The organism is Belnapia rosea (assembly GCF_900101615.1).
Lineage (GTDB): Bacteria > Pseudomonadota > Alphaproteobacteria > Acetobacterales > Acetobacteraceae > Belnapia > Belnapia rosea.
Window position 1 is genome coordinate 221,462 of the sequence record NZ_FMZX01000005.1, and the last position, 45,245, is coordinate 266,706.

Consider the following 45,245-nt stretch of genomic DNA (forward strand, 5'->3'; position numbering starts at 1 on the left):
GTCGGGCGTCTTGTGCATCGGCCGGGCGAACATGAACTCCCAGTGCAGCGACGCCGTCTTGCCCTTCAGCATGCGGATATCGGGTGGGTTGGCCGGGTCGTCGATCAGGCAGACGGCGCCCTGCGGCGCGACAATCTCGCAGATCGCGGCCCAGTGCGTCTCGGTGTGGGTGGTGACGAAGACATAGCGCACCGGCACGTCCGTCGCGCGGGCCTGGGCCACCAGGTCGCCGGCATGGTCGAGGACGTCATGCGCGCCCATGCTGCGCACCCAGTCCATCGTCTCCGGCCGGCTCGCCGTGGCGATGACGCGCAGCCCTGTCAGCCGCCGCGCCAGCTGCACCGCGATGGAGCCGACGCCGCCAGCGCCGCCGATGATCAGCACCGCCTCCTCCCGCGGCGCCGTGTCCTGCGGGATGCGCAGCCGGTCGAACAGCGCTTCCCAGGCGGTGATGGCGGTCAGCGGCACGGCGGCCGCCTCGGCGAAGGAGAGGCGCACAGGCTTCGGCCCGACGATCCGCTCATCCACCAGATGCAACTCGGAATTCGTCCCCGGCCGGGTGATGTCGCCGGCATAGAAGACCGTGTCGCCCGGCTTGAAGAACCGAACCTCGGGCCCGACCGCGCTCACCACGCCGGCGGCATCGTAGCCCAGCACCTTCGGCGTACCACCGGGGTCGGCGCGCATCCGCACCTTGGTGTCGACGGGATTCACCGAGACGGCCTGTACCTCGACCAGCAGGTCGCGCCCGGTCGGGGCCGCGGGCTGAGGCAAGGTGACGTCCTGCAGCGCCTCCGCCTCGGTGATTGGCCGGCTTTGCGTATAGGCAACGGCTTTCATGGAGATGGCTCCTGGGGTTGGGACTGGTTCTGCCGCAGAGATGCGGTCAGCGGGTAGGATTGAAAATCCCCCATTCTGGCGAAACACTTTCAATGCATGATCAGCAATCCACTCTTCGACCTGCTCGACCTGCGCCTGATCCAACGCATCGCCCGGGCGGGCAGCCTCTCCGCGGCGGGGGCGGCGCTGGGGCTGACACCGGCCGCGGCCAGCCGGCGCCTCGCGGTGCTGGAGCGAAGGCTCGGTCTCCCGCTCTTCGCCCGGACGACACGGCGGCTGCGGCCCACGGCGGAGGGCGAGGCCTTCCTGCCGCATGTCGAGCGCATCCTGGCCGCGACGGCGGAGGCCGAGGCGGCGCTGCCGGGCGGCACCGGGGCGCTGAGCGGCACGCTCCGCTTCACCGCCCCCGCCACCTTCGGCCGCAAGGTGCTGGCCCCGATGCTGTCCGGCCTCCTTGCCGCCCATCCGGGGCTGCGGCTGGACCTGCTGCTGACCGACACCCTGCTCGATCTGGTGGCGACCGGCCGGGATGCCGCCGTGCGCATCCGCCCCACGCCGCGCATGCTGAGCAACAGCAACGAGGCCTTGCGCGAGGCTTGCCTGGCCGGGCTCGGCATCGGCCTGCATTCGACCTGGGATGTCGGCGAGCACCTGCGCCGCGGCGAGCTGGTGGCGCTGCCACCGACGCTCGGCGTGCCGGAGCAGCTCGGCATCTGGCTGGTCTTCCCCGGCGGCATCGCAGCCCCGGCCCGCATCCGCGTGCTGACGGAGCACCTGGTGCAGGCCTTCGGCCCCATCCCGCCCTGGGAGCGGTGAGGCGATGCCGTCAGGCGGCTTCCAGCGCCAGGGCAATGCCCTGCCCGCCACCGATGCACAGCGTCACCATGCCGCGCCGCAGCCCGTCCCGGCGCATGGCATGCAGCACTGCTTGCCGGCCTGGATGACGCTGCCGATCGCCTCGGGGGCGAGGCCGGCGCGCGCCAGAGTCTCGTGCACCACGGTGGCGCCGAGCTCCGCGGCGGGCACGCCCTTGAGCGTGCCGCCATAGGCCCCGATCGCAGTGCGGACAGGATGGCAAAGGAGGATGTCGGCGTTGCGCATGGCGATGTCCTGCACGGGAAAAGCGGGCTTTCAGGGCCCGCCGAGGTGATCCGCCTTGCGCAGCGCGGCGCCGTTCTGGCGCAGGATGTCGCAGGCGGTAGCGGCGTGAGGAAGTTCGGCAAGCCGATCTGCAGCAGGCAGTCCTGCGCGCTCATGCGCCCGCCTCCAGCGCCAACTCGCCGCGCAGGTACCGCTCGGCCGGGTGGTTGCGCGACAGGTTGGGGCCGAGGGCGAGGCGGGCGGCATCGGCCCGCTCCCAATCCGCCGCATCGGGCAGCGAGGGGATGGTGACGAGCTCGCCCTGGTCGAGGCCGGCAAGGGCGGCGCCCACCATATCCTCCACCTCCATGACCATCTCCGGCGGCAGGTTGGCGACATCCACCCCGGCGAGCTCCCAGATGGCGGTGCGCGTCGCACCCGGCAGCACGGCCTGCACGCGCACGCCGGTGCCGCGCAGCTCGGCATCGAGCCCCTGCGACAGGGTCAGCACGAAGGATTTGGTGGCGGAGTAGACAGGGTTGAAGCGCTCCGGCGCGAGGGCGAGGACAGAGGCGATGTTGATCAAGGTCCCCGCGTTGCGCGCCTTGAAAGCGGTCGTGGCGGCGCCCGCGAGGCGCATGGCGGCAACGACGTTCAGCTGCACCATGGCCTCCAGCCGGTCGATATCGGCGTCCAGCATCGGCCCGGCCACGGCGACGCCGGCATTGTTCACCAGCATGGTGATGCCGGCATCCTCGCGCAGCCGCGTCTCGACGCGTCGTAGGTCGGCCTGCTGCAGCAGGTCGGCCGCCAGGGTCTCGGCCTTACGCCCGGTCTCCTGCGCCAGCCGCCCCGCCAGCTCCTCCAGCCGTCCCACGTTGCGGGCGACGAGGAGGAGGTCGTGGCCGCGTCTCGCCAGGCGCTCCGCATAGACTGCGCCGATGCCGGAGGAGGCGCCGGTGACGAGGGCGGTACCGGCAGCGATGGAGGAAGCCATGGGATGTCTCCGTGGAGGTCGACAGGTCAGGATGTCGCAGCGGCGCGGGCACCGTGGACCTGCAACTGGCAATGCGCCGCGCTCAGCAGGGGCAGGGCGAGGCCGTAGGCGGCGCCGCGATGGATGAGGTCGCCAAGGATGGCCTCCGCCTCCAGCCGCGCCGCGCCCTGCTCGATGTCGCGCATCATGGAGGCGGCCCAGCGCGAGGCAGGGTCGGTGAGCTGCCGCCGCGTCTGCCCGGCCGAGGCGGGGCGTGGCGCATGGCCGGCGGCGGCTGCGACCGCCGTGCATTCGGCCATCATCGCCTCGGCGATCCGCCCGCCTGCCTCGGTCGCCATGATCTCGCCCACCGTGCCGCGCATGAGGCAGGTCAGCGCCGCCCCGGCCGCCAGCATGCACCACTTCTCCCAGAGCTCCTGGAGGATCGCCCCTGAACTCCGCGCATTGACCGTGGTGCGGGCGAACAGATCGGACAGCGCCTCGACCTGCCACGGCGTGCCGCCGGTGCGAGCGCCGAGGATGAGGAGGTCGCCCGGGCTGAAATGCCGGATCGTGCCGTCGGGGGCGAGGCTCGCGGCGATGTAGCAGGCGCCGCCAAGCACGCGCTCCGCACCGAAGCGGGCATCGAGCGCATCGAAATGGGCGAGGCCGTTGAGCAGCGGCAGCACCACCGTCCCTGGCCCGACCGCCGGGGCGATGGCCTCGATCGCGCCATCCAGGTCGTAAGCCTTGCAGGTCAGCAGGACGAGGTCGAAAGGCGCGGCGACCCCGCCGGCCAGAAGGGTGGCGGCCGGGCGGCGGCTCTCCTCGCCGCGGCTCACCACCACCAACCCGTCCCGCGCCAGTTGCGCCGCGCAGCGCTCCCGCACCAGGAACTGCACCTCGCCACCCGCTCCGGCCAGGTGAGAGCCGTAGTAGCCACCGATGGCGCCGGCACCGAGGACGAGGATGCGCATGCTGCGAGGCCTTCCGTCGAAGGGGCGGCACTTTGATGACGACCGCCATGTTTGACTTAGGTTGCGCACGCCATTAAACCTGTCAAGCGGCAATCGGCATCGTGCCAAGGAGGGATGAGGTGCGGGTTTCGAAGGAGAAGGCCGCGGAGAACCGGGCCCGGATCCTCACCGAGGCCGCCCGGCTTTTCCGCGAACGGGGATTGTCAGGGGTGGGGGTCGATGCGCTCACCGAGGCGGCGGGGCTGACCCATGGCAGCCTCTACAGCCAGTTCGGCTCGAAGGAGCGGCTGGCGGCGGAGGCGCTGGAACATGCCCTCGCCCGCAGCGCCCTGACGCGCCGGCCGGAGGGCGATGGCGGGCAGACCATCGCCGAGCTGATCGAGCGCTACCTCTCGGCATCGCATCGCGACGGGCCCGGCCAGGGCTGCGCCATGGCTGCGCTCGGCTGCGAGCTGCCGCGCCAGGCGCCGGCACTGCGCCGCGTCTTCACCACGGCTCTGCGGGACCGGGTGGCCCGGCTGGCCAGGCTGCTGCCGGGCCATGGCAAGGCGCCGCCGGAGGATAGGGCGCTGGCCCTGCTGTCCAGCCTCGTCGGGGCTCTCATCCTGGCCCGGGCGGTGGAGGATGAGGCCCTGTCCGACCAGATCCTCTCCGCCACCCGGGAGAGCCTGCTCGACCGCTCCGCCGCGGAGTGACGGCGGCGGGTCAGTCCGCGTACTGGCCGGTAGCCTCGATGATAGGCCGCCAGCGGGCGACTTCCTCGGCCAGGAAGCGGCGATGGAAGGCCGGCGTGGCGCGCTCCTCCGCCGCAGGGGCAGTGACCAGCTCGGCGAAGCGCTGGCGCAGCCGCTCCTCCTGCAGCGCGGCGCGGATGGCGACGGCGAGACGCTCCTGCACCTCCGCCGGCGTGGCGCGCGGCGCGTAGAGGCCGTGCCAGGTGCTCATCGCCAGCCCGGGCTGACCTGCCTCGGCCGTGGTCGGCAGCTCAAGGCCGGGCACCCGCTCCGGCAAGGTCACGGCATAGCCCTTGATCCGCCCGTCGCGCAGGAAGGGCGCGGTGTTGGTCGCCTGGTCGCAGAAGACGTCGATGCGCCCGCCCATGAGGTCGGTGATCGCTGGCGCGCTGCCACGGAACACCACCCCCGTCAGGGCGGTGCCGGCTGCGTGCTGCAGCAGCATGCCGCAGAGATGGTTGGCGCCGCCGAGGCCGGAATGGGCGAGGTTCAGCTTGTCGCCCTGCTTGCGGATCTCGCCGATGAAGCCGGCGAAGTCGCTGGCCGGAAAGTCGGGCCGCGCCACCAGCGTCATCGCCGCGTCGGAGACGAGGCCGAGCGGCGCGAAGCTGTCCACCACGTTGTAGGGCAGGCGACGGTAGAGCGTCGCGCTGCTGGCATGGCCGACATGGTGCATCAGCAAGGTGTAGCCGTCGCCCCGGGCCTGGGCCACGCGTGCGGCCGCGATGGTGCCGCCCGCGCCGGTGACGTTCTCGACGACGACAGGCTGGCCGAGATGGCGCGACATGCCCTCCGCCACGAGGCGGGAGATGACATCCGTTGGCCCGCCGGCCGCGAAGGGCACGATGATGGTCACCGGCCGGTTCGGGAATTCGGCCTGTGCCTGGGCGGCGGACGACCAGAGGGCCGGCGCCGCCAGGGTGAGCGGCAAGGCCGCGAGCAGCCTGCGTCGGTTCATGCTTGATCCTCCCTCCGGGTGATGGCCGTCATGCCGCGACCTTGGATGCGGCGTGACGCCTCAGTCGTTCGCCTGCCGCAGTGCTTCGCAGACCGCCTCGGTGACCTGCTTCGTGGTGGCCTGCCCACCGAGATCCGGCGTCCGCAGCGATGGGTCCGCCGTCACCCGCTCCACCGCACGCATCAGCCGGTCGGCAGCCGGCTTCTCGCCGAGATGCTCGAGCATCATCGCGGCCGTCCAGAAGGTGGCGACCGGGTTGGCGATGCCCTTGCCGGTGATGTCGAAGGCGGAGCCATGGATCGGCTCGAACATCGAGGGCGCGTCGCGCTCGGGGTTGATGTTCGCGGTGGGCGCGATGCCGAGTGAGCCCGCCAGCGCCGCCGCCAGGTCCGACAGGATGTCGGCATGCAGGTTGGAGGCGACGATGGTGTCGAGCGTATCGGGCTTGAGCACCATGCGCATGGTCATCGCATCGACCAGCATCTTGTCCCAGGTGACGTCGGGGAATTCCGCCGCGACCTCGGCCGCGATCTCGTCCCACATCACCATGGCATGGCGTTGCGCGTTGCTCTTGGTGACGACGGTGAGGAATTTGCGCGGGCGGGCCTGCGCCAGGCGGAAGGCATAGCGCATGATCCGCTGCACGCCGGCCCGCGTCATCACGGAGACGTCCTGCGCCACCTCGATCGGCAGGCCCTTATGGGCGCGGCCGCCGACGCCGGAATACTCGCCCTCCGAATTCTCGCGCACGATCACCCAGTCGAGCTCCGGCCCCGAGACGTGGCGCAGCGGGCTGGTGATGCCCGGCAGCAGCCGCGTCGGGCGGACATTGGCGTATTGGTCGAGCGGCTGGCAGATCGCCAGGCGCAGGCCCCAGAGGGTGACATGGTCGGGGATGTCCGGCGCGCCCACGGCACCGAAGAGGATGGCATCGAAGCCGCGCAGCTGGTCGGCGCCATCGGCCGGCATCATCACGCCATGCTTGCGGTAGTAGTCGGAGCCCCAGTCGAAATCGGTGAAGTCGAGGGCGAAGCCGCCGTCACGCTCGGCGCAGACCTTGAGGGCCTGGACGCCCGCCTCGATCACCTCGGGCCCGATGCCGTCTCCGCCCATGGCGGCGATCCGGTAGCTGCGCATCTCCATCCCCCTCTTCGCGGCCAGTGATGCGGATGGGCCACCGCCCATCATATTCTGGCACGCCATCTTCCATACAAGATGGTATGGAGATACTGAGGTGCCATTGGCCTCGTCAACCGCCAAAATGCCGGGCCGCCTGCGCGGTCAGGAGTCGTGAATGGTCAGGATGCGGAGCAGCGCGGAATCCCCGGCAGGCAAGCCCACTCTCGTGGAGGAGGCCTACGAGGCGCTGAAGCGGGCCATCCGCACCAATGTCTTCGCGCCGGGCTACCAGGGCTCCGAACAGGAGATCGCCCTCCAGTTCGGCATGAGCCGTACGCCTGTGCATGAGGCGGTCATCCGCCTGCAGGAGGAGGGCCTCGTCCGCGTCCTGTCGCGCCGGGGCGTGGTGGTCTGCGCCCTCTCGCCCGAGGACATGCGCGAGATCTACGAGGTGGTCGTGGCCCTCGAAGGCGCCGCGGCCGAGCTGATCGCCGCCCAGCCGGCGGAGGCGCGCGTCCCCGCCGCCGAGGAGCTCGATGCGGTGAACGCCCGGATGGAGGCGGCGCTGGCAGCCGAGGATCTCGTCGCCTGGGCCGAGGCGGATGAGCGCTTCCATCAACTCCTGGTCGAGCGCAGCGGCAATGCCCGGCTCCTTCGCATGGTCGGCACGGTGATGGACCAGTCCCACCGCGCCCGCATGCTCACCCTCCGCCTGCGCCCGAAGCCGACCCTCTCGGTGCAGGAGCATCGCGGCATCGTGGCAGCGATCCGGGAGGGCCAGGCTGCCCTGGCGCAGGAGCGGGCCAAGGCGCATCGCATCCGGGCGCGCGAGCAGCTGCTGCCGCTGCTGCGCCAGCTCGGCATGCGGCACCTCTGACCGCCGGGCGGCGGCACGGCGATCCCTACCTCACCGATCTCGCCATGAATGCGGTACGGAATCGGCCGCCGCGGCTAAGCCGCCTTTCACGCCGAGGCGCTAGACCGTGCTGCGCAAGGTCCAGACGATCTCCGCCGAATTCGGATCATCGGCCCGACCGACCAGGGCGAAGCGGTAGCCGTCGCGGAACCAATACTGCGTCAGCAAGGCGCCGTCGCGCCGCGTCCCGCCCTGCTCCGTCGGGAAGGGGCCGCCCGGCCGGATATAGAAGGCGATGCGCCGGCTATCCTCACCCTCATAGATGACCACGGCCGCCGCCCCCGCATCGGTCGGGACCAACTGGGCGCCGAGCAGCCGGAAGCCATGCGCGCCCAGGTCGGGCAGGACGGTGGCCCGGCCCAAGGCCTGCGACAGCCAGGCATGCATCCCGGTTGGCGTGAGGGCACCCACTTCCGGCGGATGGGGGCGGGCCATGGCGAAGACACGATAGGCCTGCACCGCATCCGCCATCGGCTGCGGCCTTGCGGCGGCAAGGGACAGGTTGCGCGCCTGCCACCCCAGCACACCGCCCAGGCCGGCCGTCAGCAGCAGCGAGGCCGCGAGCGCAGCCCTCCGCCGCATCCGCGCCTGCAGCCCGCGCCGCAGCACCGCCGGCTCCAGCCGCGGGTTGGGCGGCAGCAGCATGGCGCCGGCGCATTCGGCCCGCAGCCGCTCGGCATCGGCCTTCCAGCCAGCCACCGTCCTCGCCCAGTCGGGCGAGCGTGCCAGGAAGGCCTCCACCACCTGCCTGTCCCCGGCATCCAGCCGGCCATCGACATAGGCGTGCAGCATCTCCTCCGAGGGGGAGATCGGCGTCATGGCACGACCCTCAGGGCAGCCGGGGCGATATCGCCCTCGGTGAGCCGGCGCAGCGCTCCCCGTGCCCGCGACAGGCGGGACATGATGGTGCCCACCGGAACGCCGAGCGCCTCGGCCGCCTCCTGATAGCTGAGCCCCTCGACGCCGACGAGCAGCAGCAACGCGCGCTGCTCCACCGGCAGGCGAGCCAGCGCATCGAGGGCAGAGCGGGCCATCGTCCCGGCCTCCGGCGAGGGCTCGGCGGCCTCGGCGCCGGTGAACAACTCGACCAGCCGGGCGAAGCGGCGCGCGCGCCGCCGCTCGGCCAGGAACTGCCGGTAGAGGATGGTGAACAGCCAGGCCCGCAGGTCGCCGTCAGGCTGCCGCGACGACCAGCGCGACAGCGCCCGCTCAAGGCAGGTCTGGACCAGGTCATCCGCCGATGCGGGCTCGCGCGTCAACTGCAGCGCGAAGCGGCGCAGCCGCGGCAGCAATGCCCGCAGATGTTCATCGAACTCATGCATCAGCGATGCCCTGCCGCCGCTCCTGTATCGCGCATACCAACCCATGACGCCTGAAGCGGAGGTTTATTCCCTGTAATGCCGAAAGAACCTGCGGAATAGAGGCAAGACCCGCGCATCTGACGGTCTCATGAAGAGTGATAGCCCCAGGAGACGGCACATGCCACGCAGCCCGACCACCATGGCCGCCATCAGGCGGTTGCAACCAGGCCGCCTCACCGTGATCGGCACCGTCCTCGCCGTCGTGGCCGGCAGCTTCGCTTATGCGGGCGGCTGGCTCAGCCCGGACCGGATCTCGCCGGAACGCGTGGTGAATGCACTCAGTGCGCGCGGCGGCAACCCCGTGGGCCATCGCCGGAACCATTCGAAGGGTATCTGCTTCACCGGCCAGTTCGAGGCGAATGGCGCCGGCGCCGGACTCTCGACGGCCTCGGTCCTGGCCGCGGGGCGCTACCCCGTCACCGGCCGCTTCGCCATCGCCACCGGCGACCCGGCAGCACCGGATGCCAGCGGCCGGGTCCGCAGCATGGCGATCCGCATTGCCGCGCCAAACGGACAGGAATGGCGCAGCGGGATGAACAATATCCCCGTCTTCCCCGTGGCAACCGTGGAAGCCTTCTACGAGCAGGTGCTGGCGGCCCGCGCACTGCCGGCCACCGGCAAGCCGGACCCGGAAGCGCTCCGCGCCTTCGCCGCCCGCCATCCCGAAGCGGCGGCCTTCAACCAATGGGCCCGCACCGCCCCCTGGACGACGAGCTTCGCCGAGGAGAGCTACAACAGCCTCAACGCCTTCCGCTTCATCGACGCGGCTGGCCTGCGGCGCAGCGTGCGCTGGTCGATGCGGGCCACCCTGCCGCAGGCAGCGTCGAGCCAGGAAGCCTTGGCGCGCCTCGGGCCGGATGCCCTGGAACAGGATCTCGAGACCCGCCTCCAGGCCGGCCCCCTGCGCTGGCATCTCGTCGTGACCATCGCCGGCCCGGACGACCCGACCGAGGACGCCACCCGAGCCTGGCCGGCGGACCGCGAGCAGGTGGATGTCGGCACGCTCATCGTGGAGCGGGCGCAGGACGAAGCCACCGGCCCCTGCCGCGACATCAATTATGACCCCTTGGTCCTGCCCACCGGCATCGAGCCCTCGGCGGACCCGATCCTGCTCGCGCGCTCGCCCGCCTATGCGAATTCCTTCACCCGCCGCGAAGCGGAACAGGGGCGCGCCGCCACAGGCATGGCCAAGCCGGGAGACCGGTCATGAACGCGCGCAGCGACCGCTTCACCCCGCTCCAGCGCGGGCTGCACTGGCTGATGGCGGCGATGATCCTTGCCATGCTGTTCATCGGCGTCGGCATGGTCTCGACCGTCTCGCCCCGCTACTGGCAGCTGGTCTCGATCCACAAGCCGCTCGGCATATCCCTGCTGCTGCTGGTGCTGATCCGGCTGTGGCAGCGCTGGCGGCACGGCGCGCCACCGCTGCCCGAGGACCTGCCATGGTGGCAAAGGGCCGCCGCCCTCGCCTCGCATGTCGCACTCTATGCGCTGATGCTGGCGATGCCGCTGATCGGCTGGGCGATGCTCTCGGCGGCGGGCTACCCGATCGTGCTCTATGGGCCGCTCCGCCTGCCGCCGGTCCTGCCGCAGGATGCAGGGCTCTACACGCTGCTGCACCGGGCGCATGCCGCCCTCGCCTATCTGCTCTTCCTGGTCATCCTGCTGCATCTCGGCGCCGCGCTGTTCCATGCGCTGATCCGGCGGGACGGGGTGCTGCAGAGCATGGCGCCATGGATCAGGCGCCCTGCCGCCTGAGCAGGACGCGCAAGATTCATTCGGCGCGGATGCGCGCGGCGCGGATCGTCTCGCCCCACATCCGCCGGTCCCGCGCGATAGTCTGCGCGAAGGCCTGCGGATCCTCGAAGGCCGGGGCGAGCCCGTTGTCGAGTAGCCGCTTGCGCAACTCGGCACCGCCGAGGCTGGCGCGGATGGCGTCGGCCCAGCGCGCCACCGCCTCCTCCGGCATGCCGCGCGGGCCGCAGATTCCGAACCAGCCGATCACCTCTAACCCGGGAACGATGCGCGGCAGGCGTGGCGCATCGGGGAAGTCCGGCCAACCTGCCTCGTCGGCCAGGGCCAGCAGGCGCAGCTCGCCGCCCTGAACCTGGCGGATGACGTCGCCGAGATTGGTGATGAGGATGTCGATCCGCCCGGCGATCAGATCGAGTGCCGCCGGCGCCGCGCCGCGATAGGGCACATGGACGAGATCGACACTGGCCATGCCCTTCAGCCGTTCGCCTGAGAGATGCTGCGCGGTGCCGATGCCGGCGCTGCCATAGCTGAGCGCGCCGGGCCTGGCCCGCGCCGCGGCCAGCAGTTCCTCCAGCGTACGATAGGGGCTGCGCGCGCCCGTCACCACCGCATAGCTGGAACGGGCGACATTGGCGACCGGCACGAGATCCTGCGACACATCGATCGGGATGTGCATGCCGGGGATTTCCGGGCTGATGGTCATGCTGCCCATCGGGCATTGCAGCACGGTCGAGCCGTCACTCGGGCCACGCACCACCGCCTCGGCGGCGATGAAGCCATTGGCGCCGGTGCGGTTCTCCACCACCGGCCGCTGGCCGAGCGACTGCGCCACCCCCTCGGCCACCACGCGCGCCACGATGTCCGAGGTGCCGCCCGGTGCGAAGCCCGCGACGATCCGCAAGGGCCGGTCGGCGGGCTGCGCCATGGCCGGCCCCATGCACAGCGCGGCGCCGAGCAGCGCCGCCCCCATCAGCATCCGCATGTCATGTCCTTCCCTGTGATGGTCTTATTCGAGGCTGATCTGCCCGGCCCGTATCACTTCGCCCCAGAGGCCGCGGTCCCGCTCGATGCTGCGCGCGAACTCGCCCGTATTCTCGAAGCGCAAGGTAAGGCCGTTCTCCTGCAGGCGCTGTTGCAGCACGGGTTCGGCGAAGCCGGTACGCAGCGCCTCCACCCAGCGGCCGACCACCTCCTCCGGCATGCCGCGCGGCCCGCAGAGGCCGAAGGTTCCGCTGACGGCATAGCCTGGCAAGGTATCCGAGACCTGCCCGACGCCGGGGTAGCGCGGTGAGCCGATGCCGTCGGCGAAGGCCAGCAGCCGCAGCCCCTGGTCGAGCTGCGCCGCCACATCGCCGAGATTGGTGATGATGAGGTCCGCCCGCCCCGCCGCCACGTCGAGCACGCCGGGCGCCGCGCCGCGATAGGGTACATGCACCATGCGCAGCCCACCGAGCTGGGCGAAGCGCGCGCCGGAGAGATGCGAGACGGAGCCGATGCCAGCGCTGGCATAGGTGATGGTGTCCGGCCGCGCCCGGGCCGCCGCGATCACCTCCGCCACGCTGCGATAGGGCGAGCGGGACGACACCACCATCGCTTGGGTCGAATGGACGATGTTGGCGATGGGCAGCAGGTCCCGCGCCGGGTCGATCGGCAGCTTGGCGCCGGGCAGCTGCGGGCTGATGGTCAGCATCCCGGTCGAGCACTGCACCACCACATGCCCGTCGGGCGGGCTGTTCGCCACCGCCTCCGCGGCGACGAAGCCGTTGGCGCCGGTCCGCACCTCGACCACCGGGCGCTGGCCGAAGCTCGGCGCGACCGCCTCGGCGATCAGGCGGTTGATGATGTCGCCGGTGCCGCCTGCGGCGAAGCCGCCCATGATGCGCACCGGCCGGTCGGGGAAGGCGGCGGCCGGCAGGCTCAATCCGAGCAGCAACAGGCCGGCGATCCAGGGCAGCGGCGTCCTCATCCTCGTTCCTCCCATGTCACCGGCCTGCATCCCCCTCCGCTCTCGTGGCGGCTGTGGCGGGGATGCTGGCCGTCCTCAGCCCGTCCCTATGGGCGCATCTGCAGCCGCGACGGCTGGGGCCGCCGCAGCGGCTCCGCCAGCTTGGCAAAGTCGCAGAGCAGCCGGCGCGTATCGCGCGGGTCGATGATCTCCTCCACCCAGAAGGTCTCGGCGGTGCGGAAGGGAGAGCGCAGCAGGTTCAGCCGCTCCTCGATCTCGGCCAGCTTCGCGGCCGGATCGTCCGCGGCGTCGATCTCGGCGCGATAGGCCGCCTCGATCCCGCCCTCCAGCGGCAGCGAGCCCCAGCGGGCGGAGAGCCAGGCGTAGCGCAGCGAGAGGCGCCCGGCCGGCTGGTGCACCGCGCCGGCGACGCCGAAGGCATTGCGGATGACGATGGTGCACCAGGGCACCGTGGTCTGGTTCACCGCCGCCATCGCGCGCACGCCATGGCGGATGGTCGCCGCACGCTCCGCCTCGAGGCCGATCATGAAGCCCGGGCAGTCCATCAGGTAGACGACGGGCAGGTGGAAGGTCTCCGCGAGGTCCACGAAGCGCACCACCTTCTGGCAGGCATCCGCGGTCCAGGAGCCGCCATAGAAGAAGGGGTCGCTCGCCATCAGCGCCACCGGCTGGCCATTGAGCCGCGCGAGGCCGGTGATGACGGAACGGCCGAACATCCGGCCCATCTCGAAGAAGCTGCCCTCATCGACCACCTTCTCGATGATCGGACGCATCTGGTAGACGCGCCGGCGGTCGCGCGGCACGGCGGCCATCAGCGCCTCGTCCCGCCGCTCCGGGTCGTCCGTGCAGGGCGTGATGGGCGGCAGGCCATGCACCGAGGAGGGCAGGTAGGAGAGGAAGCGCCGGGCGCAGGCAAAGGCCTCCTCCTCGGTATCGACGGCATGATCGACGCCGCCGGCCCGGCACTGGATCTCCCAGCCGCCAAGCTCCTGCTTCGTCACTTCCTTGCCGAGGCGCGAGACCACCGGCGGGCCGGCGACGAACATGGCGGAGCTCTTGGTCATCACCGAGTAGTGGCTGGCCGCCAGCCGCGCCGCACCAAGCCCGGCGACCGAGCCGAGGCCGAGGCCGACCACCGGCACCACCGACATGTTGAGCGTCGAGTAGTTGAACATACCGCCGCCGCCGACGCCGTTCGGCAGGTTGGCACGGCCCGTGGTCTCGATGGTCTTGACCGAGCCGCCACCGCCCGAGCCCTCGATGATGCGGATGATGGGCAGCTGGAACTCATTGGCCAGCCGCTCGGCCATCAACGGCTTCTCGCGGATGGTGGCATCGGCGCTGCCGCCGCGCACGGTGAAGTCGTCCCCGACCACCACCACCGGCCGTCCGTCGATGGCGGCGCGGCCGAAGACGCAGTTCGAGGGGGTGAACTCCTCCAGCTTCCCCGTGGCGTCGTACTGCGCCTTGCCGGCGATGGTGCCGGTCTCGTGGAAGCTGCCTGGATCGACCAGCGCATCCACCCGCTCGCGGACGGTCAGGCGGCCGCCATCATGCTGGCGCTTCACCTTGTCGGCGCCACCCATCTGCCGCGCCAGCGCCTCGCGTTGCCGCAGCTCGTCCAACTCGGCCTGCCAGACCATCCTTGCCTCCCCTATGTCGTTCTCGTTGGGCCTAGCCGCGACACAGCCCGCGCGGCCTAGCCGCGACGCAACCCACGCAGCAGGGCAACGCCCAGCGCCGATTTCAGCGCGGTGCCCGGCAGGAAGGGCAGCAGCCCGAGGGCGATCGCCCGCTCCGGCCCGGCCAGCACCGCCAGCCAGGCAAGGCCGAAGGCGAAGAGCACCGCATGGCCGCCGAGGAACAGCGCGGCACTGCGCCACAGGCCCTGCGTCCAGCCCCGCGCCGCCAGCCACCCCGCCAGGGCAGCGGCAGGGACGAAGCCGAGCAGGAAGCCGCCGGTCGGCCCCATCAGTGCCGCCGGCCCGGCGCGGAAGCCGGCGAAGACCGGCAGGCCGCAGAGCCCCTCGGCCAGATAGAGCAGCAGCGTCGCCGCCCCGAGGCGCGGCCCATAGGCAACGCCGACCAGCAGCACGACCAGGCTCTGCATCGTCATCGGCACCGGCTGCATCGGTACCTGGATCTGCGCCGAAGCGGCGATGGCGAGGCTGCCGCCGAGGGCGAGCAGGGCCGGGCGCAGGGCATTGGTCTTGGCGAGAGAGAACATGAGTCAAGTCCTGTTGGGGGATTCAGGCCGCGGCGTCGCGCAGCCGGAAGCCTTCGAGAAAATGCGTATCCACACCACCTGCCTGCATGGCCTCGCTCCGCAGCGCGCGGGCGAGGAAGCCGGCATTGGTGCGGATGCCCTCTGCCACGACTGCGTCGAGGGCGGAAGCCAGGCGCTCCAGCGCCTCGGCCCGGCTCGGCGCATGGGCGATGAGCTTGGCGATCAGCGGATCGTAGAACGGCGTCAGCACGTCACCGGTGCGGAAGCCGGCATCGATCCGCAGCCCCGGCCCAGGCTCCGGCAGGCGGAGCATGGCGATGGTGCCGGGGGAGGGGAGGAAATTCCGCGCCGGATCCTCGGCGCAGAGCCGCGCCTCGACCGCATGGCCCTGCGGCGCCAGGTCCTCCTGCGCGAAGGGCAGGCGCTCGCCGGCGGCGACGCGCAGCTGCCATTCGACGAGGTCGAGGCCGGTGACCATCTCCGTCACCGGGTGCTCCACCTGCAGGCGCGTGTTCATCTCGATGAACCAGATGCGCGCGGCGTCGAGCGGCGGGGTGGCATCGGCCACGAATTCCACCGTGCCCGCGCCGACATAGCCGACCGCCCGGGCGAGAGCCACGGCGCGGCGACCGAGCTCCGCCCTCAGTGCGGCATCGATGCCGGGGCCCGGGGATTCCTCCACCAGCTTCTGGTTGCGCCGCTGCAGGGAACAATCCCGCTCGCCGAGATGCAGCACGGTGCCATGCGCATCGGCCAGGACCTGCACCTCGATATGCCTGGCGCTGGCGACGAATTTCTCGACCAGCACGCGGTCATCGCCGAAGGCCGTGGCCTCGCGCCGGGCCGCGGCAAGCGCCGCGGGGAAGCCGGGGGCTGCCTCCACCCGGCGCATGCCGCGGCCGCCGCCACCGGCGACCGCCTTGATCATGACCGGATAGCCGATGCGCCCGGCCTCCTCGGCCAGGCGCTCAGGCGATCCATCCTCGCCGTCATAGCCAGGCACGGCGGCGACGCCGGCCTCGCGCGCCACCGCCTTGGCCGCCGCCTTGCCGCCCATGGCGCGGATCGCGGCCTCCGGCGGGCCGATGAAGACGAGGCCCGCCTCGACGCAGGCCCTGGCGAAATCGGCATTCTCGCTGAGGAAGCCATAGCCCGGATGCACCATCCGGGCGCCGCTCCGCAGCGCGGCCGCGATGATCGCCGGGATGGAAAGGTAGCTCTCACGCGGTGGCGCCGGCCCGATCCGCTCCGCCGCATCGGCCGCGGCGACATGCATCGCTCCCGCATCTGCATCGGAATAGACGGCGATGCTGCGGAGGCCGAGGCGGCGGCAGGTGGCGGCGATGCGGCAGGCGATCTCGCCGCGATTGGCGATGAGGACCGGGCCCAGCATCTCAGGCATCCAGCAGCAGCACGACCTGGCCTTCGTTCACCTGATCGCCCTCGGCGACGAGGATGGATTTCACCGTGCCGGCGCGAGGCGATTCGACCGGGATCTCCATCTTCATGGATTCGAGGATCATGAGCACATCCCCGGCCGCGACCGCCTGGCCCGGCGTGGCCTCGATCTTCCAGACGGAAGCCGTGATTTCGACGGGCACGGCGATATCGGCCATGGAGTTTCTCCGGACGCTTCTAATTTGTTATCACAGATCAGGCCGGCGCCGGTGCCTGTCAAGCCATTTGTGGAAGGAACCACCCCATGGATGCCGAGATTCCGCTGCCGGGTGGCGACCGGATCGCGGCCCGGGTGCATCATTGGTTGCGCCTCCAGCTCATGCGCAGCCGCTTCCGGCCGGGCGAGAAGCTCAAGCTGCGGACCCTGGCCGAGGAGCTCGGCGTCAGCCCGACCCCGGTGCGCGAGGCGCTCGGCCGGCTGGTCAGCGAAGGGGCGCTGGAGCAGCTCGACCACCGCTCCGCCCGCGTCCCGCTGCTGTCCGACGAGAGGCTGCGCGAGGTCTGCGAGCTGCGCGCCGACCTCGAGGGCAAGGCGGCGGCGCGCGCGGCGGAACTCGCCAAGCCGCAGGATGCGGACCGGCTGGCGGCGATCCATGCCCGCATGAGCGAGGCCCGCGTGGCGGGGCGCTCGCCCGAGATGCTGGTGGAGAACGAGCGCTTCCACATGGAGGTCTGCACGCTGGCCGGCATGCCGGTGCTGCTGCGCCTGGTGGAGAGCCTCTGGCTGCAATGCGGCCCGCTGAACGCCGCGCTGACGCGCATGCGCTTCCTGCACCGGCCGGAGGAGCACCCGCATCATGACGTGATCCGCGGCATCCGCGAGGGCGACAGCGCCCTGGCCCGGCTCGCCATCCAGCGGGACATCACCGTCTACGCCGACGCGCTGATCCGCCGCCTGCCGGAGATCAACGTCGCCGCCAGGGAATAGGCGGGGATTGACAACGCAGCCGGCCCTCCTGTTTTGTGATAACAAAATAACACCCAGGAGGATCTGTCTGCATGCCGCGCGACCCCGACGCCGCCCTGCCCTTGCGCCATCTCCGGGTGCTGGAATGCGGCGGCAACGTCGCCACGGCCTATGCCGGCAAGATATTCAGCGATTTCGGCGCCCAGGTCACCGTGCTGGAGCCGCCGGGCGGCCATCCGCTGCGGGCGGAGCCGCCCCTGGTCGACACCGCGGAGGGCCCGCAATCCGCCCTCTTCGCCTGGCTCAGCACCAACAAGCGCAGCGTCACGCGGCTGGATGGCATCGATGACTGCGACGTGCTGCTGGATGGCCGCCCGCCTGCCGAGCGCGACGAGGCCTCGCCGCCCGCCACCATCACCGCCGGCATCTCCTGGTTCGGGGATGGCGGCCCCTACCGCGACTTCGCCGCGACCGATGCCACCTGCCGCGCCCTCTCCGGCATCCTCATCGGTACCGGCCCGGTGGAAGGCCCGCCCTCCATCCTCGGCGGCATCGCCGGCGCCGTGGTGGGCGGCATCGCCGCCTTCAACGCGGTGGCGGCCGCCCTGCTCTCCGGCGCGCCGCGGCGGCTGGAGGTCAGCATCCATGAGGCGAATGTCGCCATCGCCGAGTACCAGGCGGCCCAGGCGGTTACCCACCCGATGGTGGAGCGCCGCCACGGCGTGAACCGCTTCGCGCCCAGCTGCCCGCTCGGCGTCTATCCCTGCCTCGAGGGCTGGCTCGGCGTCACCATCGTCACCCCGGCACAATTCCGCAGCTTCTGCGACATGATCGGCGCGCCGGAGGTCGGGCATGACCCGCGCTTCGTCGTCGGCTTCGACCGGCTGGCGCATGTGGCGGAGCTGGAGGCACTCTTCGTCCCCCGCCTGCGCGAGCGCACGGCGGAGGAGTGGTTCGAGGAGGCGCTGCGCCGCCGCCTGCCCTTCGCCGTGGTGCCCGACATGGCACGGCTGCTCGCCACGCCGACGCACCGGGCGCGCGATGCCTTCGCCACGGTGCAGTTGGGGGAACGGCAGTTCGAAGGGCCGACCCTGCCGCAGCGGCTGACCCGCACGCCGCCCCTCACCGGCGGCCGCGCCCCGCGCCCTGGCGAGCATGACGGGCAGCCCCTGCCCGAACGCCCCCGCCGCAAGCCGGCCCGCCCCGCCGGGCTGCCGCTCGCAGGGCTCCGGGTCGTCGATCTCTCCATGGGCTGGGCCGGGCCGCTCTGCACCCGCCAGCTCGCCGATCTCGGCGCTGAGGTGGTGAAGGTGGAGGCCTGCCAGTACCCGGACTGGTGGCGCGGGGTCGATCCCCGCCCGGCCTTCTTCGCGGAGCGGCAATACGAGCGGGACCTGCGCTTCGGCGTGCTGAACCGCAACAAGGCGGGCATCACCCTCGACCTCACCACGCCGGAGGGCGCCGCCCTGCTGAAGCGCCTGGTGCGGGAGGCCGATGCGGTGGTCGAGAACTATGCGCGCGAGGTGCTGCCGAAGCTCGGCCTCGACTACCCGGCGCTGGTGCGGGAGCGGCCGGACCTCGTCATGGTCTCCATGCCGGCCTTCGGCGGCAGCGGCCCCTGGCGCGACGCGCGGGCCTATGGCTCGACGCTCGAGCACGCTTCCGGCCTGCCCAGCGTCTCGGGCAATGCCGATTGGCCACCGACGACCAACCAGCTCGCCTATGGCGACCCGATCGGCGGGCTCAATGCGGCCGCCGCCGTGCTCACCGCCCTGCTGCACCGGCGCGAGACCGGGGAGGGGCAGCATATCGATCTCGCCCAGGTGGAGTGCATGTTCCCGCTGGTCGCACCCTGGATCCTGGCGCAATCGGCCAATGGCTCGGCCGGCCCGCGCCTCGGCAACCGCCACCCGCGCATGGTGCCGCATGGCTGCTTCCCCTGCAGTGGCGAAGGCTGGATCGCCCTCGCCGTCACCGAGGATGCCGCCTGGCCGCGCCTCTGCGCCGTGATCGGCCGCGAGGACCTCGCCGCCGACCCGGCCCTGGCGAAGGCCAGGGGCCGCCGCGCGCGGGAGGCGGAGATCGAGGCCGCCATCGCCGCCTGGACGACGGAGCGCGAGGCGGATGCCGCGATGGCGGCGCTGCAATCGGCTGGCATTGCCGCGGGTGCGCTGCGCTGGCCGACCGGGCTGGTGCGCGACCCGCATCTCAGGGCACGCGGCTTCTGGCAGCCGGTGGAGCGCCCCTGGCTTGGCCATCATGACCAGCCCTCCGCCCCCTTCCGCGATGCGGGCGGCGGTCCCTATGCTATCCGCCGCCCCGCCCCGACCCTTGGCGAGGACAATGACGCGGTGCTGGGCGGGCTGCTCGGCCTCCCGCCCGCCGAGCGAGCAGCGCTCGCCGCTGCCGGCATCATCGGCACGGAGGCGATCCCCGTCGCCCAACGAAAATCACGCGCCGCCGGTCAGTAACGGGGGCCACCGAGGACCACAGGGAGGAACAACCGCCATGCCACCCCATCCCGGACGCCGCGCCGTCACCGCCGGGCTCCTGGCGCTGCCCGGCCTCGCCCGCGCCCAGGCGGAGGCCTGGCCCAACCGGCCGATCCGGCTGATCTATCCCTTCGCCCCGGGCGCCGGAGACCTGGTGCCGCGGCTGATCGGGGAGCAGCTGCAGCCCATGCTCGGCCAGAGCCTGGTGATCGAGCACCGGCCCGGCGCCAATACCATGATCGGCGCGGAGGCCGCGGCACGCTCTCCGAAGGATGGCTATACCCTCGGCTGGGTCGCCACGAGCACGCTGGTGATGAACCCGAACCTCTATCCCAACATCACCTACGGCCTTGGGGATTTCGCCCCGCTCTGCCTCGCCTACCGGGCGCCCGTCTCCTTCGCCGTCTCGGCGACGCTGCCGATCCGGACGGTGGCGGAGGCGCTCGAGCATATCCGGCGCAACCCGGGCATCGGCTTCGGCAGCGTCGGCAATGGCAGCTCGCCGCATGTGACGATGGAGATGATGATGGGGCTGACCGGCGTCCGGCTGGAAAGCGTCGCCTATCGCGGCGAGCAGGCCATCATCACGGACCTGATGACCGGCCGCATCCCCTTCTATGCCGGCTCCACCAATTCCCTGCTGCCGCATCTGGAGGGCGGCAAATTCCGCATCCTCGCCATCTCCTCGCCGCGGCGCCTGCCGGTGCTGCCGGATGTGCCGACCTTCCGCGAGGCGGTGCATCCCGATCTCGAGCTGCGCTACTGGCATGGCGTGGTCGCCCCGGCCGGCGTGCCGGCACCGATCCTCACTCGGCTCGCCAACAGCTTCGCCGAGATCCTGCGGATGGATGCGGTACGCGAGCGGCTGCCGCCCGACATGGAGGTCGAGCCGGTCATCCTCGAGGACTTCGCCACGCTGATCCGCGAGGAGCAGGCCCGCTACGGCCGCATCATCCGGGAGAGGAACATCACCGTGCTCTGAGTGCCGCCCCCTACACCGGCACCAGCCGGGTCAGCCGGTTCGGGTTCTGCTCGCTCTGGTAGATCACGCCGCTGGCCGGCTCCCACCACATGCCATGCGCGCCGTTCAGCACCGGGCGGCAGCGGCCGATCAGCTTGCCCTCGGCGTTGAACTGGCTCAGCCGGGGGATCTGGTCCGTCACGTAGAAGCTGCCCTCGGGGCCGCCATGGACGTCCATCGGCTTGTGCAGGTCGCGGATGTCGAACAGGTGGGTGCCTTCCGGGGTGAAGGCCTGGACGCGGTTGTTCTCCCGGTCCGCCACCAGCACGCGGCCATCCCCGAGGACCCAGACCGAGTGCGGCGTGCTGAACTCGCCCGCCCGCTGGCCCGGCCGGCCCCAGGCGCCGAGCCATGTGCCATCCGCGGCGAAGCGGTGGACCAGCGAATTCCCATAACCATCCGCCACATACATGCTGCCATCGGGCGCGAAGGCGATGTCGCAGGGCGCGTTGAAGGGCATCCCCGGCTGGTGACGCTTGCCGAGCGCCCCCAGGCGATGACCGGCCGCCGAGAAGATGATGACCTCATGCGCATCGCGGTCGACGACGAAGACGCGGCCATCGGGATGCACGGTGGCCATATGCCCGTCGGCCACCTCGCCCGCGCCCCAGGCCGCAATCCGCTCGCCCGCCGGCGAGAGCACGACAATCGCCGGCCCGCCCTGCTCCACATAGGGGTCCGTGCGGTACTGCACGAGGACGTTGCCGGCCGCGTCGCAGGCGACGTCGCTGATGCGGCCCGGCCCCTCGGGCAGGTCGCCCCAGGGGCGCTCGACGCGGTACTGCCTGTCGCCGAGGGCGACGACCAATGGCGTCATTCGTTCAACCCTTTGCCGGGATAGGGATGCGTCGCCACCCAGTGCCGGGCGATATCGACCCGCCGGGTGATCCAGACATCCTGCTTCTGCATCATATGGTCCAGCACCCGCTGCAGCCCGACGGCGCGGGCCGGATGACCTATGAGCCGCTGGTGCAGCCCGACCGACATCATCTTCGGCCGCCCGGCCTGCCCCTCGGCATAAAGCATGTCGAAGGCGTCGCGGATGTAGGAGAACCACTGGTCGCTGGTGCCCATCCAGCCGGCATATTTCCCATCATTGTTGGTGATGGAATAGGGCACGACGAGCTGCGGCTTGCCCTCGACCGTCAGCCAGAAGGGCAGCTCCTCGCCGTAGTAGTCGCTGTCGTAGAGGAAGCCGCCATGCTCGACGACGAGGCGGCGGGTGTTCACGCTCGGTCCGTAGCGGCAGTACCAGCCGGCGGGCTTCTCGCCGATGGTGTTCTCGAGGCTGGCGACGGCGCGGGCGATGTGATCGCGCTCCTCCGCCTCCGACAGCTCGAAATGCTTCACCCAGCGCCAGCCATGGCTGCACACGTCGTAGCCGGCGGCGCGGATGGCGGCGCAGGCCTCCGGGTTCTGCTCCAGGGCAAGGGCGCAGCCGAAGATGGTCAGCGGCAGGCCGCGTTCCTGAAACAGCCGCGTCAGCCGCCAGAAGCCGACGCGGCTGCCGTACTCGAACATCCCCTCGGCGGCCAGGTCGCGGCCCTTGGTAACCTGACGGGCGCCGTTGGCTTCGGTGAGGCCGGTCTCGGTATAGCCGTCGCCAAGCGCGATCGAGGGCTCCGAGCCTTCCTCGTAGTTGATGACGAAATTGACGGCGAGCTTCGCGCCGCCCGGCCATTGCGGGTCGGGCGGGTTGGCGCCGTAGCCGATGAAGTCGCGCCGCACCTCATAGGGCATCAGGGCAGCTCCACGGTGAATTCCGGGACCTCGACGAATTCCTCGTCGCCCTTCGTGCCGTCCCGCCACATGGTGATGACGAAGCGGGCGGGCGCATCGATGATGGTGAAGGGGTGGTGCCACACATTGGCACCGAAGGTGACGCCCTGCATCGGTCCGGCGAGGAAGGCCCGCGCCCGCGCCATGTCCGGCCCGCCATCCCTGGCATGCGGCGCGACGATCACCAGCCAGCGCCCGGCCTGCTGCGGGATGAAGCTCTGCGAGGAGAATTCGTGCCGCTCCATGGTGGTGGAGCGCAGCGGCATGGCGGCCGCCTTGTCCTTCACCGTCAGCGAGATGCTGGGGCGGGCCTGGGGGCGGAGATTGGCCAGCGCATCCTCGAAATAGGTGCGGCCCGGCACGCTCGGGCATTCGATGACCTCGCCGAAGGCCAGGAAGGCGGCGGAGGTCAGTGGTTCGGCCCTTAAAATCATCCCATCAACCCTCCTCTGCGGCGCGGCAGCATGTCCGCCCGGGCCTGTCAGCGGAAGGGGGGCGGGACGGAAAAGTGCAGGGCCGGAACGGTGGGTTTGCCGGGGGGCGGCCGCATGCCATGCTTGGCCGATGCCACGTGACGCCCCAGCCGCACCCTCCCGCCACCAGCGGGCCGATGGCGCCTTCGAACTGGGCTTCGGCACCTCCCCCCGCGGCACCGTCCTGCGAACCCTCTTCCAGCAGGCGCCCCTCCGGCTGCTCTTCCCAGACCCGGAGCCGGGCGAGCCGCCGACCGCGGCACTGCTGAACTGCGCCGGCGGCCTCGCAGGCGGCGACGCGCTGCGCCAGGCGGTGCGGCTGGAGCCGGGGGCGCGGGCCACGCTCTGCACCGCGGCGGCGGAGAAGGTCTATCGCAGCCTCGGCCCGGCGACGCGGATCGAGACCCGGCTCTCGCTCGGCGCGGGCGCGGTGCTGGAATGGCTGCCGCAGGAAACCATCCTCTTCGACGGCGCCCGCATGACGCGGCGCATGCGGGCGGAGCTGGCCGAGGGCGCGCGGCTGCTGGCCGCCGAGATGCTGGTCTTCGGTCGAGCCGCCGCGGGCGAGCGGATGCGGCGCGGCGCGGTCCTGGATTCCTGGCGCCTCGCCGGACCGGACGGGCTGCTCTGGGCCGATGCCCTGTCGCTTGACGCACCGGCCGAGCAGCTTGCCGCCCCCTTCGGCTTCGGCGGCGCCGAGGCCATGGCCACGCTGCTGCTCGCCGCCCCCGAGGCGGAGGCGATGCGGGACCTGCTGCGCACCCTGCCCGAGCAGGCACCCGGGGCAGCGACCCTGCCCCGGCCCGGGCTGCTGCTCGCCCGCTGGCTCGGCGGAGCGAGCGCGGTGCGCCGCGCCACGAGGGCAGCCATCGCCGCCATCCGGGGGGCGGCACTCGGCCTGCCGCCGCGCCTGCCGCGCCTGTGGACGACATGAGGGAGGCCGGGCCATGATCGCCCCGACCCGTATGAGGCCCGCATGCACCTGACGCCGCGCGAGAAGGACAAGCTGCTGATCGCCATGGCCGCCCAGGTGGCGCGGCGAAGGCTGGAGCGCGGCGTGAAGCTCAACCACCCGGAGGCGGTGGCCCTCATCACCGATTACGTGGTGGAGGGCGCGCGGGACGGCCGCAGCGTCGCCGAGCTGATGCGCGACGGCGCCACGGTGCTGACGCGGGACCAGGTGATGGAGGGGATCGCCGAGATGGTCCATGAGATCCAGGTGGAGGCGACCTTCCCCGACGGCACCAAGCTCGTCACCGTGCACGAGCCCATTCGATGACATCCGGTCGCGCAGGACCGCAGCAAGGCGAGGACCGGAGCGTGAATCGGATGTACAGGCCATGATCCCGGGTGAGCTCTTCCCGGCCACGGGCGAGATCGAGCTGAACGCCGGTGCCGACAGCATCGAGATCGAGGTCGGCAATGCCGGTGACCGGCCGATCCAGGTCGGCAGCCACTATCACTTCGCCGAAACCAACCCGGCCCTGACCTTCGACCGCGCCCAGGCGCGCGGCCGGCGGCTCGATATCCCGGCCGGGACGGCGGTGCGGTTCGAACCGGGGCAAAGCCGCAGCGTCCGGCTGATCCCCTTCGGCGGCCGGCGCCTGGTGCATGGGTTCCGCGGCGAGACGGAAGGACAGGTCTGATGCCCGCACGCCTCTCGCGCAGCGCCTATGCCGGCATGTATGGCCCGACCACCGGCGACCGGCTGCGGCTGGCCGATACCGACCTCATCCTCGAGGTGGAGCAGGACTTCACCACCTATGGCGAGGAGGTGAAATTCGGCGGCGGCAAGGTCATCCGCGACGGCATGGGCCAAAGCCAGGTGACGCGCGCCGCGGGGGCGATGGATACCGTCATCACCAATGCCCTCATCCTGGATCACTGGGGCATCGTGAAGGCGGATCTGGGCCTCAAGGACGGGCGCATCGCCGCCATCGGCAAGGCAGGCAACCCGGACACGCAAGCCGGCGTCACCATCATCATCGGGCCGGGGACGGAGATCATCGCCGGCGAGGGGCGCATCCTCACCGCCGGCGGGCTCGACGTCCACATCCACTTCATCTGCCCGCAGCAGATCGAGGAGGCCCTGGCCTCCGGCATCACCACCATGTTCGGCGGCGGCACCGGGCCGGCGCATGGGACGCTGGCGACCACCGCGACGCCGGGGCCCTGGCACATGGCGCGGATGCTGCAGGCGGCGGAGAGCTTCCCCGTCAACCTTGGCTTCCTCGGCAAGGGCAATGCCGCCCTGCCGGCGGGGCTGGAGGAGCAGGTGCGCGGCGGCGCCTGCGGCCTCAAGCTGCATGAGGACTGGGGCACGACGCCGAAGGCGATCGACACCTGCCTTGCCATCGCCGATGCCTTCGACATCCAGGTGGCGATCCATACCGACACGCTGAACGAGAGCGGCTTCGTCGAGAGCACCATCCGCGCCATCCAGGGCCGCACCATCCAGGCCTTCCATACCGAGGGCGCGGGCGGCGGGCATGCGCCGGACATCCTGCGCGTCGTCGGCGAGCCGAATTTCCTGCCGAGCTCCACCAACCCGACGATGCCCTACACGGTCAACACGGTGGACGAGCATCTCGACATGCTCATGGTCTGCCACCACCTCGACCCGCGCATCCCGGAGGATGTGGCCTTCGCCGAGAGCCGCATCCGCCGCGAGACCATCGCCGCCGAGGACATCCTGCACGATCTCGGCGCCATCTCCATGATGTCCTCCGACAGCCAGGCGATGGGCCGGGTCGGCGAGGTCATCATCCGCACCTGGCAGACCGCGCACAAGATGAAGCAGCAGCGCGGCCGCCTGCCGGGCGAGACGGGCGAGAACGACAACCTCCGCATCCGCCGCTACATCGCCAAATACACCATCAACCCGGCCATCGCGCAGGGCATCAGCGCGCATGTCGGCAGCGTGGAGGTGGGCAAGCTGGCGGACCTGGTGCTCTGGTCGCCGGCCTTCTTCGGGGTGAAGCCGGACATGGTGCTGAAATGCGGCTCCATCGCCATGGCGCCGATGGGCGACCCCAACGCCTCCATCCCGACGCCGCAGCCGGTGCATTACCGGCCGATGTTCGCGGGCTTCGGCAAGGCGATGGTGAACAGCGCCGTCACCTTCACCTCCGCCGCGGCGCTGGAGGATGGCATCGGCGCCCGCCTCGGGCTGCAGCGGGAGCTGCTGGCGGTGCAGAACACCCGGGGCGGCATCGGCAAGCGCGACATGGTGCTGAACGACACCCTGCCGAGGATCGAGGTCGATCCCGAGACCTACGAGGTCCGGGCGGATGGCGAGTTGCTGGTCTGCGAGCCGGCGAAGGTATTGCCCATGGCCCAACGGTACTTCCTGTTCTGATGAGCGACGTACTCCCCCGCGCCACCCAGGTCCTGCCTGCCGGCGGCTGGATCGAGCGCACCGCGCGCCACGTCGTGACGCTCGACTTCGACGACCGCTTCCGCCGCCGCAAGCGTTATGTCGCCGAGGACGGCTTCGCCTTCCTGCTCGACCTCGAGGAGGCCGTGGCGCTGCGTCAGGGCGACGGGCTGCTGCTGGAGGAAGGCGGCGTCATCCTCGTTCGCGCCGCGCCGGAGCCGCTGGTGGAGGTGCGGGCCGAAAGCCTGGGCCGGCTGATGCGCCTCGCCTGGCATCTCGGCAACCGCCACCTGCCGACGGAAATCCAGCCCGACCGGCTGCTGATCCGCGACGACCACGTGATCGTCGCCATGCTGCAGGGCCTCGGCGCCGAATTGCGGAAGGTGGAGGAGCCCTTCAACCCGGAAGGCGGCGCCTATGGCGAGCACAACCGGCAGCCGGGGCATCACCACCATCACCATGACGGCCATGACCATCATCACTGAGGGCGCGGCGCTCTACCGGCTGCTGGCCTGGCTCTCGCCGGCCTATCCGGTCGGCGCCTATACCTACAGCCATGGTCTGGAGACGGCGGTGGAGGATGGGCGGGTGACGAACCGCGTCACCCTCACCGGCTACATCCAGACCGTGCTTCTGGCCGGCGCCGGGCGGGTGGATGGGGCGCTGCTCGCCGCCGCCTGGCGCGGCGCCGCCGCCGGGGACGATGCAGCGCTGGACGAGGTGGCGGAACTGGCCGCCGCCTGGCGCGGCTCGGCGGAGTTTGCCCTGGAGACGATGGCGCAGGGCACCGCCTTCACCAGCGTGACGCACTCCGCCTGGCCGGAGCCGCGCTTTGCCGCCCTCGCCGCCCGCCACCCGCGCCGCCTCGCGCATCCGGTGGCCTTCGGCGCCGCGGCGGGCTTCCATGGGCTGCCCCTGCGCCCGGCCCTCGCCGGATGGCTGGCCGGCTTCGCGGCCAACCTCGTCTCGGCCGGGGTGCGGCTGGTGCCGCTCGGCCAGACCGATGGGCAGATAGCCACTGCCTCCTTGCATCCCGTCGTGGAACAGGCGACGGATGCGGCCATGGCGGCCGAGCTGGATACGCTCGGCACGGCCGCGCCGCTGCTCGATCTCTTCTCCATGCGTCACGAGACGCAGTACACGAGGCTCTTCCGCTCATGAGCAATGGCCCCTTCCGCGTCGGCATTGGCGGCCCCGTCGGCTCCGGCAAGACGGCATTGACGGAACGCCTCTGCCGCCACCTGCGCGAGACGCACGACATCGCCGTTATCACCAACGACATCTACACCAAGGAGGACGCCGAATTCCTCACCCGCGCCGGGGCGCTGGACCCGACGCGCATCGCCGGCGTCGAGACCGGCGGCTGCCCGCATACCGCCATCCGCGAGGATGCCAGCATCAACCTCGCCGCGGTGCATGACATGGTGCAGCGCTTCCCTGGGCTCGAGGTGCTGTTCATCGAGAGCGGCGGCGATAACCTCGCGGCGACCTTCAGCCCGGAGCTCGCCGACCTGACGATCTATGTCATCGACGTCTCGGCCGGGGACAAGATCCCCCGCAAGGGCGGGCCCGGCATCACCCGCTCCGACATGCTGGTGATCAACAAGATCGATCTGGCACCGCTGGTCGGGGCCGATCTCTCGGTGATGGACCGCGACGCACGGCGGATGCGCGGTGCGCGGCCCTTCATCTTCACCAACCTCAAGGAGGATCTCGGCGTGGCCGAGATCGCCGACTTCATCCTCACCCAGGGCGGGATCGCCCCGCGAAAGGCTGCCTGATGAACCCGATCATTCTTCTCGCCTCGGTCCTTCTCCTGCCGGCTCCGGCCTTCGCCCATGTCGGTGACGGGCTGCATCACGGGCTCATGGCCGGCGTCCTGCATCCCTTCTCCGGGGCGGACCACCTGCTGGCCATGGTGATGGTCGGTCTCTGGGCCGGGCTGCAGGGCGGCCGCGCGAGGCTGGCGCTGCCGGCCGGCTTCCTGGCCGGCATGGCGGGCGGCGCGCTGCTCGGCTTTGCCGGCCTGGCGCTGCCGGGGGTGGAGACGGGCATCATCGCCTCCGTCATCGTGCTCGGCGCCCTGGCGGCGCTGGCCCTGCAGCCGCCGCTCGCCATCGGCGTGGCGCTGGCCGCCGGCTTCGGCCTGCTGCATGGCCATGCTCATGGGACCGAGATGGCGGCCGGCGCGGCCTTCTTCGGCATGCTGGCCGGCACGGCGGCGCTGCATGCGGCGGGCCTCGCCCTCGCCAGCCCGGTGGCACCCTGGGCGCGCCGGGCGGCGCAGGCCGTGGGCGGCGCCGCCGCGCTGGGCGGCGTGATCCTGGCGCTGGTCTGAACCGTCAGGCGGGCGCCGCGTCCCGCTTGCGCAGCAGGAAGCGCATCGTGCCATCCAGCACCAGCTCACGGCGCTGGTTGTGCACGGTGCTCGTGAGGCCGACGACGCCGGTGGTCCGCCCCGGCGTGACTTCGCTGACTTCCAGGGCCGGGTACAGCGTATCGCCGGCGAAGACCGGCTTGTGGAAGCGGCTGGACTGCTCGAGGAAGCCGATGAGGGACTCCTCGACCAGATAGGGGAACAAGCCGGCACCGGGCGCGGTCTGGATCAGCGTCTGCAGGCCATGCGCCAGCATATGCGGCATGCCACGGGCGCGGCAGTACTCCACATCGTAATGCACCGGGTGGTTGTCCCCGCTCGCCGCCTGGAAGGCGAGGAAGATCGCCTCCGTCATCGTCCGGCTTGGCAGGATGAAGCGCTCGCCGGGCATGAAGTCCTCGAGGTAGCGCTGCTCCGGCACCATGCGGTGCCGGGCGGGGTCGAATTCGGTCATCCCTGGCGTCTCCTCCTTTGATTGGTCAGCGCAACAGCGGGGCATCCGGGTCGTCATCCGCCGGCGGCGCATCGGCCTCCTGCAGCGCGCGGCGCAGGTTGCGCTTGATGGTCGTCAGCACATGGTCGGCCGTCGCCAGATCCTCCGCCGACAGCCCGGCCAGCACCACCGCATCCAGGGCGCGGCCGATCGTCATCATCCGCTCCAGCAGCGCCTGCCCCTTGGCCGTCATCGAGACGCGGCGGATGCGGCGGTCGAGCGCATCGTCGCGCCGCGTCACCAGGCCGAGCGCCTCCAGCCGGTCCAGCATGCTGCCCGTCGCCACCTTGCCAAGGCCGAGCAGGCGGGCGAGCTCGGTCTGCGTCATCCCGTCATCGCCGCCGCGCGACAGCTGCGCCAGCACCCACCACTGGGCCCGCGTCACGCCATGCGGGCGCATCTGCTGGTCGAACAGGATCTGCCGCAGGCGCGAGACATCATGGACCAGGAAGTTGATGCGGAATTCGCTGCGCGCGCCCCGGGCGCGCCGCGCGGCGGCAGGCGGCATCAGCGCCCCGCGCCGGGTGCGAAATGCATGCTTGTCCTCCCCCGCGAAGGCGTGCAATCTGGTTCGCATACTTATCATACGCAAGCGAATAATAACCCGCGCGCAAGCGGCTCATCAGGGGAGGAAGGCCGCATGTTCAATCGGCCACGCACGGTCTTCACGGCCGGGCACGAGCAGTTCCGCCATTCCGTCCGGCGCTTCATCGAGACGGCGCTGGTGCCGCAGAACGAGGCCTGGGAAGAGGCCGGCATCGTCCCGCGCGAGGCCTGGCGGGCCGCCGGCGAGGCCGGGCTGCTCTGCTGCGACGTGGCGGAGGAGTATGGCGGCCCGGGCGGCGATTACGGCCACTGCGCCGTGGTGACGGAGGAGCTGGCGCGGGCCAACCTCTCCGGCCCCGGCTTCTCCGTGCATTCCGACATGGTCGCCACCTACATCGCCAAATTCGGCGACGAGGAGCAGAAGCGGCGCTGGCTGCCGGGCATGGTGGATGGCAGCCTGATCGCCGCCATCGCCATGACCGAGCCCGATGCGGGCAGCGACCTCAAGGGCATGCGGACCCGTGCCGAGCGCGACGGCAACGGCTATGTGCTCAGCGGGCAGAAGACCTACATCTCCAACGGCCAGAATGCCGATGTCGTCGTCGTCGCCGCCAAGACGGACCCTTCGGCGGGCGCGCGCGGCATCAGCCTCCTCGTCGTCGAGGCCGACAGCCCGGGCTTCCGCCGCGGGCGGAACCTGAAGAAGCTCGGCATGCATGCCCAGGACACCTCGGAGCTGTTCTTCGACGAGGTGCGCGTGCCCGCCGGCCACCGCCTCGGCGCCGAGGGTGAGGGCTTCCGCATGCTGATGACCAACCTGGCGCGGGAGCGGCTGGTGCAGGCCGTCCGCAGCGCAGTCACCTGCGAGACGGTCATCGGCTGGACCGTCGAGCATACGCGGAGCCGCAAGGCCTTCGGCGGCACCATCGCCGATTTCCAGAATACCCGCTTCGTGCTGGCGGAGCTGGCGGCGAAGACCGCCGCGGCACGGGCGATGACCGACAGCTTCATCGCCCTCCAGATGGAGAAGGCGCTCGATCCGGTCGAGGCCGGCATGGCCAAGCTGTTCTGCACCGACCTGCAATGGGAGGTGGTGGACCGCTGCCTCCAGCTCTTCGGCGGTGCCGGCTACATGGCGGAGATGCCGATCGCCCGCGCCTGGGCGGATACGCGCGTCACCCGCATCGCCGGCGGGGCGACGGAAGTGATGAAAGAGATCATCGGCCGGCGCCTCTTCGCCGATGCCGCGGCCTGAAGGAGGGCAGGGATGAGCGAGCGCACATTGCGCGGCAAGGTCGCCATCGCCGGGATCGGCGAGACGACCTACTACAAGCATGGCAAGTCGCCCGATGCGGAATTCAAGCTGGCGCTGGAGGCGATCCTCAACGCCTGCCGTGATGCCGGGGTCGATCCGCGCGAGGTGGATGGCTTCGCCTCCTATGGCGGGGACCGTTCGGACGGCCCGCGCCTGGCGGCGGCGCTCGGCATCCATGAGCTGCGCTTCTCCAACATGCATTGGGGCGGTGGCGGCGGCGGCGTGGCGGCGGCGGTCGCCAATGCGGGCGCCGCGGTGCATTCGGGCATGGCGAATTGCGTCATCGCCTTCCGCTCCCTCGCCCAGGGGCAGTTCGCCCGCTATGGGCGCGGCAACCAGGCGGCGGCAATCGGCGGCGACGATGCCTTCCTTGCCCCTTATGGGTTGATGTCCCCGGCGCAGCGCTTCGCCATGAAGATCACCCGCTTCATGACACAGCACGGCATCCGCCACGAGGTGCTGCGCGCCATCGCGCTGACCTCCTACCACCACGCCCAGACCAACCCGCGCGCGGTGATGAACGGCCGCCCGCTGGATGTGGCGAAATACGAGGACAGCCGCTGGATTATCGAGCCCTTCCACCGGCTCTTCGACTGCTGCATGGAGAATGACGGCGCCGCCGCCGTGCTGGTCGTCCCGGCCGAGCGTGCCCGCGACATGCCGCACAAGCCGACCTACCTGCTCGGTGCGGCGCAGGGCGGGCACCACCGCAGCGCGGCGCCGGTCCACAATGCGCCGGACTACGCCTCGGCGCATTTCCCGACCGTGGCGAAAAATCTCTGGTCCATGGCGAAGCTCGGGCCGAAGGATGTCGACGTCCTGCAGGCCTATGAGAATTTCACCGGCGGCGTGCTGCTCGGCATGATCGAGCACGGCATGGTCTCGGCCGAGGAGGCCAACGAGTTCATGGTGCCGGAGAATCTGCGCTTCGATACGGGCCGGCTGCCGCTCAACACCAGCGGCGGCAACCTTGCCGAATGCTACATGCATGGGCTCGAGATGGTGAACGAGGCGGTGCGCCAGCTCCGTGGCACCGCCAGCAACCAGGTGCGGGACCCGAAGGTCTCCCTCGTCATCGGCGGGCCCATGGTGACGCCAGTCAGCAGCCTGATCCTCGGGACGGAGGAAACCCTGTGAGCACGCATTACCTGCCGGAAGGCCTGCCCGCCCCCGCCCAGGAGCCGATCGCCCAGCCCTATTGGGAGGGCACGCGCGCCGGCAAGCTGGTCATCCAGAAATGCGCCGGCTGCGGCAAGCACCAATGGGGCCCGGAATGGGTCTGCCATCGCTGCCATTCCTTCGATCTCGGCTGGGCGGAGGTGGCGCCGCGCGGCCGCATCTACAGCTGGCAGCGGCCGCACCATCCGGTGCATCCGGCGCTGAACGGCCACGGCCCCTACCTTATCGTGCTGGTCGAACTGCCCGGCGCCGATGGCGTGCGCATGGTCGGCAACCTGCTGGGCGATCCGCTGCAGGAGGTCGCGATCGGCGCGGAGGTGGAGGCGGTGTTCGAACCGCATGACGCGGCCACGCCGCCCTACACGCTGGTGCAGTGGCGCCTGGTCGAATAGCCGCCACCCGCAGAGCGGCGCGAAGCCGCCAAGGGAAGGTGCCAGGGGAAGGGGAGGATACAGCCATGAACACACGGTTGCGCCCGATGCTCGGGATCGACTTTCCGTTGCTCGCCTTCAGCCATTGCCGCGACGTGGTCGCCGCGGTCAGCCGGGCCGGCGGCTTCGGCGTCTTCGGCGCCGCCGGCTACACGCCGGAGGAGCTGGAGGCGGAGCTGCGCTGGATCGACGCGCATGTGGAAGGAAAACCCTATGGCGTGGACCTGCTGATCCCGGAGAACCTCACCATCCGCACCGGGGCCGGCGCCAGCAGCGCCGACCTCCTGGCGCAGATCCCGCCGCAGCACCGCGATTTCGTGCGCGGCCTGCTGCAGCACCATGGCGTCGATCCCGACCGCCCGCTCGGCGACCGGCGGCGGGACGATCCGGACCGGCCGCCGCCCTACCAGCGCGAGACCGGCGAGCGGCTGATGGATGTCGCCTTCCGCCACCCGATCCGGCTCATCGCCAATGCCCTCGGCGTGCCCCCCGCCTCGATGCTGGAGCGGGCCAAGGCAGGGGGCATCCCCTGCGCCGCGCTGGTCGGCGCGCGGGAGCATGCGCTGCGCCAGGTGCAGGCCGGCGTCGACATCATCGTCGCCCAGGGTGGCGAGGCCGGCGGGCATTGCGGCGAGGTCTCGACCATGGTGCTGGTGCCCGAGGTGGTCCGCGTCGCCGGCGACACGCCGGTGCTGGCCGCGGGCGGCATCATGACCGGCCGGCAGATGGCTGGCTGCATGGCCATGGGCGCGGCCGGCGTCTGGACCGGCTCCGTCTGGCTCGCCACGGCGGAGGCCGAGACCTCGCCGGTCTTCCGCGAGAAGATGGTGGCGGCCCGGTCGCGCGACACCGTCCGCTCGCGCGGCCGTACCGGCAAGCCGGCACGGCAGCTGAAATCCGCCTGGACCGAGGCCTGGGAAGGCCCGGACAGCCCCGGCACGCTGCCGATGCCCCTTCAGGGCCTGATCAGCGAGCCGGCCATGGCCCGGGTCAACCGCGCGGCGGAGGGCGGCAACGAGGCAGCACGGGCCCTGGTCAGCTACTTCGTCGGCCAGGGCGTCGGGCTGGTGGAGAGCGTCCAGTCCTGCCGCGGCGTGGTGGACTCGTTCATGCAGGAATTCGCCGAGGCGCTGGAGGACATGCAGGCCCTCGCCGCCGGCTGACCGGCGGCACGCTTCGACTTGGGGGCCGGGACCGGCTAGACTGCGCCGATGCCCGATGTCGGCGTCCTCCAGGACCAGCAGCATGCCCCCGTCCCGCCCCGGCGGAAGCGCTGGGTCTCGCCCCTGCTGCGGCGGATCCTGCTGCTGAACGTGCTGCCGCCGGCACTGCTGGCGGCCGCCATGCTCTATCTCGACCAGTACCAGAACGGGTTGCTCGCCGCCGAGGTGGAGGCGCTGCGCACCCAGGCCCGCATCTATGCCGGCGCCATCGCCGAGGCCGGCACCCGCATGCAGGACGACCGCGCCGTGCTGGTGCCGGAAGCCGTCCGCCCCCTGCTGCGCCGCCTGGTGGACCCCTCGCCCAACACCCAGGCCCGGCTGTTCGACAATACCGGCCTCGTCATCGCCGACAGCCGGGTGCGCGAGGGCTCCGGCGGCGCCGTGGTGACGGAGCCGCTGCCGCCGCCGGAGCCGCGCGGCGCCTTCTCCATCACCATCGCCGGCCTCTATGACCGGCTGCTGCGCCTGCTGCCGCGCGGCGGCCAGTCGGATGTCGAGGTCGATATCGCCCCCGACGCCCCCTCCTTCGACTGGCAGCCCAATCTCGGCCCCGACCGGCGGGAGGAGCTGCGCCTCGCTCTCGAGGGCGGCGTCACCCCCTATATCCGCCGCACCGCCGATGGCCGCCTGCTGGTCTCGGTGGCGGAGCCGGCGCGGCGCGGCAACCAGTCCGTCGGCATCGTCCTGCTGACGCGGGAGGCACGGGAGGTGGACCAGCGCCTGTTCGAGATCCGCGCCAGCGTGCTCGGCATCTTCGTCATCTCGCTGATCCTGACGGTGCTGCTCTCGCTCTACCTGGCGCAGACGCTGGCCAACCCGATTATGCAGCTGGCCGGCGCCGCCGCCGCCATGCGCCAGGGCGAGGGCCGGGGCGGCAGCGTCCCCCCCGCCGTGCTGGCGCGGGAGGACGAGATCGGCATCCTGGCGCGCGACCTGCAATCCGCCGCCCGCGCCCTCTGGGCCCGTATCGACACCAATGAGCGTTTCGCCGCCGATGTGGCGCATGAGTTGCGCAACCCGCTCACCAGCGTCCGCAGCGCGATCGAAACGCTCCGCCGCATCGAGAACCCGGACCAGCAGCGCCGCCTGCTCGCCATCATCGCCGAGGATGCGGTGCGGATGGACCGGCTCATCGCCGACATCTCCGACAGCTCCCGCGTCGATGCCGAATTGTCGCGAACCGTCGCGGTTCCTGTCGATATCTCCCCCATCCTCTCGACCCTCGCCGAGTTGCACAACGCGACGCGGAAGGAGGAGGAGCCGGAGGTGGTTCTGGAAGCCCCGGCCGGCCCGCTTGTGGTGCGCGGCGTCGAGGGGCGGCTGGTGCAGGTGATGCGCAACCTGCTCGGCAACGCGCTCTCCTTCAGCCCGAAGCATGGCCGCGTCTGGGTCCGTGCCCGGCCGACCGGTGCCATGGTCGAGGTGGTGGTCGAGGACGAAGGGCCCGGCATTCCCGAGGCCAAGCTCGAGGGCATCTTCGAGCGCTTCTATTCCGAACGCCCGAGCGGCGAGCATTTCGGCAAGCATTCCGGCCTCGGCCTCTCGATCAGCCGGCAGATCGTCGAGGGCCTGCGCGGCCGGATCGCCGCCGAGAACCGGCGCGACGCGGAGGGCAAGGTCACCGGCGCCCGCTTCATCATCCGCCTGCCCGTCGCGTAACGCAGGGCAATATCGGGCGGCGGGACTTCCGGGCCGAAGCGGGCTATCCTCCGGGCCATGGGCCATATCGTCATCACCGAATACATGGAGGAAGCGGCCATCGCGCGGCTGAGCGCGGCCCATCCGACGCTCTACGACCCCGCGCTCGGCACCGCGCCGGAGCGGCTGCGCCTGGTCCTGGCCGAGGCGCGGGCGCTGATCGTCCGCAACCGCACCCGGGTGGATGACGCGCTGCTGGCCGCCGCGCCGCGGCTGCGGGTGCTCGGCCGGCTCGGCGTCGGCCTCTACAACATCGACCTCGACGCCTGCCGCAACCGTGGCCTGGAAGTGATCCCGGCCGCCGGCGCCAATGCGGATTCGGTCGCCGAATACACCATCCTCTCGGTCGGCATGCTGCTGCGCGGCGCCTTCCAGGAGACCGCCGCCATCGCCGCCGGGGCCTGGCCGCGCGAGCGCCTCAGCACGGGGCGGGAGATGGCGGGCAAGACCCTTGGCATCCTCGGCTTCGGCGATATCGGCCGCCGCGTCGCCCGGCTGGCGCGGGCCTTCGGCATGCGCGTCGTCGCACATGACCCGATCCTGCCGATCGATCATTCCGGCTGGGCCGAGACCGGCACCGAATCCGTTACCCTGGAAGCCCTGGTGGCGGCGGCGGATGCCATCACCCTGCATGTCCCGATCGAGGAGGCGACGCGCGGCCTGGTCTCGGCGGGCCTGCTCGCCGCCATGAAGCCGGGCGCGGTGCTGGTCAACGCCTCCCGCGGCGGGGTGGTGGACGAGGCGGCGCTGGCCGCCGCCCTCCGCTCCGGCCGGCTCGGCGGCGCCGTGCTCGACGTCTTCGAGGAGGAGCCGCTGCCGCCCGGCAACCCGCTGGCCGGCGCGCCGAACCTCATCCTCACCCCGCATATCGCCGGCGCGACGCGGGAGAGCAACCTCCGGGTCTCCTCCCTCATCGCCGCCCGGGTGCTGGTCGCCCTGGCGATGGACTAGCCCATGCCCCGTCTCACCCTCGCCGAGGCGGGCAACCGGCCCCGCCTCGGCCCGCTGCTGCTGGCGGCCGGCCCCGGTGCCATGGCCGACGCGGCCACCTATTTGCCACGGGTGGATACCCTGTCGCTGCCATGCCGGCCGAGGACGGCACCCGCCGGGCCGGCCTGGCCACCACCGCTGAAGCAGAGGGGATCGAGATGCCGGAAGCCCTGTTCAAGGCGATGACCACGCTTGCTGCCTGATCCCCCGCTCCAGCCTCCCATGCCGCGCCCGCCCGAGCCGCACCGCATCTGCGGCGCCGCCCCGGTGCGCGCCCTCTTCATCCGCCGGCCGGAGGCGGTGCTGCGCCTCTTCTACACCGAGGCGATGCGGCGCCTCGCGGGCCCACTCTGCGCCCATCTCGCCCGCAGCCGGCGGCCCTACCGGGAGGTCCTGCCGGAGGAGCTGGCCCGCATCGCCGGCACGCCGCATCATGGCGGCATCTGCGCCATCGCCCAGGTGCGCTATGCCGAGCGCCTGCCCGGCCCCGCCCTGCCGGCGGACATGCCGGAAGCGCCGCTGCTTCCGGTGCTGGATGGCATCGGCAACCCGCACAATCTCGGCGCCATCGCCCGCTCCGCCGCCTTCTTCGGTTGCCGCGCCCTGCTCCTCTCCGAGGACCAGCGCCAGGCCGATCTCTCCGACGCCGCCTTCCGCACCGCGGAAGGGGGGCTCGAGCTGCTGCGGGTGATGCGGGCCCAGGCGTTGCCGGCCCTGCTGGGCGCCATGCAGGACCGCTACCTGGTGGTCGCCGCCGTCGCCGCCGGCGGCCTCGCCCCGGCTGCCCTGCCGCGCGACCGGCCGATCGCGCTGGTGCTCGGCAATGAGGAACAGGGCCCCACCCAGCCGGTGCTCGAGGCCTGCACCGCGCGGGTCACGCTCACCGGTGGCGGCCTGGTCGAGAGCCTGAACGTCTCCGCCGCCGCGGCGGTGCTGTTCCACGCGCTGGGCGGCGCCCCGGTCCCCAGAGCAGCGCCGGCCCCGGCACCCACGACGCCCCGCGCCCGGCCGGCCACCACGCCCGGCCGGCTTCGCCTGCCCCGCCGCTGAGCATGGAGGCCAGCCTCGTCACCGCCGTGGAGGGCCCGGCCACCCGCCTCGCCTTCACCGGCGGGCTGGATGCCGCCGCCACCGCTCGGCTCTGGCCGGAGGCGACGCGGCAGGCGCAGGACGCAGGGGTGCTGACCCTCGACCTCACCGGCCTCACCGGGCTCGACACCGCGGGCGCCGTGCTGCTGCTGCGGCTGGAACGGCTGGCGCGCGAGACCCGCTGGCACGGCCCCCCACCCGGCCCGCTCCAGGCCGTGCTGGACCGCACCCGCCAGGCACTGGCCGCCCCACCGGCCGCGGCGGCGCCCAGCCTGCCCGCCCTCGCGCAACTCGGCCAGGCCACGGTCCGCCGCGGCCAGGACCTGCTCAGCCAGATCGGCTTCCTCGGCGAGGCGGTCGTCGCCGGCCTCGGCACGATCCGGCGGCCCTGGCGCCTCCGCCTGGCCGAGGTGCTGCGGCACCTGGACGAGGCGGGGTTGCGCGCCTTCGGCCTCACCCTGCTGCTCGGCGTGCTGATCGGCGTGATCCTGGCCTTCCAGTCCTCCATCCCGATGCGGCGCTTCGGGGCGCAGAGCTTCATCCCGAACCTCGTCGGCATCTCCCTGCTGCGGGAACTCGGGCCGCTGATGGCCGCCGTCATCCTCGCCGGCCGTACCGGCTCCGCCTTCGCCGCCGAGCTCGGCACCATGACGGTGAACGAGGAGATCGACGCGCTGCGCATCATGGGCATCGACCCGGTCGCCTGGCTGGTGCTGCCGCGGCTGCTGGCGGCCATCCTCGTCATGCCCATCCTGGCGCTGCTGATGGACCTCGCCGGCCTCATCGGCATGGGGCTGGTGATGGGCTCGCTCGGCTTTCCGCCGGTCGGCGTCGTCAACCAGCTCCGCTCCGCCATCGGCCTGAAGGACCTGATGGGCGGGCTGTTCAAGGCGGCGGTCTTCGGCCTCTCGATCGGGCTGGTCGGCTGCCGCGCCGGGCTCTCGGCCGGGCGCGGGCCGCGCGCGGTCGGCGACGCGGCCACCGCCGCGGTGGTCGGCGGCATCGTCTCGATCGTGGTGCTGGACGGCATCTTCTCCATCCTCTTCTTCCGGCTGGGCTGGTGATGGCGGAGGAGGCCGTCATCCGCGTGGAGAACCTCGCCGCCCGCTTCGACGGGCGGACGATCTTCGAGCATGTCTCCTTCGAGGTCCGCCGGGGCGAGGTCTTCGTCATCCTCGGCGGCTCCGGCTCCGGCAAGTCGACGCTGCTGAAGCACGTCATCGGCCTCTACCCGCCGGCTGAGGGCAGCATCCATATCCTCGGCGAGCCGATGGGGGGGCTGGACGGCGCCGCCCGCACCGCCCTGCTGCGGCGCATCGGCGTCATGTGGCAGTCCGGCGCGCTCTTCGGCTCGCTCACCCTCGCCGAGAATGTGGAAGTGCCGCTCGAGGAGCATACGGACCTGCCGGCCGAGGCGCGCAGCCTGGTCGCCCAGGCAAAGCTTGGCCTGGTCGGCCTCGCCGATGCCGCCGGCCGCCTGCCGGCCGAGATCTCCGGCGGCATGGCCAAGCGCGCCGGCATCGCCCGCGCCATGGCGCTCGACCCGCCCATCCTCTTCCTCGATGAGCCCTCGGCCGGGCTCGACCCCATCACCTCGGCGGGGCTCGATGCCTTGATCAGGCAGCTGGCACGCGACCTCGGCACCACCTTCGTCGTGGTGACGCATGAGCTGCAATCGATCCTCGCCATCGGCGACCGCTGCATCATGCTCGACAAGCAGGCCCGCGGCCTGATCGCCGAGGGCGACCCGCGCCGCCTCAGGGAGGAGAGCGAAAACCCGGTTGTCCGCGCCTTCTTCCGCCGCGAGGTGCTGGCATGACGGCGCGACGGGGGGGCTAGGGCGATGCCGCAATCCCGGGGCCTCTATCTCCGCGTCGGCGCGCTGGTCCTGGCCGGGCTGGCGCTGACCGTCGGCTTCGTCCTGTTCTTCACCGCCAACCGCTTCGGCCGCACCAGCACGATCTACGAGACCTATATCCGGGAATCCGTGCAGGGCCTCGATGTCGGCTCGCCGGTGCGCTACCGCGGCGTCGCCATCGGCCGGGTCACCGAGGTCGGCCTCGTCACCGCCGAGTACCACGTGCCGGACCGCAGCACCTTCGGCGCCGTCTTCCAGCTCGTCTATGTCCGCTTCGCCGTCGATGTGGCGAAAGCGGGCGAGGTGCCCGCGGTCGACGAGGCGGTGCGCCTCGGCCTCCGCGTGCGCATCGCGGCACAGGGCATCACCGGGGTGAACTACCTGGAGATGGACTTCCTGGACCCGGCCCGCTTCCCGCCGCGCGAAGTCCCGTGGGAGCCGCGCTTCCCCTATGTGCCGGCCGTGCCCTCGACCGTCGCCCAGGTGCAGACCGCGGCGGAGCAGCTGCTGCAGAAGCTGCAGAGCGTCGATCTCGCCGGGCTGCTCGACAACACGGTCGGCCTCATTGCCGAGCTGCGCGGCCAGTTGCGGGATGGCGATGCGGCCGTGGCGCTGCGCGAGGCGGCCACGCTGCTGCGCAGCCTCCGCGGCCAGGCCGAGGGCGCCGACCTGCCGGCGTTGGCCGCCGAGCTGCGCGGCACCGCGGCCGATGCGCGCGCCCTCATCAACGGGCGGGACGCGCAACAGACCCTGGCCAATGCCGCTGCCGCCATGGCGGAGCTGCGCAGCGTCGTGGGCCGCCTCCCTGCCACGCTCGGCACGCTGGATGGCAGCCTGCGCAACGTGCGCGGCGCCACCACCGACCTCCAGGCGGAGCTCGGCCCCATCCTGCGAGACCTGCGCGTCGCCATTGCCAATCTCCGCGACACCACCGAACAGCTTCGCCGCTACCCCTCCCAGGCCATCCTCGGCGCGCCACCACCGGCGCCGGAGTCCCGCCGATGACCGCCCGCCGCCCCCTCCTCCTCCTGCCGCTCCTGACCGGCTGCAGCGTGTTGCCGAACCGCCCCTATCAGGAGACCCAGCGCTTCGCCCTCGCGCCCGAGCGGCCACGGCGCGCGACGCCTGCCGCCCGCGCCCCGGTGCTGCTGGTCCGCAGCCTGCGTGCGGGGCCGGGGCTGGAGGGGCGTGGTCTCCGCAGCCTCGGCGCCGATGGCGAGGTCAGCAGCGCCTACTGGCAGGAATGGATCGCCCCGCCGGCCGACTTGGTGGAGGAGGCGCTGCGGCGCTGGCTGCTGGCCAGTGGGCGGTTCAGCGCCATCACCCTCCCGGGCTCCCGCCTTCGGCCCGATCTGGTGCTGGAGGGCGAATTGCTCCGCCTGCAGGCGGAGCCGGCTGCCGGACGCGCCCGCGCTGCCCTGTCGGTGCTGCTGCTGGCCGAGCCACAGACCGGGTCGGGCGAGGCGCGCATCCTCGGCCAATTCCTGGCCGAGGGCAGTGCGCCGCTACCCGCCGGGCTCGATGTCCGGGCTCCGGGGCCGGAGGCCGCGGCGGCGCTTTCGGCCGCGCTCGCGGCGGCGCTGGGCGAGTTGGAGCGGAGGCTGGCGGCGCTGGTGCCGGCCCGGCGCTAGCATTACAACTGCGATTTCGTAGGTGACCTGCTCCTTTGGCTACGGCCGGGAGCGAGCGCGATGGCGGGTACATCCTTCGAGGCGACGCCGGAGTTGTGGGCCTCATCGCTGCGGATGGCCAAGGCGTGGATGCGGCCGCTGTTCCTGCAGAGCCGATAGCGCGCCCAGCGGGGCTGTTCCTTGATGCCCTGCTTGGTCCCGAGCGGCGCAAGACGGGCTGGATGCGCAGCGGCCATCGCAGGCCCGCGATGGCCGCTGTCGCCGAGGAGGTCACCTTCGATGCCGAGCGCGACCAGCCGTGGCAGCATCGGCAGAACGCCCGTGCGGTCGTCCGTGTTGGCCGGTTGCAGTTCGAGATCGAGCAGCGAGCCATGCTTGTCGCAGACCGCGAACAGCTTCACCCCTTAACGAGTTTGCCGCCATCGATGCGGCGTAACCAGGCGGTTGGGGCTGACCGCAGGGAACGGCTGTCGGCCACCACCGCCAAGGGCAGCACCTCGTCGCCGCGGGCCAGCCGCCAATCGAGCGCGAGACGTCGGCCCGACAGGGTGAGGCTCAGCCGGCGCACTGCTCTACGTGTCAAAACCGACTTGAAGGATCAATCTTATTTCGAATTCAGACTATTAGCCTTCGGCAGACTCGAGATGCATCAAATTGGTCTTGCCCGTGACGGTTGCGCATGCGTCGTGGCCAGCTTAGTCTCATCATCAATCAACATAAGTCACAGGGATCCTTTGTCCCGGTGGCCAAGATGCGCAAGCGCGATTAGCCGCAGGGATATTGCTTGTTCCCTGCATACGCTTTGAGTTGTTTGACGCAGAGCAAAAGTCTCGGGGGGAAAGCAATGACCAATCGCGACAAGAATGATCGTATTGTGCACGAGGTCGGCGGCGTAGCGATCCGTCGGCGACATGTTGTCCGCGCGGGCTTGGCTGGTGTGCCGCTCGCCACGCTGGTCGGCCTCTCGACCGGCGCACAGGCCCAACGGGCGGAGTTCCGCTTCCGCATGCAGTCTTTCCTCGGACCGGGCACGACCGAGTGGGACGTCCTCGTGCCCCGCTATGTGAAACGCGTGGCCGATCTCTCGAATGGACGCATTCAAATCCAGGCTTTCCCGCCCGGCGCTCTGGTACCTACTTTCGAGATGCTGGACGCGGTGGGTAAGGGCGTCGTCGATATTGGCTATGGCGCGCAGGTCTACTGGAGGGGAAAGATCCCCTTCACGCTCTGGACATGGGGCATTCCTTTCGCCTTCTCCGCACTGGACCATTATGACTACCTCTGGCACGAAACCGACCTGATCAGTATCGTCCGTGCGGCGTTTGCCAAGCACAACGTACATTTCCTCGGGCCCGTTTACTCCGATGAGTGGGGCGCCACGATGTCGCGGCGAGAGCTACGCCGGCTCTCCGACTTCAGCGGCCTCAAAATCCGCAGCTTTGGACTCGGTGCCGAGATCTGGAAGTCGCAAGGGGCCAGCATCGTCACAGTCCCCGGCGAGGAGCAGTACACCGCGATGTCCACCGGCGTCATCGACGCTTCCAATTGGGGCTCGCCGGACGGCTTCGTGGCGGTGAAGCTGCACGAGGTCGCCAAGTTCTATCTCGGACCCTCCATCATCAAGTTCGATATGGAGGACCAGTTCATGAGCATGCGGGCCTACAATCGCCTGCCGGACGACCTCAAGACGGTGATGAACCTGGCGACCCGCATCTACGCAGTGGAGCGGGCCACGACGTCCACGATCAACAGCGCGAAGGCGGTTGGTGTCATGAAGCAGGCGGGGGTCAAATTCGCCGCGCTGCCGCCCGAGGACCTTGCCACGATGAAGAAGATCTCGAGCGAGGCGCTCGAGCGCATGGCTGGAAAGGATGAGGACACGCAGCGCGTGCTCAAGATCATCTCCGACACGCGCGATGTCCTCGGCCTGCGCCCCGCCGAGATCTGATCGCGGCTGACCGTCCCGAGGCCTCACGCGCCAGCCAGCATGGGGCGGCTCTCGGGAGCCGCCCCGTACTGTGCACGCACCCATTCCAAGGATAATGCGATGAGAGCCTATAGGCTCGCTGTCCAGGTGATCGAGGCGCTGAACGGCGCCGTTGGCCGTGTGGCGGCACTGTCCATTCTCGGCCTGATCGGCCTGGTCGTCTGGGAGGTGTTCCAGCGCTACGTGCTTCAGGCGCCCACCACCTGGAGCAACGAGCTCGTTGGCTATGTCTTCGCGGGTTACATCCTGCTTGGCGGCGGCTACACCCTGTTGCACCGCGACCATGTTGCGATGGACATCGTCTATGCGCGGCTCAGCCCGCGCGCGCAGGCAACGCTCGACGTCCTCACCGCCGGCTTTGTCATCATCTACTGCGCCGTGCTGCTGCGCGAGACAGCGGTGATGACCTACGAAGCGTGGGATACCGGGCAGCGCGCGAACTCAGACTGGAGCCCGCCGCTGTTTCCCGTCTACCTCGTTCTGCCGGTCGGCGCGGCGTTGATCCTGCTGCAAGCAATCGCCAAGCTCCTGCGCGATCTCCACATGGCCCTCACGGGCCAGGTACTGCTTCCCGAGCCCAAGGGCATGGCTGGAGAGGAACCGGCGCTGTGAGCATCGAACTCATCACCGTCCTCCTTTTCGGCTCCTTCCTCCTCCTGATGGTGGCCGGCGTTCCGCTGGTCTTCTCGCTTGGTGGTTCAGCGGTCATCGGCACCTACTTCCTGTGGGGGCCGGACGCGCTTTACGCCGTCGGCATCCGCACCTTCAGCTCGGCCACCAGCTTCGTCCTGCTGGCGATACCCATGTTCATCTTCATGGGGGCGATGCTGGAGCGCTCCGGAATTGCCAGCGACCTCTACGCGATGATGCAGAAATGGCTCGGCGCGGTCCGCGGTGGCTTGGCCGTCGGCACGATCTTCGTCTGCACCATCTTCGCCGCTCTGGTGGGCGTTAGCGGCGCTGCAACCGTGACGATGGGGCTGGTGGCGTTGCCGTCAATGCTGAACCACAATTATGACAAGGGCATCAGCCTCGGCAGCATTGCAGCCGGCGGCGCGCTCGGCGTGCTGATCCCGCCAAGCGTCCTCATGATCGTGCTCGGCCTTTATACCAACACTTCAGTCGGCATGCTGTTCATGGGCGGCATCACCGCGGGCCTGGTGCTCGTCGCTCTGTTCACCATCTACATCCTGGTTGTCTCCGCCATCTGGCCGCATCTCGGCCCAGCGGTCCCCGTGCATGAGCGCGCGAGCTTCCCTGAGAAGCTCGTGGCGCTGCGCTCGGTCATCCTGCCGATCGTGCTGGTCATGGTCGTGCTTGGCAGCATCATCGCTGGCGCGGCGACGCCGAGCGAGGCAGCCGGTCTCGGGGCTTTCGGGGCGACGCTCTGCGCTCTGGTCAAGGGACGGCTGACCTGGACCGCTCTGTACGAATCTTGCAAGATAACGCTGCGGCTCAGCTGTATGGTCATGTGGATCGTCTTCGCGGCCGCGATCTTCACCTCGCTCTACGCAGCGGTAGGCGCTGACCAGTTGGTCCGCGACGCGCTGTCGCTGCTGCCCGGCGGCAAGTGGGGCGTGCTGATCGGCATGCAGGTAATCTGGATCATCATGGGATGCTTCCTCGATCCCATTGGGATCATGATTCTAACAGCGCCGCTCTTCTTCCCGATTGCGGCCCAGCTCGGCTTCGATCCGGTTTGGCTTGGCGTGCTGTTCGTGGTGAACATGGAGATGGCCTTCCTAACCCCACCTTTCGGCTTCAACTTGTTCTATCTGCGGAGCGTGGCGCCGGCGAACGTAACGATGGCGGACATCTACCGCTCTGTCGGTCCATTTGTAGCGATGCAGGCGCTGGCGCTGGCCCTCATGATGATCTTTCCCGGGCTGATTACCTGGCTCCCCTACACGCTGATGCGCTAAGGCCTGTTAGAGCTTGAATGCTGTTGCCATATTTTGGGGCATGACGGATAGGAACGGGTGCGAGGTTTTCACCGACGCGACGTGGGCGATC

The 45,245-nt window shown here is 70.7% G+C and carries 49 protein-coding genes and 2 pseudogenes (1 of these 51 cut by a window edge); 31 read left to right on the top strand and 20 right to left on the bottom strand.

Annotated elements, in window-relative coordinates:
* Positions 1–840: the 5' portion of a zinc-binding alcohol dehydrogenase family protein gene (locus BLR02_RS12750; protein ID WP_090663456.1), read on the bottom strand. 189 nt of this gene lie to the left of the window's left edge; only the first 840 of its 1,029 coding nucleotides appear in the window; its start codon is at positions 838–840; its stop codon lies off the left edge, out of view.
* Between the two features lie 96 nt (positions 841–936).
* Here BLR02_RS12750 and BLR02_RS12755 point away from each other — a divergent pair, with 96 nt between their 5' ends.
* A complete protein-coding gene (locus BLR02_RS12755) occupies positions 937–1,656 on the top strand; it encodes a LysR family transcriptional regulator (RefSeq protein WP_090663457.1) in 720 nt (239 codons plus the stop codon).
* A 63-nt stretch (positions 1,657–1,719) separates the two neighbouring features.
* Here the strand turns inward: BLR02_RS12755 and BLR02_RS12760 are convergent, their stop codons facing one another.
* From BLR02_RS12760 to BLR02_RS12770, 3 genes are all read right to left on the bottom strand, one after another.
* Positions 1,720–1,941 (bottom strand): thiolase family protein, encoded by a 222-nt coding sequence (locus tag BLR02_RS12760; protein ID WP_143018123.1) that lies wholly within the window; start codon positions 1,939–1,941, stop codon positions 1,720–1,722.
* Between the two features lie 151 nt (positions 1,942–2,092).
* Positions 2,093–2,917, bottom strand: coding sequence for an SDR family NAD(P)-dependent oxidoreductase (locus tag BLR02_RS12765; protein ID WP_090663458.1), 825 nt, complete (start codon positions 2,915–2,917; stop codon positions 2,093–2,095).
* 26 nt (positions 2,918–2,943) lie between these two features.
* Positions 2,944–3,873 (bottom strand): 2-dehydropantoate 2-reductase, encoded by a 930-nt coding sequence (locus tag BLR02_RS12770; RefSeq protein ID WP_090663459.1) that lies wholly within the window; start codon positions 3,871–3,873, stop codon positions 2,944–2,946.
* 119 nt (positions 3,874–3,992) lie between these two features.
* Between BLR02_RS12770 and BLR02_RS12775 the strand changes: the two genes are divergently transcribed.
* Positions 3,993–4,568 carry a TetR/AcrR family transcriptional regulator gene (locus BLR02_RS12775; protein WP_090563781.1) on the top strand — a complete coding sequence of 192 codons (576 nt, stop codon included), beginning with the start codon at positions 3,993–3,995 and terminating at the stop codon, positions 4,566–4,568.
* 10 nt (positions 4,569–4,578) lie between these two features.
* Here the strand turns inward: BLR02_RS12775 and BLR02_RS12780 are convergent, their stop codons facing one another.
* Positions 4,579–5,565 carry a tripartite tricarboxylate transporter substrate-binding protein gene (locus tag BLR02_RS12780; RefSeq protein WP_090663460.1) on the bottom strand — a complete coding sequence of 329 codons (987 nt, stop codon included), beginning with the start codon at positions 5,563–5,565 and terminating at the stop codon, positions 4,579–4,581.
* 60 nt (positions 5,566–5,625) lie between these two features.
* Positions 5,626–6,702, bottom strand: a complete 1,077-nt coding sequence (locus tag BLR02_RS12785) for a tartrate dehydrogenase (protein ID WP_176849548.1) — start codon at positions 6,700–6,702, stop codon at positions 5,626–5,628.
* A gap of 157 nt (positions 6,703–6,859) precedes the next feature.
* Between BLR02_RS12785 and BLR02_RS12790 the strand changes: the two genes are divergently transcribed.
* Positions 6,860–7,561 carry a GntR family transcriptional regulator gene (locus BLR02_RS12790; RefSeq protein ID WP_090663462.1) on the top strand — a complete coding sequence of 234 codons (702 nt, stop codon included), beginning with the start codon at positions 6,860–6,862 and terminating at the stop codon, positions 7,559–7,561.
* Between the two features lie 99 nt (positions 7,562–7,660).
* Here BLR02_RS12790 and BLR02_RS12795 read toward each other — a convergent pair whose 3' ends face one another.
* A complete protein-coding gene (locus BLR02_RS12795; RefSeq protein WP_090663463.1) occupies positions 7,661–8,419 on the bottom strand; it encodes an anti-sigma factor family protein in 759 nt (252 codons plus the stop codon).
* Entirely contained in the window at positions 8,416–8,922 is a 507-nt protein-coding gene (locus BLR02_RS12800) for a sigma-70 family RNA polymerase sigma factor (RefSeq protein WP_090663464.1), read from the bottom strand. The genes BLR02_RS12795 and BLR02_RS12800 overlap by 4 nt, the downstream gene beginning before the upstream one ends.
* A 157-nt stretch (positions 8,923–9,079) precedes the next feature.
* Between BLR02_RS12800 and BLR02_RS12805 the strand changes: the two genes are divergently transcribed.
* On the top strand, positions 9,080–10,171 hold the full coding sequence (locus BLR02_RS12805; protein WP_090663465.1) for a catalase family peroxidase: 1,092 nt from the start codon (positions 9,080–9,082) through the stop codon (positions 10,169–10,171).
* Complete coding sequence (locus BLR02_RS12810) at positions 10,168–10,719, top strand: cytochrome b (RefSeq protein ID WP_090663466.1); 552 nt, start codon at positions 10,168–10,170, stop codon at positions 10,717–10,719. Before BLR02_RS12805 ends, BLR02_RS12810 begins: the two co-directional genes overlap by 4 nt.
* Before the next feature lie 16 nt (positions 10,720–10,735).
* On the opposite strand, the gene BLR02_RS12815 is transcribed toward BLR02_RS12810, so the two are convergent.
* The 6 genes from BLR02_RS12815 to BLR02_RS12840 all read right to left on the bottom strand — a co-directional run bounded on the left by BLR02_RS12815 (position 10,736) and on the right by BLR02_RS12840 (position 16,525).
* Complete coding sequence (locus BLR02_RS12815) at positions 10,736–11,698, bottom strand: Bug family tripartite tricarboxylate transporter substrate binding protein (protein WP_090663467.1); 963 nt, start codon at positions 11,696–11,698, stop codon at positions 10,736–10,738.
* Between the two features lie 24 nt (positions 11,699–11,722).
* Positions 11,723–12,682, bottom strand: coding sequence for a Bug family tripartite tricarboxylate transporter substrate binding protein (locus tag BLR02_RS12820; RefSeq protein ID WP_176849549.1), 960 nt, complete (start codon positions 12,680–12,682; stop codon positions 11,723–11,725).
* A gap of 86 nt (positions 12,683–12,768) precedes the next feature.
* Positions 12,769–14,325 (bottom strand): acyl-CoA carboxylase subunit beta, encoded by a 1,557-nt coding sequence (locus BLR02_RS12825; protein ID WP_090663468.1) that lies wholly within the window; start codon positions 14,323–14,325, stop codon positions 12,769–12,771.
* Positions 14,326–14,381: 56 nt separating this feature from the next.
* Positions 14,382–14,909, bottom strand: coding sequence for a biotin transporter BioY (locus BLR02_RS12830; RefSeq protein ID WP_090663469.1), 528 nt, complete (start codon positions 14,907–14,909; stop codon positions 14,382–14,384).
* Positions 14,910–14,931: 22 nt separating this feature from the next.
* A complete protein-coding gene (locus BLR02_RS12835) occupies positions 14,932–16,302 on the bottom strand; it encodes an acetyl-CoA carboxylase biotin carboxylase subunit (protein WP_090663470.1) in 1,371 nt (456 codons plus the stop codon).
* 1 nt (position 16,303) lies between these two features.
* Positions 16,304–16,525, bottom strand: coding sequence for a biotin/lipoyl-binding carrier protein (locus tag BLR02_RS12840; RefSeq protein WP_090563757.1), 222 nt, complete (start codon positions 16,523–16,525; stop codon positions 16,304–16,306).
* An 86-nt stretch (positions 16,526–16,611) separates the two neighbouring features.
* Here BLR02_RS12840 and BLR02_RS12845 point away from each other — a divergent pair, with 86 nt between their 5' ends.
* From BLR02_RS12845 to BLR02_RS12855, 3 genes are all read left to right on the top strand, one after another.
* Positions 16,612–17,295, top strand: a complete 684-nt coding sequence (locus BLR02_RS12845) for a GntR family transcriptional regulator (RefSeq protein WP_090663471.1) — start codon at positions 16,612–16,614, stop codon at positions 17,293–17,295.
* A 71-nt stretch (positions 17,296–17,366) separates the two neighbouring features.
* Complete coding sequence (locus BLR02_RS12850) at positions 17,367–19,745, top strand: CaiB/BaiF CoA-transferase family protein (RefSeq protein WP_090663472.1); 2,379 nt, start codon at positions 17,367–17,369, stop codon at positions 19,743–19,745.
* Between the two features lie 37 nt (positions 19,746–19,782).
* Entirely contained in the window at positions 19,783–20,748 is a 966-nt protein-coding gene (locus tag BLR02_RS12855; protein ID WP_090663473.1) for a Bug family tripartite tricarboxylate transporter substrate binding protein, read from the top strand.
* Between the two features lie 10 nt (positions 20,749–20,758).
* Here BLR02_RS12855 and BLR02_RS12860 read toward each other — a convergent pair whose 3' ends face one another.
* From BLR02_RS12860 to BLR02_RS12870, 3 genes are read right to left on the bottom strand one after another with little or no spacing between them, the layout of a single operon-like run.
* A complete protein-coding gene (locus tag BLR02_RS12860) occupies positions 20,759–21,604 on the bottom strand; it encodes an NHL repeat-containing protein (protein WP_090563750.1) in 846 nt (281 codons plus the stop codon).
* Complete coding sequence (locus BLR02_RS12865; RefSeq protein ID WP_090663474.1) at positions 21,601–22,527, bottom strand: allantoinase PuuE; 927 nt, start codon at positions 22,525–22,527, stop codon at positions 21,601–21,603. The genes BLR02_RS12860 and BLR02_RS12865 overlap by 4 nt, the downstream gene beginning before the upstream one ends.
* Positions 22,527–23,000 carry an ureidoglycolate lyase gene (locus tag BLR02_RS12870; protein ID WP_090663475.1) on the bottom strand — a complete coding sequence of 158 codons (474 nt, stop codon included), beginning with the start codon at positions 22,998–23,000 and terminating at the stop codon, positions 22,527–22,529. The genes BLR02_RS12865 and BLR02_RS12870 overlap by 1 nt, the downstream gene beginning before the upstream one ends.
* 130 nt (positions 23,001–23,130) lie before the next feature.
* Here BLR02_RS12870 and BLR02_RS12875 point away from each other — a divergent pair, with 130 nt between their 5' ends.
* The 8 genes from BLR02_RS12875 (at position 23,131) to BLR02_RS12910 (ending at position 28,753) form a co-directional block, all read left to right on the top strand.
* Positions 23,131–23,973, top strand: a complete 843-nt coding sequence (locus BLR02_RS12875; RefSeq protein ID WP_090663476.1) for an urease accessory protein UreD — start codon at positions 23,131–23,133, stop codon at positions 23,971–23,973.
* Between the two features lie 42 nt (positions 23,974–24,015).
* Positions 24,016–24,318 carry an urease subunit gamma gene (locus BLR02_RS12880; protein WP_090663477.1) on the top strand — a complete coding sequence of 101 codons (303 nt, stop codon included), beginning with the start codon at positions 24,016–24,018 and terminating at the stop codon, positions 24,316–24,318.
* A gap of 61 nt (positions 24,319–24,379) precedes the next feature.
* A complete protein-coding gene (locus tag BLR02_RS12885) occupies positions 24,380–24,685 on the top strand; it encodes an urease subunit beta (protein ID WP_090663478.1) in 306 nt (101 codons plus the stop codon).
* Positions 24,685–26,397: an urease subunit alpha gene (gene ureC / locus BLR02_RS12890; RefSeq protein WP_090563738.1), complete on the top strand. Its 1,713-nt coding sequence runs from the start codon at positions 24,685–24,687 to the stop codon at positions 26,395–26,397. The genes BLR02_RS12885 and ureC overlap by 1 nt, the downstream gene beginning before the upstream one ends.
* Entirely contained in the window at positions 26,397–26,900 is a 504-nt protein-coding gene (locus tag BLR02_RS12895; protein WP_090563736.1) for an urease accessory protein UreE, read from the top strand. Before ureC ends, BLR02_RS12895 begins: the two co-directional genes overlap by 1 nt.
* Positions 26,833–27,576 carry an urease accessory protein UreF gene (locus BLR02_RS12900; RefSeq protein ID WP_090663479.1) on the top strand — a complete coding sequence of 248 codons (744 nt, stop codon included), beginning with the start codon at positions 26,833–26,835 and terminating at the stop codon, positions 27,574–27,576. Before BLR02_RS12895 ends, BLR02_RS12900 begins: the two co-directional genes overlap by 68 nt.
* Positions 27,573–28,196 carry an urease accessory protein UreG gene (gene ureG / locus BLR02_RS12905; RefSeq protein ID WP_090663480.1) on the top strand — a complete coding sequence of 208 codons (624 nt, stop codon included), beginning with the start codon at positions 27,573–27,575 and terminating at the stop codon, positions 28,194–28,196. The genes BLR02_RS12900 and ureG overlap by 4 nt, the downstream gene beginning before the upstream one ends.
* Complete coding sequence (locus BLR02_RS12910) at positions 28,196–28,753, top strand: HupE/UreJ family protein (RefSeq protein ID WP_090663481.1); 558 nt, start codon at positions 28,196–28,198, stop codon at positions 28,751–28,753. The genes ureG and BLR02_RS12910 overlap by 1 nt, the downstream gene beginning before the upstream one ends.
* A gap of 4 nt (positions 28,754–28,757) precedes the next feature.
* On the opposite strand, the gene BLR02_RS12915 is transcribed toward BLR02_RS12910, so the two are convergent.
* Both BLR02_RS12915 and BLR02_RS12920 read right to left on the bottom strand, forming a co-directional pair.
* A complete protein-coding gene (locus BLR02_RS12915) occupies positions 28,758–29,246 on the bottom strand; it encodes a MaoC family dehydratase (protein WP_090663482.1) in 489 nt (162 codons plus the stop codon).
* Between the two features lie 25 nt (positions 29,247–29,271).
* Positions 29,272–29,793 carry a MarR family winged helix-turn-helix transcriptional regulator gene (locus tag BLR02_RS12920; RefSeq protein WP_176849550.1) on the bottom strand — a complete coding sequence of 174 codons (522 nt, stop codon included), beginning with the start codon at positions 29,791–29,793 and terminating at the stop codon, positions 29,272–29,274.
* A gap of 132 nt (positions 29,794–29,925) precedes the next feature.
* Here BLR02_RS12920 and BLR02_RS12925 point away from each other — a divergent pair, with 132 nt between their 5' ends.
* The 12 genes and pseudogenes from BLR02_RS12925 to BLR02_RS28625 form a co-directional block, all read left to right on the top strand.
* Positions 29,926–31,086 (top strand): acyl-CoA dehydrogenase family protein, encoded by a 1,161-nt coding sequence (locus BLR02_RS12925; RefSeq protein WP_090563726.1) that lies wholly within the window; start codon positions 29,926–29,928, stop codon positions 31,084–31,086.
* 12 nt (positions 31,087–31,098) lie between these two features.
* Entirely contained in the window at positions 31,099–32,283 is a 1,185-nt protein-coding gene (locus BLR02_RS30065) for a thiolase C-terminal domain-containing protein (RefSeq protein WP_218127930.1), read from the top strand.
* On the top strand, positions 32,280–32,717 hold the full coding sequence (locus BLR02_RS12930) for a Zn-ribbon domain-containing OB-fold protein (RefSeq protein ID WP_218127931.1): 438 nt from the start codon (positions 32,280–32,282) through the stop codon (positions 32,715–32,717). Before BLR02_RS30065 ends, BLR02_RS12930 begins: the two co-directional genes overlap by 4 nt.
* A 65-nt stretch (positions 32,718–32,782) precedes the next feature.
* Positions 32,783–33,919, top strand: coding sequence for an NAD(P)H-dependent flavin oxidoreductase (locus tag BLR02_RS12935; protein ID WP_090663485.1), 1,137 nt, complete (start codon positions 32,783–32,785; stop codon positions 33,917–33,919).
* Positions 33,920–33,967: 48 nt separating this feature from the next.
* Positions 33,968–35,638: a stimulus-sensing domain-containing protein gene (locus BLR02_RS12940; RefSeq protein WP_090663486.1), complete on the top strand. Its 1,671-nt coding sequence runs from the start codon at positions 33,968–33,970 to the stop codon at positions 35,636–35,638.
* Between the two features lie 57 nt (positions 35,639–35,695).
* Positions 35,696–36,628 (top strand): hydroxyacid dehydrogenase, encoded by a 933-nt coding sequence (locus BLR02_RS12945; RefSeq protein ID WP_090563718.1) that lies wholly within the window; start codon positions 35,696–35,698, stop codon positions 36,626–36,628.
* 261 nt (positions 36,629–36,889) lie between these two features.
* On the top strand, positions 36,890–37,717 hold the full coding sequence (locus tag BLR02_RS12950; RefSeq protein ID WP_090663487.1) for a TrmH family RNA methyltransferase: 828 nt from the start codon (positions 36,890–36,892) through the stop codon (positions 37,715–37,717).
* Positions 37,718–37,719: 2 nt separating this feature from the next.
* Positions 37,720–38,820 (top strand): ABC transporter permease, encoded by a 1,101-nt coding sequence (locus tag BLR02_RS12955; protein ID WP_090663488.1) that lies wholly within the window; start codon positions 37,720–37,722, stop codon positions 38,818–38,820.
* The gene (locus BLR02_RS12960; protein WP_090563710.1) at positions 38,820–39,575 is read left to right on the top strand and encodes an ABC transporter ATP-binding protein; all 756 of its coding nucleotides are present in this window, start codon (positions 38,820–38,822) and stop codon (positions 39,573–39,575) included. The genes BLR02_RS12955 and BLR02_RS12960 overlap by 1 nt, the downstream gene beginning before the upstream one ends.
* A gap of 24 nt (positions 39,576–39,599) precedes the next feature.
* Positions 39,600–40,619: an MlaD family protein gene (locus tag BLR02_RS12965; RefSeq protein WP_090563707.1), complete on the top strand. Its 1,020-nt coding sequence runs from the start codon at positions 39,600–39,602 to the stop codon at positions 40,617–40,619.
* A complete protein-coding gene (locus BLR02_RS12970; RefSeq protein WP_090563704.1) occupies positions 40,616–41,245 on the top strand; it encodes an ABC-type transport auxiliary lipoprotein family protein in 630 nt (209 codons plus the stop codon). The genes BLR02_RS12965 and BLR02_RS12970 overlap by 4 nt, the downstream gene beginning before the upstream one ends.
* A gap of 60 nt (positions 41,246–41,305) precedes the next feature.
* Positions 41,306–41,475 (top strand): annotated as a pseudogene (locus tag BLR02_RS28625) (IS701 family transposase); the annotation flags it as partial.
* On the opposite strand, the pseudogene BLR02_RS30990 reads toward BLR02_RS28625, so the two are convergent.
* Positions 41,461–41,646: pseudogene (locus BLR02_RS30990) on the bottom strand (hypothetical protein); the annotation flags it as partial. The pseudogenes BLR02_RS28625 and BLR02_RS30990 sit on opposite strands and share 15 nt — an antisense overlap.
* Positions 41,647–42,089: 443 nt before the next feature.
* Here BLR02_RS30990 and dctP point away from each other — a divergent pair.
* The 3 genes from dctP to BLR02_RS12990 all read left to right on the top strand — a co-directional run bounded on the left by dctP (position 42,090) and on the right by BLR02_RS12990 (position 45,154).
* On the top strand, positions 42,090–43,193 hold the full coding sequence (gene dctP / locus BLR02_RS12980) for a TRAP transporter substrate-binding protein DctP (RefSeq protein ID WP_090563702.1): 1,104 nt from the start codon (positions 42,090–42,092) through the stop codon (positions 43,191–43,193).
* A 126-nt stretch (positions 43,194–43,319) separates the two neighbouring features.
* Positions 43,320–43,844, top strand: a complete 525-nt coding sequence (locus BLR02_RS12985; protein ID WP_176952800.1) for a TRAP transporter small permease subunit — start codon at positions 43,320–43,322, stop codon at positions 43,842–43,844.
* The gene (locus BLR02_RS12990; RefSeq protein WP_090563698.1) at positions 43,841–45,154 is read left to right on the top strand and encodes a TRAP transporter large permease; all 1,314 of its coding nucleotides are present in this window, start codon (positions 43,841–43,843) and stop codon (positions 45,152–45,154) included. Before BLR02_RS12985 ends, BLR02_RS12990 begins: the two co-directional genes overlap by 4 nt.
* Positions 45,155–45,245 lie beyond the last annotated feature (91 nt).

Bases quoted from the DNA above. Each gene is read 5' to 3' on its own strand.
- dctP (WP_090563702.1), top strand. From the start codon at position 42,090: ATGACCAATCGCGACAAGAATGATCGTATTGTGCACGAGGTCGGCGGC.
- BLR02_RS12795 (WP_090663463.1), bottom strand. From the start codon at position 8,419: ATGACGCCGATCTCCCCCTCGGAGGAGATGCTGCACGCCTATGTCGAT.
- BLR02_RS12855 (WP_090663473.1), top strand. From the start codon at position 19,783: ATGCCACCCCATCCCGGACGCCGCGCCGTCACCGCCGGGCTCCTGGCG.
- ureC (WP_090563738.1), top strand. From the start codon at position 24,685: ATGCCCGCACGCCTCTCGCGCAGCGCCTATGCCGGCATGTATGGCCCG.
- BLR02_RS12780 (WP_090663460.1), bottom strand. From the start codon at position 5,565: ATGAACCGACGCAGGCTGCTCGCGGCCTTGCCGCTCACCCTGGCGGCG.
- BLR02_RS12805 (WP_090663465.1), top strand. From the start codon at position 9,080: ATGCCACGCAGCCCGACCACCATGGCCGCCATCAGGCGGTTGCAACCA.
- BLR02_RS12880 (WP_090663477.1), top strand. From the start codon at position 24,016: ATGCACCTGACGCCGCGCGAGAAGGACAAGCTGCTGATCGCCATGGCC.
- BLR02_RS12940 (WP_090663486.1), top strand. From the start codon at position 33,968: ATGCCCGATGTCGGCGTCCTCCAGGACCAGCAGCATGCCCCCGTCCCG.
- BLR02_RS12860 (WP_090563750.1), bottom strand. From the start codon at position 21,604: ATGACGCCATTGGTCGTCGCCCTCGGCGACAGGCAGTACCGCGTCGAG.
- BLR02_RS12840 (WP_090563757.1), bottom strand. From the start codon at position 16,525: ATGGCCGATATCGCCGTGCCCGTCGAAATCACGGCTTCCGTCTGGAAG.
- BLR02_RS12865 (WP_090663474.1), bottom strand. From the start codon at position 22,527: ATGCCCTATGAGGTGCGGCGCGACTTCATCGGCTACGGCGCCAACCCG.
- BLR02_RS12945 (WP_090563718.1), top strand. From the start codon at position 35,696: ATGGGCCATATCGTCATCACCGAATACATGGAGGAAGCGGCCATCGCG.
- BLR02_RS12790 (WP_090663462.1), top strand. From the start codon at position 6,860: ATGGTCAGGATGCGGAGCAGCGCGGAATCCCCGGCAGGCAAGCCCACT.
- BLR02_RS12810 (WP_090663466.1), top strand. From the start codon at position 10,168: ATGAACGCGCGCAGCGACCGCTTCACCCCGCTCCAGCGCGGGCTGCAC.
- BLR02_RS12935 (WP_090663485.1), top strand. From the start codon at position 32,783: ATGAACACACGGTTGCGCCCGATGCTCGGGATCGACTTTCCGTTGCTC.
- BLR02_RS12785 (WP_176849548.1), bottom strand. From the start codon at position 6,702: ATGCGCAGCTACCGGATCGCCGCCATGGGCGGAGACGGCATCGGGCCC.
- BLR02_RS12850 (WP_090663472.1), top strand. From the start codon at position 17,367: ATGCCGCGCGACCCCGACGCCGCCCTGCCCTTGCGCCATCTCCGGGTG.
- ureG (WP_090663480.1), top strand. From the start codon at position 27,573: ATGAGCAATGGCCCCTTCCGCGTCGGCATTGGCGGCCCCGTCGGCTCC.
- BLR02_RS12770 (WP_090663459.1), bottom strand. From the start codon at position 3,873: ATGCGCATCCTCGTCCTCGGTGCCGGCGCCATCGGTGGCTACTACGGC.
- BLR02_RS12970 (WP_090563704.1), top strand. From the start codon at position 40,616: ATGACCGCCCGCCGCCCCCTCCTCCTCCTGCCGCTCCTGACCGGCTGC.
- BLR02_RS12875 (WP_090663476.1), top strand. From the start codon at position 23,131: ATGCCACGTGACGCCCCAGCCGCACCCTCCCGCCACCAGCGGGCCGAT.
- BLR02_RS30065 (WP_218127930.1), top strand. From the start codon at position 31,099: ATGAGCGAGCGCACATTGCGCGGCAAGGTCGCCATCGCCGGGATCGGC.
- BLR02_RS12765 (WP_090663458.1), bottom strand. From the start codon at position 2,917: ATGGCTTCCTCCATCGCTGCCGGTACCGCCCTCGTCACCGGCGCCTCC.
- BLR02_RS12960 (WP_090563710.1), top strand. From the start codon at position 38,820: ATGGCGGAGGAGGCCGTCATCCGCGTGGAGAACCTCGCCGCCCGCTTC.
- BLR02_RS12920 (WP_176849550.1), bottom strand. From the start codon at position 29,793: ATGCCGCCTGCCGCCGCGCGGCGCGCCCGGGGCGCGCGCAGCGAATTC.
- BLR02_RS12870 (WP_090663475.1), bottom strand. From the start codon at position 23,000: ATGATTTTAAGGGCCGAACCACTGACCTCCGCCGCCTTCCTGGCCTTC.
- BLR02_RS12965 (WP_090563707.1), top strand. From the start codon at position 39,600: ATGCCGCAATCCCGGGGCCTCTATCTCCGCGTCGGCGCGCTGGTCCTG.
- BLR02_RS12755 (WP_090663457.1), top strand. From the start codon at position 937: ATGATCAGCAATCCACTCTTCGACCTGCTCGACCTGCGCCTGATCCAA.
- BLR02_RS12925 (WP_090563726.1), top strand. From the start codon at position 29,926: ATGTTCAATCGGCCACGCACGGTCTTCACGGCCGGGCACGAGCAGTTC.
- BLR02_RS12955 (WP_090663488.1), top strand. From the start codon at position 37,720: ATGGAGGCCAGCCTCGTCACCGCCGTGGAGGGCCCGGCCACCCGCCTC.
- BLR02_RS12950 (WP_090663487.1), top strand. From the start codon at position 36,890: ATGCCGCGCCCGCCCGAGCCGCACCGCATCTGCGGCGCCGCCCCGGTG.
- BLR02_RS12835 (WP_090663470.1), bottom strand. From the start codon at position 16,302: ATGCTGGGCCCGGTCCTCATCGCCAATCGCGGCGAGATCGCCTGCCGC.
- BLR02_RS12820 (WP_176849549.1), bottom strand. From the start codon at position 12,682: ATGAGGACGCCGCTGCCCTGGATCGCCGGCCTGTTGCTGCTCGGATTG.
- BLR02_RS12815 (WP_090663467.1), bottom strand. From the start codon at position 11,698: ATGCGGATGCTGATGGGGGCGGCGCTGCTCGGCGCCGCGCTGTGCATG.
- BLR02_RS12895 (WP_090563736.1), top strand. From the start codon at position 26,397: ATGAGCGACGTACTCCCCCGCGCCACCCAGGTCCTGCCTGCCGGCGGC.
- BLR02_RS12825 (WP_090663468.1), bottom strand. From the start codon at position 14,325: ATGGTCTGGCAGGCCGAGTTGGACGAGCTGCGGCAACGCGAGGCGCTG.
- BLR02_RS12830 (WP_090663469.1), bottom strand. From the start codon at position 14,909: ATGTTCTCTCTCGCCAAGACCAATGCCCTGCGCCCGGCCCTGCTCGCC.
- BLR02_RS12800 (WP_090663464.1), bottom strand. From the start codon at position 8,922: ATGCATGAGTTCGATGAACATCTGCGGGCATTGCTGCCGCGGCTGCGC.
- BLR02_RS12845 (WP_090663471.1), top strand. From the start codon at position 16,612: ATGGATGCCGAGATTCCGCTGCCGGGTGGCGACCGGATCGCGGCCCGG.
- BLR02_RS12760 (WP_143018123.1), bottom strand. From the start codon at position 1,941: ATGCGCAACGCCGACATCCTCCTTTGCCATCCTGTCCGCACTGCGATC.
- BLR02_RS12885 (WP_090663478.1), top strand. From the start codon at position 24,380: ATGATCCCGGGTGAGCTCTTCCCGGCCACGGGCGAGATCGAGCTGAAC.
- BLR02_RS12915 (WP_090663482.1), bottom strand. From the start codon at position 29,246: ATGACCGAATTCGACCCCGCCCGGCACCGCATGGTGCCGGAGCAGCGC.
- BLR02_RS12910 (WP_090663481.1), top strand. From the start codon at position 28,196: ATGAACCCGATCATTCTTCTCGCCTCGGTCCTTCTCCTGCCGGCTCCG.
- BLR02_RS12900 (WP_090663479.1), top strand. From the start codon at position 26,833: ATGGCGAGCACAACCGGCAGCCGGGGCATCACCACCATCACCATGACG.